The following is a 50,253-nucleotide window of genomic DNA, read 5'->3' as shown; positions in this document are numbered from 1 at the left end:
TGTAGGCGCCTTTGTCGTCGTAGACGCGGATGGTGAAGGCGTCGTTGCCGTTGTAGTCCTTGTTCGGCGTGTAGGTGTACTCGCCGGTGACGGTGTTGAGCAGCAACGAGCCGTGGTCGGCGCCGCTCTGGATGGTGTAGGTCAGCTTGTCGCCTTCCACGTCGCTGGCGACGATCTTGCCGTTGACGCTCTGGTCCTCGTCGGTCTCCTTGGCCTGGTCGGCGGTGATAGGCGCATCGTTGACCGGGGTCACATCGATGCTGACGAGGCTGGTGGTGGTGCCGCCTTTGCCATCGCTGACGGTGACGGTGAAAGCATCGGGCCCGTTGTAGTCCTTGTTCGGGCGGTAGGTGTAGCTGCCGTCGCTGTAGAGGGTGAGGGTGCCGTTCTGCGGGCCGTTACCGCTGGCGATGCTGTAGGTGAGGGTGTCGCCGTCGATGTCGCGGGCATCCACCTTGCCGTTCACCGGGGTGTCTTCGGCGGTGCTCAGGTTGGCCGGGTTGGCGGTCGGTGCGTCGTTGACCGGGTTGACGGTGATCCGCACCACGGTGTCGACCACGCCGCCCTTGCCGTCATCGATGGTGACGGTGAACGAGTCCGGGCCGTTGTAGTTGGCATTGGGCTTGTAGGTGTACTGGCCGGTCGCGTTGTCGAGCACCAGGGTGCCGTTGCTGGTTCCGGTCTTCAGGGTATAGGTCAGGCTGTCGCCATCGGCGTCGGTGGCGTTCAACTGACTGGTGAGGGTGTCGTCCTCATCCACGCTGACGTTGGCGTTGTTGACCACCGGCAGGTCATTGATCGGGGTGACCGCCAGGTTGATGGCGCCGCTCACGGTGCCGGTGCCGTCGTTGACGCTGTAGGTGAAGCTGCCCACGGTGTCGCCGGCCTTGTAGTCGGCGGGGGCGTTGTACTTCAGCCCCTGGAGCTGGGTGCTGGTGAGGGTCTGGCCATTGCTGAGCAGGGTGCCATCGGCGAGGGTGACCTGGCCGACCACCGGCAGGCCGGTGACGGTGATGGTGAGTGCGTCGCCGTCCACATCGGTGGGCGCTGCGATGTTCAACGGGGTGCCGACGCTTTCCTCGTTGACGGTGAGGGCGTGGCTGTCCACTACCGGCAGGTCGTTGACCGCAGTGACGCCCACCTTGACGGTGGCGGTATCGGTGCCGCCCTTGCCGTCGCTGACGGTGTAGGTGAAGGAACCGGTGCCGTTGAAGTTGGCGGCCGGGGTGAAGACGACCTTGCCGTTGACCAGGGCCACGGTGCCGTTGACCGCGTTCTGCACGCTGACGATGGTCAGGCTGTCGCCGTCCACGTCCGTATCGTTGCCCAGCAGGGTGGCGGGCTCGATGGTCAGCGGGGTGTCTTCAGTGGTCACCAGGCCGTCGAGGCCGTGGCTCAGGCTGTTGCCGCCGAGCACGGTGTAGCTGCCGCCTTCGGGACGCATTTCCACCTTGAGCAGGGCCTGGCCGCCCTGGTCCCAATAGATGATCTGGATCTGGTGGGCGCCGCCGGCGGGCACGTTGAAGGTGGCGAACTCGCGGGCGGTCGGGCCCTGGTTGCCGTTGTACTCGGCCACCACCTTGCCGTCGATGACGATGCTGAAGCCGTCGTCGGCAGTGACGCGGAGCTGGTAGTTGCCAGCGGCCAGGTTGATCGAGCCGCTCAGCTCGACGATGGCGTCGGAGCTGTTGGCCGGCGCGGTGCTCAGGCTCGCGGCGTCGCTGCCGAGAAACTTCTGCAGGTTGCCGTTGCCGCCCAGGTGGCTGTTGGTGCCGTTGCCGTAGTTCAGCGAGGTGGCGGTGAAGGTGGCGTCGGCAGCGTGCTTGGCGATGAAGTCCTTGACCATCGCCAGGTTGCTCAGGTTCGGGCCGTCGGTGCCTTCGCGGTAGGCGTAGTAGCTGCCCTTCAGGCCGCTGAGGGTCGGGGCGTCGTCGCGGGCATCGGGGGCATCGTTCACCTGGGTGACGTTGATGGTCACGCTGCCGTTAACGGTGGCGGTGCCGTCGTTGACGCTGTAGGTGAAGCTGCCCACCGGGTCGCCGGCCTTGTAGTCGGCGGGGGCGTTGTATTTCAGGCCCTGGAGCTGGGTGCTGGTGAGGGTCTGGCCATTGCTGACCAGGGTGCCGTCGGCGAGGGTGACCTGGCCGACCACCGGCAGGCCGGTGACCTTGATGGTAAGTACGTCGCCGTCGGCGTCGGTGGGCGCCTTGAGGCCCAGCGGGGTGCCGACGCTTTCTTCGGCCACGGTGAGGGGCTTGCTGTCCACCACCGGCAGGTCATTCACCGGGGTGACGCTGATGGCGACGCTGCCGTTCACAGTGGCGGTGCCGTCGTTGACGCTGTAGGTGAAGCTGCCCACTGGGTCGCCGGCCTTGTAGTCGGTGGGGGCGTTGTACTTCAGGCCCTGGAGCTGGGTGCTGGTGAGGGTCTGGCCATTGCTGAGCAGGGTGCCGTCGGCGAGGGTGACCTGGCCGACCACCGGCAGGCCGGTGACGGTGATGGTGAGCGCGTCGCCGTCCACATCGGTGGGCGCCTTGAGGCCCAGCGGAGTGCCGACGCTTTCTTCGGCCACGGTGAGGGGCTTGCTGTCCACCACCGGCAGGTCGTTCACCGCAGTGACGCCAATGGCCACGCTGCCGACCACGGTGGCCGTGCCGTCATTGACGCTGTAGGTGAAGTTGCCCACCGGGTCGCCGGCCTTGTAGTCGGCGGGGGCGTTGTACTTCAGGCCCTGCAGTTGAGCACTGGTGAGGGTCTGGCCGTTGCTGACGGTGCTGCCGTCGGCCAGGGTCACGCGGCCGACCACGGGCAGGCCGGTGACGGTGATGGTGAGCGCGTCGCCGTCCACATCGGTGGGTGCCTTGAGGCCCAACGGGGTGCCGACGCTTTCCTCGGCCACGGTAATGGCGTTGCTGTCCACCACCGGGGCGTCGTTGCGGCCTTCGATGGTGATGCTGGCACTGGTCTTGACCAGGCCACCCTGGCCGTCACTGACCTCGTATTCGTAGTTCAGGACCAGGTTCTGGCCCTTGGCCAGGTAGTTGTAGGCGGACGGGTCCACCTTGAGGCTGTTGCTGGCGGCGTCGAAGGTCACACCGGCGGCGTTGCCGGTGCCGATCTGCTTGAGGTTGACGACGCTGAGCACGTCCTTGGCGTCGACGTCACTGGCGTTCTGCAGCAGGTCGATGCTGTAGGCCGGGGCGTCTTCGTTGGTCACCGAGGTGACGGCACCGCTGACCACCGGGGCGTCGTTGCTGCCGGTGACGGTGATGGAGACGTCACGGCTGGCGCTGGCGTTGCTGCCATCGGTGACGGTCACGCGGTAGACCAGGGTCAGGGTCTCGCCGGCAGCCAGGTAGTCCAGGGAGCCGGCCGGCACGCTGTAGGTCCAGTGCACGGAGCCCTGGCCGTCGCCGGTGGCGGAGTCGCTGAGGGCGGCGGCGAGGTTGCCCAGGGCGGCTACGGTCTGGCCATTGCCGTTGGTGGCGCTGACCAATTGGGTGCTGACGCTGTGGGTGTCGTTGAGGTCGGCGTCTTCGAAGCCGATGTCGCCGGTGGCGCTGAGGTTGCCGGCGTTCTCGCCCGGCACGCCGTCGGCACGCTCGGTGACGCTGCCGCTCTGTACGGTGGTTTCCAGCACCGGGGCGTCGTTGCGGCCTTCGATGGTCAGGGTGGCGGTGGTGGGGGTGACGCCACCGTTGCCGTCGACCACGTCGTAGCTGTAGGTGAGCACCAGCTTCTCGCCAGCGGCCAGGTAGTTGTAGGCGTTGGGGTTGACCTGCAGGGTGCTGCCCGAGACGGTCACGCCGGCGGTGTCGCCGCTGCCGACCAGCTTGACGTTGGCCACCGAGAGCACGTCGCTGCGGTCCACGTCGCTTGCGTTCTGCAGCAGGTCGACCTGCTGGGCGCCGGCGTCTTCGTTCGTGGTGGTGGTGATGGCCGCGCTGACCACGGGGGCGTCGTTTACGCCGTCGATCACCACGGTGGCCTGGGTGGTGACCAGGCCGCCATGGCCGTCACTGACCTGGTACTCGTAGGTGAGGGTGACCTTCTCGCCCTTGGCCAGGTAGTTGTAGGCGCTGGGGTCGAGCACCAGGGTGTTGCCGCTGACGGTAACGCCGGAGGCATCGTTGCCGCTGGTTTCGCGCAGGTTGACGACGTTGAGCACGTCCTTGGCATCGGTGTCGCTGGCCTTGGCCAGCAGGTCGATGACCTGGCCGGCGGCGTCTTCGTCGGTGCCGACGCTGATGGCGCCGGTGACCACCGGAGCGTCGTTGATGCCGGTGATGGTCAGGGTCAGCACGCTGTCGCTGCTGAGCTGGCCGTCAGTGGCGGTGAACGGAACCTGGATGACCAGCTTCTCGCCGTCGGCCAGGGCCTGGTAGGCCGCGTTGCTCGGGTCCAGGGTCCAGGTGCCGTCGGGGTTGAGGCTGAAGCCGGCCGGGGCGTTGCCCTTGAGGCTGAAGGTCAGTTTGTCGCCGTCGACGTCGGTGGCGGCGAGCTGGCCGCCCACGGTGGGGCCGTCTTCGGTGGCGCCGGCGCTGGTGGGGCTGGCCACGGGCGCATCGTTGACCGGGGACACGTTGACCGTGGCGGTGGCGCTGGTGGAGGTGGCGCCATCGTTGTCCACGGCCTGGTACTGGAAGGTGGTGGTGCCGTTCCAGTCGCTGTCCGGTACGAAATAGACCGGGCCGGTGACGTTGTCGCCGGCTTTCAGCGGGGTGCCGCCAGTGGCCGAGGTGTAGAGCTGGCCATGCTGGGGCAGGCCGGTGATGACGAAGCCGGTGACGCTGCCGTCGACGTCGCTGCCGGCCAGGTCGACCTGGATGCGTGCGGGCTGGTCTTCACTGCCGCTGACGGACACGGCGCTGGCCACCGGGGCGTCGTTGGTGCCGGTGACGGTGATTTCCAGGTTGGCGGTGTTGCTGGCACCGAATTCGTCGGTGACGGTGACTGGCACCTTGATCACCCGCTGCTCGCCGGCCTTGAGGCTGTCGTAGGCGCTGTGGCTGCTGTCGAAACTCCAACTGCCGTTGCTGTTGAGGGTCAGGCCGTCGACGGTGGCGGGGGTGGTGAAGGTCAGTTGGGCGCCGGTGTCGACGTCGGTGGCGATCATCTGGCCGGTGATGACGCCATCGCCTTCATTGGCTGCGGCGGTGGCGGCGTCGATCTTCGGCGCATCGTTGGTGCCGGTGACGGTGATGGTCAGGGTGCTCTTCGCATTCAGGCTGCCGTCGCTGACGCTGTAGGGGATGGTCAGGGTCAGGACTTGCCCCTTGGCCAGACTCTGGTAGCCGGCGGCGCTGGGGTCGAGTGTCCAGGTGCCGTTGGGGTTGAGCTGGAAGCCGTCCGGGGCGGGGCTGTCGAGGGTGTAGGTCAGCTTGTCGCCGTCGACATCGCTGCCGTCGAGCTGGCCGCCGATGGGGGCGGCGTCTTCTTCGGTGGCGGCGCTGGTGGCGCCGGCCACGGGGGCATCGTTCACCGGGTTGATGGTCAGGCCGATGCTGTCGTTGTCGCTGAGCTGGCCATCGCTGGTGCGCACGTTGAGGGTGTCCGGGCCGTTGTAGTCGGCGGACGGGACGTACTTCAGGCCCTGCAGGGCGGCGTTGATGGCCTGGGCGCTGCCGGAGAGCACCAGGGTGCCGGTGCCGTTGCCGCTGAAGGTCACGCCGTTGCCGAGGCTGCCCAGGGTCAGGGTGCCGTGGCCGACGCTGAGGGTGGTGGTGAGGGTGTCGCCGTCCACGTCGGCGACGCTGATGGCGTTGCCGTTGGCGGTGCTGAAGGTCTGGCTGCCGTCTTCGTCGAGGGTCTGGGCGCCAGGGACGCTGTTGACCGGGGCGTCGTTGATCGGGTTGATCACCAGTTGCAGCGTGCCGGTGGTGCTCAGGGAGCCGTCGCTGAGGGTGTAGGTGACGGCTGGCACCACGCCGCTGTAGTCGGCGTTGGGGGTGAAGGAGAACTCGCCGTTGGCCAGCAGGGTGAGCTTGCCCACCGACAGGTAGGCGGTGTCGCCGGCCTGGTAGTTCTGCCCGGCGATGCTGAAGCCGGTGACGCTCAGTTTGGTGCTGTCGACGTCGCTGTCGTTGGTCAGCACGTTGCCGGTGGCGACGCTGTCCTCATCCAGGGTGACGGTGTCGTCCACGGCCACCGGGGCATCGTTGGTGCCGTTGATGGTGACGGTGACGCTGGTCTTGGTGCCGTCGGCACTGGTGACTTCGAAGGTGTCCACCAGCTTCTGGCCGACGTTCAGCTCGTTGTAGGCAGCATTGGCGACATAGCTCCAGTTGCCGGCGGCGTCGATGCTGAAGGTGCCGTAGGTGCCGGCGGTGCCGCTCTGGGCAACGAAGGTGGCTGGGCTGTCGACATCGGTGATGGTCAGGGCGCCACCTGCGGTGAGGGCGCTGTCGGTCTCGTCCAGTTGCACGTCGGCGCTGCTGAGCACGGCGGCGTCGTTGGTGCCGTTGATGGTGACGGTGACGCTGGTCTTGGTGCCGTCGGCGCTGGTGACCTGGAAGGTGTCCACCAGTTTCTGGCCGACGTTCAGCTCGTTGTAGGCGGAATTGGCGATGTAGCTCCAGTTGCCGGCCGCGTCGATGCTGAAGGTGCCGTAGTTGCCGGCGGTGCCGGTCTGGGTGACGAAAGTGGCCGGGCTGTCGACGTCGGTGATGCTGAGGGTGCCGCCGGTGGTGAGGGCGCTGTCGGTTTCGTCCAGTTGCACGTCGGCACTGCCGAGCACGGCAGCGTCGTTCACGCCGGTGACGGTGATGGTCAGGGTGCTGGTGCTCTTGGCGCCGAACTGGTCGGTCACTTCATAGGGCACGGTGAGGGTCAGCTTCTGGCCTTCGGCGAGGGACTGGTAGGCGGCGTTGCCAGCGTCCAGGGTCCAGGCGCCGGTCTGCGGGTTGAGGCTGAAGCCGGCGGGGGGCTGGTTGGTGAGGCTGTAGCTGAGCACCGCACCCTTGTCGGCGTCGCTGGCCTGCAGGGTGCCGCTGACGGTCTGGTCTTCGGTGACGTCGGCGCTGCTGGCGGTGGCGATCGGTGCGTCGTTGGCACCGTTGAAATTGATGGTGATGACGCGGGTGTCGCTGGCGCCGGAGGGGTCGCGCACGGTGACGACGAAGCTGTCGCTGGCCTGCTCGCCGTCCTGCAGGCCGTTCACGGCCTGGGCATCCACGACATAGGTATAGGTGCCGTCGGCATTGACGGTCAGCTCGCCGTAGGCGCCTTTGCCGCTGCCGCTCCAGGTCAGTTGGGTGTCGTCCACGTCGGTGGCGGTCAGTTGGCCCTTGATGTCGGCGAAGGTGTCCAGGCCGGCAGTGTCGTTGACGTCGGCGGTGTAGGTGCCGCTGGCCACCGGGGCGTCGTTGACCGGGGTGATGCCCAGGTTGACGGTCAGCGGGGTGGAGGCGCCGCGGCCATCGGTGGCGGTCACGACGAAGCTGTCGGCGCCGTTGTAGTCCTGGGCCGGGGTGTAGGTCCAGGTGCCGTTGGGGTTGAACACCAGGGTGCCGTTCGCCGGGCCCTGGGTGACGCTGAAGGTGATCAGGTCGCCGTTGGCGTCGCTGGCGGTGAAGGTGCCGCTGATCGGGGTGTCTTCCGGCGTGCTCAGGCTGAAGGTGGTGATGAGGCCGCCATCGGCACCCGTGAACTGCGGGGCGATGTTGGGCAGCCCGCCCTGGGTTTCGTCGGTGCCGGAGGCTCCATTGGCCAGACCCTGGGTGGCAAAACCGATCTGCGCCTCAACGACACCGCCGGTGGGGTCCAGCAGGACGAAGCTGCGGCCACCGCCGGCTTCACCACCACTGGTGGTGCCGCCTGCGCTGGTGGCGCCGGCTGCGGTGGCTTCGAAGGCCTGGGTCGGGTCGACGCCAGCGGCGATGGCCTGTTGCAGCTCTTCGGCGCTGGGTGCGGTCTGGGCGGCGCCGTCATCGGCGACCTGCGGGGCGAAGTCATTGCTGGCCCAGCGAGTGTCGCGGCCCAGGTCGATCAGGCGGCCGTCGGGCAGCTCGATGGTGACCATGCTGGCCGCACCGGTGACGATCTCGTCACCCTGGAAGATCCGATCTCCCTCGAAGAGCTGACGCTGCACACCCTCGGCGGAGAGTGCAACGACCTGGCCGATGACGCTTTTCACTACGGCTACGACAGTGCTCATGGGGGTGAATCTCCTGGTTTGGCTTCAGCTTGCGGCGCCGAGTCGTTCCAGAGGTGGATCGGCGCTGCATTCCTTCAATGGTTCGGTGGTGTTGGAAAGTTGGCGTCAGTAATTTGGCTTATTCTCGTTAGCTATTGAGCATATGCCAAAGTATTGACCAATTGACTGCCATCCTAAACAATTGCCTACGTAATGTCACTTTGATATTCGCAGCTAATTAGGATAGTTCTGACAGAAGGATCAGGACTGACTTGGGTCACGGATTTCTGCTCGCTGTTTGAGCAAAGTTGACGCCAATCCCCTGACGGAATCTTGCCCGGACAGAAACCCATCGAATCTCTGAAAAGGATGCCTTTCATGCGTCTGCGCTTCGCTACTGCCTTGCCCCTTGCCCTTGTCGCCAGCTTCCCCCTGCATGCGCAGACCCTGCAGGAGGCCATGCAGCGTGCGATCGAGTACCACCCGGAAGTCCAGGCCGGGGTGAATGCCCGTCTGTCGGCTGACTACCAGTTGAAGGCTGCGAAGGGCGGCTACCTGCCGCGCGTCGACCTGGTGGCCGGCTACGGCCGTGAAGGCAGTGACAACACCACTACCCGTGGCCAGGGTGACCACTGGAAGACCATGACCCGTGGTGAGTCGGCGCTGAGCCTGCAACAGATGGTGTTCGACGGCTTCGCCACCTCCAACGAAGTGGCGCGCCAGCAGGCTACGGTGAACTCCCGCGCCTATTCCTTGCTGGGCACCTCCGAGCGCACCGCGCTGGACGTGGCGCAGGTGTACATCGAAGTGATCAAACGCCAGGAGATGGTCCGCCTGGCCGAGGAGAACCTGAAGAGCCACCAGCGCATCTATGACCAGATCACCCTGCGCAGCACCCGTGGGGTAGGGCGCCTGGCCGACCAGGATCAGGCCGAGGCGCGCCTGGCCCAGGCCCGCAACAACCTGATCACCGAGCAGACCAACCTGGCCGACGCCCGCACCAACTACTTCAGCGTGGTGGGCACTGATCCGCTCGAACTGACCGAACCGTCCGGCCTGCCGGGCCAACTGCCCACCGACTTGGCGGAGGCCCGCCGTGCCCTGCTGGAAAACAGCCCGATCCTGCGTTCGGCCGAGTCCGACGTGGCCGCTGCGGAGAAGCAGTACGACGCCGCCAAGTCCACCTTCTACCCGCGCTTCGACGCCGAGCTGCGCCGTGGCGCCGATAACGACCTGGACGGCCAGAACGGTCACGTCAACGAATGGCAGGCCATGCTGCGCATGCGCTACAACCTGTTCGCCGGCGGCAGCAACAAGGCTGACCTGGAGTCCAAGTCCTATCAGGTGAACCAGGCCCTGGACATCCGCAACAACGCCCTGCGCGTGCTCAACGAAGACCTGGGCCTGTCCTGGAACGCCCTGGCCAACGCCCGCGAGCAGTTGCCCATCGCCCAGCAGTACGTGGACTACAGCAGCCGCGTGCGCGAGTCCTACCAGAAGCAGTTCAGCATCGGCGAACGCACCCTGCTGGACCTGCTGGACAGCGAGAACGAGCTGTTTACCGCGTCCCGTCGCCTGGCCGAGATTCGCTACCTTGAGCTGTTTACTCAGTACCGGATCAAAGCCACCATGGGCGAGCTGCTCAAGAGCCAGGGTGTCGTCGCGCCCATGGCGAGCGTCGTTCAGAGTGAGCTGAAGCCCGAAGTGAACCTGCCGGGCCTCAACTGAGCAGCGCCCAACCCCCGTACCGTTGAAAAGAGTGTTCCAGCGTGGATCAAGAAGCCAGTCGATTGCCCTTCACCAACGATCCACGCGGACAGCTCGATGATCCCCTGCTCGACAGCCTCCTCAGCCTCTGCCTGCAGCACCAGCGCCCGGCCAGCCGGGCCATGCTCACGGCGGGGCTGCCGCTGCCCGGCCAGCGCCTGACCCCCGAACTGCTGCCCCGTGCGGCTGCCCGGGCCGGCCTGCAGGGGCGCCTGCTGCAACGCAAGCTGGAGCAGATCCCGACCATTGCACTGCCGGCGATGTTGATCCTCAGGGAGGGCCGCTGCGCCGTGCTGCTGGGCTGGGAGGCCAACGGCGATGCACGCCTGCTGCTGAGCGAGAGCGACGGCGGTGAGGTGCGCGTCCCCCGCGAGACCCTGGCCGAGGACTACGCCGGCCAGGCCTTCTTCGCCCAGCCTCGGCACAAGTTCGACCTCAACCACGGCACGCTGATCCCCCGGGTCAAGCACTGGTTCCGCGACACTCTCAAGCGCTCCCGCTGGCTCTACGTCGACGCGGTGGCGGCCAGCCTGCTGATCAACCTGATCGGCCTCGGCGCACCGCTGTTCGTGATGAACGTGTACGACCGCGTGGTGCCCAACCAGGCCGCCGCCACCCTGTGGGTGCTGGCCGTGGGCATTTCCGGCGCCTACGTCTTCGACCTGCTGCTCAAGACCATGCGCGGCCTGTGCCTGGATCTGGCGGGCAAGAAGACCGACATGATCATTTCCGCCACGCTGTTCGAGCGCATCGTCGGCATGGCCATGAAGCACCGACCTGCGCGGGTCGGCAGCTTTGCCCAGAACATCCATGAGTTCCAGACGCTGCGGGACTTCCTCGCTTCGCTGACCATGACCAGCGTGATCGACCTGCCGTTCACGGTGCTGATCCTGCTGGTGATCGGCATCCTCGGTGGGCACCTGGTGTGGGTGCCGCTGGTGGCCTTCGTGCTCGCCGGTACCCTCGGCTGGCTGTTGCAGAAGCCTCTGGTGGAGACCATGGATCGCACCATGGCGCTGTCCGCCGAGCGCCAGTCGAGCCTGATCGAGACCCTGGCCGGTCTTGACGCGGTGAAGGTGAACAACGCCGAGAGCGAGCGCCAGTACCTCTGGGAGCAGACCATCGGCACCCTGGGCCGCCTCGAACTGCGGGTGAAGATGCTCTCCAGTCTGTCGCTGAACCTGACCCTGATGATCCAGCAACTGGCCGGGGTGGTGATGATCGTCGCCGGGGTCTACATGATCATCGCCGGTGACCTCAGCATGGGTGGCCTGATCGCCTGCTACATGCTCAACGGCCGCGCCCTGGGTCCGATGACCCAGCTCTCCGGTCTGATCACCCGTTACCAGCAGGCGCGGCTGACCATGATCTCGGTCAACCAGATGATGGCGCTGCCCCAGGAGCGCCACGAAGACGAGCGGCCGCTGACCCGCCAGGGCCTGCAGGGTGCCATCGAGTTCCGCCAGGTCTCCTTCACCTACCCGAACCAGCAGAACCCGGCGCTGAACGCCATCAATCTGATCATCCGTCCCGGCGAGAAGGTCGGCATCGTCGGTCGCAGCGGCTCGGGCAAAAGCTCCCTCGCCAAGTTGATCGTCGGGCTCTACCAGGCTGATTCCGGCAGCCTGCTGGTGGATGGTGTGGACGTGCGCCAGTTGGACGTCAGCGACCTGCGCCACAACATCGGCTACGTGCCCCAGGACATCCAGCTGCTGGCCGGTACCCTGCGTGACAACCTGGTGTCCGGCGCCCGCTACGTCGAGGATGAGGCCGTGCTGCAGGCTGCCGAGCTGTCCGGCGTACACGAGTTCGCCCGGCTGCACCCCCAGGGCTACGAGCTGCAGGTGGGGGAGCGCGGCCAGAACCTCTCCGGCGGCCAGCGGCAGAACGTCGCCCTGGCCCGTGCGCTGTTGCTTGATCCTCCGATCCTGCTGCTCGACGAGCCCACCAGTTCCATGGACAACACCGGCGAAGAACGCCTGAAACAGCGCCTGGCGGCCGTGGTCGCCAACAAGACCGTGCTGCTGGTCACCCACCGCGCTTCCATGCTGTCCCTGGTGGACCGCCTGGTGATCGTGGACAAGGGGCAGATCATCGCCGACGGTCCGAAGGATGCCGTGATGGAAGCGCTGAAGAAGGGGCAGATCAGTGTCGCGTAAGTCGATGGGCGAAGGCCTGCTTGGCTACTTCAAGGGTCAGGAGAGCCTGGCCGACCAGCCATTGCCGGAAGTCAGCAAGGCCCTGGTGGAGGACGCGCCCCGGGTGGTGCGCCTGACCATCTGGACGCTGATCGGCTTCACCCTGTTCCTTGGCCTGTGGGCGCATTTCGCCGAGATCGACGAGGTGACCCGGGGTGAAGGCAAGGCGATCCCGTCGTCCAAGCTGCAGAAGATCTCCAACCTCGAGGGCGGCATCATCTCCGAGCTGTTCGTCCACGAAGGCCAGGTGGTGGAGGTGGGTGACCCGCTGCTGCGCCTGGATGCCACGCGCTTCCAGTCCAACGTCGGCGAGACGGAGGCCGACCGCGTGGCCATGGCCCTGCGCGTCGAGCGCCTGAGCGCCGAGGTGGACGACCGCGAGCTGGTCATCCCCGATGAGCTGCGGCAGAAGGCCCCTGGCCAGGCCGAGAGCGAAGAGGCGTTGTTCCGCAGCCGCCGGCAGCAGCTCAAGAACGAGGTGGCCGGGCTGGAGCAGCAACTGGTGCAGAAGCAGCAGGAGCAGCGCGAGTTCGTCTCCAAGCAGGGCCAGTACCGCAACAGTCTGCAGTTGTTGCGCCAGGAGATCGCCATCTCCGAGCCGCTGGTGGCGGAAGGGGCCATCTCCAAGGTGGAGGTCCTGCGCCTGAAACGCTCCGAAGTGGAAGTGCGCGGCCAGTTGGAGGCCACCAACCTGGCCATTCCCCGGGCCGAATCGGCCATCAAGGAAGTCGAGCAGAAGATCGCCGAGACCCGCTCGCGCTTCCGCAGCGAGGCGCTCACCCAGCTCAACGAGGCGCGCACCGACCTGAACAAGGCCAAGGCCACCGGCAAGGCGCTGGAGGACCGGGTCAACCGCACCCTGGTCACATCGCCCGTGCGCGGCATCGTCAAGCAGCTGCTGGTGAACACCATCGGCGGGGTGATCCAGCCGGGCAGCGACCTGGTGGAGATCGTGCCGCTGGACGACACCCTGCTGGTGGAGGCACGCATCCGGCCCCAGGACATCGCCTTCCTCCACCCCGGACAGAAGGCCATGGTGAAGTTCACCGCCTACGACTACACCATCTACGGCGGGCTGCAGGCCGATCTGGAGCAGATCGGGGCGGACACCATCACCGACGAGGACGGCAACAGCTTCTATCTGATCAAGCTGCGCACCCGCAAGAGCCACCTGGGCAGCGACGAGAAACCGTTGCTGATCATCCCCGGCATGGTCGCTTCGGTGGACATCATGACCGGCAAGAAGAGCATCCTCAGCTACCTGCTCAAGCCGATCATCCGTGCCCGCGCCGAGGCTTTGCGCGAGCGCTGATTCACAGCTCGGGCAGGCGAGGGTGGACAGCTCGCCGTTCGTCACCTAGGGTCTGCGCGGCCGGCGACCGCGCAGGCCGAGAGACCCAGTTTCCACCGCGTACGCAGGAGCGCTCATGGACGAATTCATGCAGGCCGCCATCGACGAAGCCCGCCAGGGGCTCGCCGAAGGGGGCATCCCGATCGGTTCGGTGATCGTGCACCGCGGCCGCATCATCGGCCGTGGCCACAACCGCCGTGTGCAACAGGGCAGCGCCATCCGCCACGGCGAGATGGACGCCTTCGAGAACGCCGGCCGGCAGAGCGCCAGTATTTACCGCGAGTGCGTGCTGTACACCACGCTGTCGCCGTGTGCCATGTGCAGTGGCGCCATCCTTCTTTACGGCATTCCCAAGGTGATCGTCGGCGAAAACCACACCTTCCTCGGTGAAGAGGCGCTGTTGCGCTCGCGCGGGGTCGAGGTCGAGGTGCTGCAGGACGCCACCTGTATCCAGTTGATGGAAGACTTCATCGCCGCCCGCCCTGAACTCTGGAACGAGGACATCGGCGAATAGGCGAGCGGATCGCCTGCCCGCGCGTTCACGGACGACCCCATGCACACTCCACCACCCACCTTCGGGGCGGCTGCTCCTGAGCCCTTCCTGCGCCGCAACTGGCCGGCGTTGCGCCGTGCCTGCTATGTCTTCGGGGTGCTGGCGGCCCTGCCGTTCGCCCTGCTGTGCCTGCTGATACCGGGCGGGTCGAGCGTCGGACTGCTGCTGACCACCGGCGCCTGGCTGGGCATGGCCGGCCTGGTGTGGACGCTGTTCATCGAGCCCGAGGAGGCGGGCGGGCTGGCCAACCTGTTCGCTTTCTGCCTGCTGCTGGCCGGTGAGCTGGCCTTCCTGCCGCTCTCCATGGGGCTCCTTCTCGGGGCCATGCCGGCCGGGCTGTCGGCCTTGCTCGTATGGCCGCCCCTGGTGGGGCTGCACTACATGGTGCGTATCCTGCTGGCCATGCGCGAGAGCGGCGACGTGTTCGCCCTGCGCCTGCTGGCGGGCCTGGGTGTGGTCATTGCCGTCGGTGTGCCGTTGTACTGGGTGACCCGCGACCAGCCGGCTGCCCAGGTCATTTCCGCCACCCGCCCGGCAGCGGAGATCACGCTGCTGCGGGAGGGCCCGGCTCGCTTCGCCGAGGTCACGGTTGCCCCGCTGCTGGCCGCCGGGTATCGCACCGTGCACGCGGACGGCCGTACCTACCAGGCCCTGCCACGGGGCGCGAGGCGCTCCGTGCCCTGGGCCGGTGAGCCCTCGCGCTATGTGGTCACTGAGCGTGTCAGCCTCATTGCGGATTCCGAACCAGCCGCCTGGCGCAGCGATGTGGAGGTGCTCGATCAGGCCGAGGACCTGCGCCTGGGCAATCGCCAGGCCTGGGTCGGCGACGGCCGGCCGGTGATCGGCCAGGCGCCCGACGGGTACCCCGAGTTGCGGAATGCGCCTGCCGCCAGCTTCCTGCAGAAGGTGCTGGTTCCGCCGCCGCGCATCAATCTCCCCTGGGGCTACCCGGAGACACCGTTGAACCTGCATGAACTGCAGCCCGCCACCCTGGTGGCCCCGGCTCTGTTCGCCGGGCGCCCGGCCGGCTGTGGTGCCGTCAGCGTGCGCCCCAGCCCGGCCGGCTACAACAACGAGCTGGCGGGCCAGGGCTGGTGGTATCAGCCCGACGCCGCCATACGCCAGGTGGCCTGCCTTGGCGACAGTTACCTGCTGCTCAGCGGCTGGCACCTGGGCGTTATCTCCCTCGATCACGTCGACCGTTACGGCCAACTGCTGGGTCAGTACCGCCTGGACCTGAAGGCCACCGACGGCAGCCGCGAGGCGGGCCAGGTGGCGCTGCTCTCGGCGGACAGCCGAGGCGGGCGGCTCTACCTGCACTTCGGCACGCTGAGCTGGGAACACCTGAACGCGCGGGCCACCCGCTACGACCGTGAACTGGCCGTGGACTTCGCCCTCAGCAGCCGGCCCGTCTACTAGTCATGGACAGCTTCCTGGGCGTGGTCGGCCGCCTGCTGGGCGAACTGGTGGCGGAGGTGCTGCTGCGCTGGGTGCTGTTCAGCGTCGGTCGCGTCGTCCTGCGCCTGGGCACCCTGGGGCGCTACCCCAGGGGCCACTGGTTGGACGATGGCTGGGAGAGCGCGCTGGTCTGCGCGGTCGGTCTGTGTGTGCTGATCGGCGCACTGGTGTGCGTATTCAAAGTGATCGGGTGATGGCTCGGCGGCCAGTGCGGCCGCCGCAAGAAAGGGGTCATAGGTCGCTGAGGATCTTCATCTTCAGGCTCTGGTACTCGGCCTTCGAGAGCTTGCCCGACTCGAACTGCTGCTTGGCATCGGCCATGGCCTTGGCCAGCTTGTCGGCGCTGGCGAAGGCGGTTTGCGGGTTGACCAGCTTGGACAGCCCCTGGAGGGCGCCGATGTCGCCCGTCACTTCGGCGTTGAAGATCGGGGTCGTGGTGCTGTCGCTGTCGCCGCTGTAGGACACGCTGGAACTCGACTGCGTGGTGCGCTTGCTGACGCCAGGCGTGGCCGGGTCGAAGAGGGTGTCGAAGCGGGTGAAGCCGAGCCCGCGCTCTTCCATGCCGCGGATGCGGTTCCTCTCGCGCCACTCCTGTTCCTGCTGCTGGCAGTACACGTACAGGGCCCGCGCGCTGACCACCTCCAGGCCGTTGATGCGGATCAGCAGGCCGTTGTAGAGGCGCAACCGCAGTTCGGCGCCGAACAGGTCCTGTAGCAGGTTCTCGTCGATTGCGGCGTCCTGCAGGTCCTGCCAGCGGATGTCGTGCATGCGGTAACCGCCGATCAGCCGGCGGCGGAAGATGATCAGCCGCATGTTGGTGGCGACCACCACCTCGCGGCGGTGCTTCAGTGCGTGAAGGCGCAGCTGGTGCGAACTCTGGAGGATGGTCTCGTCCCCCAGCAGCAGGGACTTGATGGTGGTGAGCGCCGCTTCGATCCGATCCATGGAGGCTTTCCGGAGTGTGAAAAAGGACCGCAGAGTGCCATCGGGCTCGGCTCCGGGCAACCCGGTGTGCGGTGCATCACGCTCACGGCCTTGACAGGCCGGGTGGCGTGGCGGTCCAATGCGCGCCTTTCCGATCCACCCCCTTCCCTCAAGTGGTGAAGCCAATGCCCCGCGCCAGCCAACTCGCCTGACACCGACGACGGTTCGACAAGCCTTGTTGCTGGCCGTGCATTCGCACGCTCACTGATCCCGCTGCATCACGTCGTCGGTTTTCCCTGTTCCAAGAAGGAGAAGACCATGACGGACCACGTCCGCGTTTCGACGCTCAACCTCGACTTGTTCAAGTACCCGCGCACGCCTCACCTGGAGTCGTCGCGGCTGCAGCTCGGCGACAGCGATGCCGACCAGCTCGCCTACCGTGACCTGGCCGGCTGCCACCTGGTGGTGGAGGAAAAACTCGACGGCGCCAACGCCGCCATCAGCTTCTCGCCCGGCGGCGAGCTGTTGCTGCAATCCCGTGGGCATTACCTGATCGGCGGCAGCCGCGAGCGCCAGTTCGGCCAGTTCAAGCAATGGGCCTGTGCCCACGAAGCCTGGCTGCTGGAGCGCCTGGAAGACCGCTACGTGATGTTCGGCGAGGTGTGCAGCAAGCTGCATTCGGTGTTCTACGACCGGCTGCCGCACCTGTTCCTCGAATTCGACATCTGGGACCGCACCCAGCAGGCCTTCCTGTCCACCCGTGCGCGGCATGCGCTGCTGGCGGGCGGCCCGGTGCTGTCGGTGCCGGTGCTCCATGAGGGCCCGCCGCCACCCCGGCTGGACGACCTGCTGCGGCTGGTCGGCCCCTCTCTGGCGCGTTCGTCCGACTGGCGCGCCAGCTTCGAGCGCACCGTACGGCGCGAAGGGCTGGACCTGGCCCGGGCGCTGGCCAACGGCGACCACTCCGAGCACATGGAGGGGCTGTACCTGAAGATCGAGGACGCCCGACACACCCTGGGCCGCGCCAAGTGGGTCCGCCCGGACTTCGTCCAGGCGATCCTCGACAGCGGCCTGCACCATTCACGGCAGCCGTACATTCCCAACCTGCTGGCGCCGGGCGTTGACCTCTACGCCCCGCAGCCGGCGGTGACCTGGGTCAGCCTGGCTGCCCAAGGAGACTGAAGACCATGGACATGGCAACCCTCAGGGCCCTGGTGCCCAACCCCGGCCAGGCGGCGGACTTCGCCGCCTGCCTGGCGGCCATCCCGTCCCTCGGGCGGCTGGCCGATACCCCGCAGGACCCGCTCTACCACGCCGAGGGCGACGTCTGGGTCCATACCCGGATGGTGGTGGACGCGCTGCTGCACCAGTCGGCCTATGCCGCCGCCGATGCGGATGCGCGCTTCGTGCTGTTCTTCGCTGCGCTGCTGCACGACATCGCCAAGCCGGACACCACGGTGGTCGACGAAAGCACCGGACGCATCGGCCAGCCGGGCCATTCCCGGCGCGGTGCCATCGATGCGCGCATCCTGCTGTGGCGCGCCGGCGTGCCGTTCGAGCTGCGCGAGCGCATCTGCCGGATCATTGCCGTGCACCAGTTGCCGTTCTTCGCCCTCAGCAGCGACCGCAGCGGGCGCCCGGTGGAGTTCACCCTGCACCGGCTGTCCTGGGAGCTGCCGCTGTGGATGCTCTGCGCAGTGGCGCGGGCGGACATGCTGGGGCGTGGCTTCGACGGCAAGCAGGCGGTGCTGGACGAGATCGACCTGTTCGAACAACTGGCGGAGGAGGAGGGCTGCCTGCACGCGCCCAGGAACTTCGTCGACGAGCACACCCGGGTGCAGTACTTCCGCGGTGCGCGCGTGTTGCCGGACTACCCGCTGCACCGGGCCGTGGAAGGCTCCGAAGTGGTGGTGCTGGCCGGCCTGCCGGCCAGCGGCAAGAACACCTGGCAGGCGCACCACCGACCCGACCTGCCGGTGGTGTCCTTCGACGACGCCCGCGAGGCGCTGGGCCTGCGCCACGGCCAGAACGAAGGGGCCGCTGCGCACTACGCCATCGACCAGGCCCGGGGACTGCTGCGGGCGCGGCGGCCCTTCGTGTGGAATGCCACGCACCTGTCGGCACAGATGCGCAAGAAGACCCTGGACCTGCTCTACGCCTATGACGCGCGGGTGGAGCTGGTCTACCTGGAGCAGCCGGAGGCGGAGATTCTACGGCGCAACCGCCAGCGCGACAGCAGCCTGCGCAACCAGGACATCGCGCGGATGCTGTTCAAGTGGGAGGTGCCGGTGCCCAGCGAGGCGAACCGGGTGGTCTATCAGGTGGTGTGAGGTTTCACCGATTCCAGTGCCGCCGCCAGGTGCGCCAGCATGGCCTCCCAGCCGGCACGGGCGTTGTCGGCCTGTTCGCTCCAGCGGGTGTCCAGGTGATGGGTCAGTTGCAGCTCGCAGCCGTCGTCCAGGGCGCTGATGTCCACGTCGACGCGGTCGCGCTCGGTGCTGTCCCGGCCGATGCCGAAGGTGAAGGACAGCCGCTGGGGGCGGACCAGTTCAAGGTATTCGCCTACGTGCTCGACCTTCTCGCCGTTACGCAGCTCCACCATCAGCAGGTGGCCGCCCGGGCGGGGATCGAGGTCGACGATGCGCATCTCGCCCCCCGGTGTGGCGAACAGGAAGCGGCAGGCCAGGGCCGGGTTCAGCCAGGCGCTGTAGACCGCGTCGGCCGACTGCGCAAAGCGTCGGTGGGTGTGGAGGGCGAGGGTCGGGGTATCCAGCATGGCGGTTTCCTTGCGGTGCGCAGTTCAGGTCAAGCTGTCGGGGTCGCCGCAGTACATCTGAATGCGTGAACGCAGCCAGCGTTCCGCCGGGTCGTTGTCCTGGGCGCCGCGCCAGGCCATGGACAGCTCGAAGGTGCGGGTGCCGTAGGGCGGGTCCTCCACCCGCAGGCCGCCGGCTGCGGTGAGCACGGCGGCGGTGTAGTCCGGCACCACGGCGACCATGTCGGTGCCAGCCAGCAGGGCCCCCAGGCCGTTGAACTGCGGCACTGCCAGCACTACCCGGCGACTGCGGCCGAGCTTGGCCAGCTCCTCGTCGACGAAGCCGCTGAGATCGCCCGCGTAGGACACCAGGGCGTGGGGGCGCGAGCAGTAATCCTCCAGGCTCAGCGGGCCGGGGACCGAGTCGGCCCGCAGCAGCTTGGAGCGGGCGCGGCGGATAGTCTTGCGCTTGGCGTTGGCCGGCAGTTCTTCCGTGTAGCTGACGCCCACGGAAATCTCCCCGGAGGCGAGCAGGTTGGACATCACCAGGTAGTTGGTGCGGCGCACCACCAGCACCACGCCCGGGGCCTCGGCGCGCAGGCGGCGGAGCAGGGCGGGGAGCAGGCCGAACTCCACGTCGTCCGACAGGCCGATGCGGAACACCGCGTTGCTGGTGGCCGGGTCGAAATCGGCAGCGCGGCTGATGGCGGTGGAGATGGAGTCCAGCGCCGGGGTCAGCAGGGAGAAGATCTCCACCGCCCGCGCCGAGGGCTCCATGCTGCGCCCGGTGCGCACGAACAGCGGGTCGTCGAACAGCGACCGCAGGCGGGCCAGGGCCGCGCTGATGGCGGGCTGGCCGAGGAACAGCTTTTCCGCCGCGCGGGTCACGCTGCGCTCGTGCATGAGCGTCTCGAAGACGATCAGCAGGTTGAGGTCGACTTTGCGCAGGTCGTTCCTGTTCATGCATGGGCTTCCGGAAAAAGTGGGTGAAAAATGAGGCTCCGCGCAGGCGCCGTCAAGCGCCCGCATCATCACCGTTTATGACGACTATTGATCGCTACGGGTGGTTTTGTGGACAAAGCCCGGATAGAGTCCGTGGCCATGTAAAGAGTCACAGGCGAGGTGCGTGATGTCCCGCATGATCCGTTTCCATCAGTTCGGCGAGGCCGACGTGCTCAAGCTGGAAGAGCTCCCCACCCCGGTGCCCGGGCACGGCGAGGTTCTGGTGCGCACCCGTGCCATCGGCGTCAGCTGGAAAGACGTGCTCTGGCGTCAGAACCTGGCCTCCGAGTCGGCACGCCTGCCGTCGGGTGTCGGGTTCGAGATGGCCGGCGTGGTCGAGGCCGTGGGCGAAGGGGTCGATGACCTCGAGCCCGGCGTGGCCGTGGCCAGCTTTCCCGCCAGCACCCCCAACCGCTACCCCACCTGGGGCGACCGGATTCTTCTGCCGCGCAGCGCCCTGACGCGCTACCCGGACGAGGTGCTTACCCCGGTCGAGGCCGCGGTGCACTACACCCCCTTGTTGATGGGCTACTTCGCGCTGATGGACCTGGCCCGGCTCAAGCCCGGACAACGTGTGCTGGTCACCGAGGCCGGCCATTGCCTGGCGCCGCAGACCGTGCAACTGGCCAAGGCGCTGGGGGCGGTGGTCATCGCCTCCACCAGCTACCCCGAGAGTCGCCCGTTCCTCAAGGAGCTGGGGGCCGACAAGATCATCGTCACCGAAGAGCAGGACCTGGTGCTGGAGGTCGAGCGCTTCACCGATGGCCAGGGTGTCGAGGTGATCCTCGACCAGTGTGCCGGCCCGCAGATGAAGCTGCTGGGGGATGTCGCCGCCCAGCGCGGCAAGCTGATCCTCTATGGTCTGAACGGTGGCAACGATGCGGCCTTTCCGGCCTGCGCGGCGTTCAAGAAGCACCTGCAGTTCTTCCGTCATTGCGTCATGGATTTCACCGGCGGTGATCCCGAGTCGGGCCTGGAGCGTGATGAGGCGGCCGTCCGTCGCGCCCTGGAGCACATCAACCAGCTCACCCGCGACCACCTGCTCAAACCGAGCATCGACCGGGTCTTCGAATTCGAGGACTTCATCGAGGCCAGCCGCTACATGGAAACCTGCCCGCCCGGCGGACGGGTGGCGATGCGCGTCGCTGACTGACCTGTTCCCTGCGACCCCCTTCGATCCGGCGCCTCGTGCGCCGGATTGCGTTGTGGGTGGCGGTGGTTTCAGCCAGGACTGCAGTCTGCCGTCCCACCTCCTTGCCCGGGTAGTCGATTCCTGCCGGATTCTTGCACGATCCTGCCTGTTTCTCTTCGCGTGCGAGACGCCGGTTTTCCGCGCGGTTAGAGTCGGAAGCCTTGCCGGGAGAAGCCCCAACCATGAACTCATCCCTCTCCAACGCCGACCCTGTTTCCGCCGCGCCCCTCGGAGCCCAGGGCCGGTTCGCCCAGCTGATTGAACGATTCGCCAGGGAGGAGGGCGGCAGCGCCACGGCCATCCCCGGGCTCTGGCTGTTTCGTGCCAGCACCCCCAGCGAACCGCTGCATTGCCTCTACGAACCCGCCCTGGGCGTGGTGGTGCAGGGCAGCAAGCAGGCTCAGCTCAACGGCGAGTGTTACCGCTACGGCCCGTCCCAGTACCTGGTCGTCTCCCTCGACCTGCCGGTGATCGGCCAGGTGCTCGAAGCCACGCCCGAGGTGCCTTACCTCAGCATGCGCCTGGACCTGGAGCCCGCTGCCATCAGCGAGATGCTGCTGCAGATCACCGAGCCGCCGCCGCTGTCGGCGTCTGCCCGGGGCATCTCGGTGTGCAGCCTGGACGGTGGCCTGCAGGACGCGCTGATCCGTCTGGTGGGCCTGCTGGACACCCCGGCCGACATCCCCGTGCTGGCACCGCTGATCAAGCGCGAGATCGTCTACCGCCTGCTGATGGGCGAGCGCAGCGCGCAGTTGCGGCAGATCGCCTGCGCCGGCAGCAAGGCCCAGCGCATCGCCCGCGCGGTGGCATGGTTGAAGGCCCATTACCACCGGCCGCTGTCCATCGAGGCCCTGGCCAGCGAGGTGAACATGAGCAGTTCGGCGCTGCATCACCATTTCAAGGCGGTCACCGCCCTCAGCCCGCTGCAGTTCCAGAAGCAACTGCGCCTGCAGGAGGCGCGGCGGCTGATGCTCAGCGAAGCCCTGGACGCCGCCACCGCCGGTGGCCGCGTCGGCTACGAGAGCCCCTCGCAGTTCAGCCGCGAATACAGCCGGCTGTTCGGCGCGCCGCCCCAGCGCGATATCGCCCGCCTGCGGCAGAGTGCCTGAACCGGCCGCCGCTTCGTCGCCCTGAAACCGGGGCCGGCGGCGGCCTTCTAGTCTGAAGAAAACCAGCCAGGCCGCGTGCGGCCGATGACGACCAACCCGATCCCGAAAAGGTGGGCCAACCGATGATTACCCTCAACCTGAATGGCCAGGACACCGCGCTCGACGTGGCGCCCGACATGCCCTTGCTGTGGGCCCTGCGAGACGTGGCCGGCATGACCGGTACCAAATACGGCTGCGGCATGTCGCTGTGCGGCGCTTGCACCGTGCACGTCGACGGCCAGCCCACGCGCGCCTGCGTCACCCCCGTTTCCAGCGTGGTGGGGCGCAAGGTCACCACCATCGAAGCGGTGGCCGAGAACGACGTCGGCCGCGCCGTCCAGGCCGCCTGGCGCAAGCTCGACGTGGTGCAGTGCGGCTACTGCCAGTCCGGGCAGATCATGGCGGCCACCGCGCTACTCAGTGGCAACCCTAAGCCCAGCGATGCCGACATCGATGCCGCCATGAGCGGCAACATCTGCCGCTGCGCCACCTACGTGCGCATCCGCGCGGCCATTCACGAAGCTGCCGGGCAGCTGGCATGAGGAGCGACGCCATGAGCACCTTCGAGCAGGACGCAGCGCCGGAGACCGGCATCTTCAACGTCAGCCGCCGCACCTTCCTGCGCGGCAGTGGCGGGCTGGCCCTGGGGGTGCTGTTCTCGCCCCTGCTGGACGCCGCCGAACTGCTGGCCGGCAACGGCAGCTTCGAACCCAATGCCTTCGTGCGCATCGACCGCAGCGGCCAGGTGACGGTGATCGCCAAGCACGTGGAGATGGGGCAGGGTGCCTACACCGGCCTCGCCACCCTGGTGGCCGAAGAGCTGGACGCGGACTGGAGCCGGGTCGTGGTGGAGGGCGCGCCTGCCGACGCCAAGCGCTACAACAACCTGGCCTTCGGGCCGTTCCAGGGCACCGGCGGCAGCAGCTCCATCGCCAATGCCTACGAGCAGATGCGCAAGGCCGGTGCCACCGCCCGCGCCATGCTGGTGGCCGCCGCCGCGCGGCAATGGCAGGTGCCGGCTGATTCCCTGCGCGTCGAGCAGGGCGTCATCAGCCATGCCGCCAGCGGTCGCAAGGCCGGCTTCGGCGAACTGGCCGAGGCCGCTGCCCGTGAAAGCGTGCCGGCCAGCGTCACCCTCAAGGAGCCGAAGGACTTCCGCCTCATCGGCCAGGCCGTGCCGCGCAAGGACAGCCCCGACAAGACCGACGGCCGCGCCGTGTTCACCCAGGATTTCAAGCTGCCCGGCATGCTGGTGGCCGTGGTGGCCTACCCGCCGCGCTTCGGTGCGGTGCCGGCCAAGGTCGACGCCACCCGCGCCAAGGCCGTGCCGGGCGTGGTGGAGGTGGTGGAATTCCGCGACCTGCCCCACGGCCGTGCCGGCGTCGCCGTGCTGGCGCACAACACCTGGGCTGCCCGCAGCGGCCGGGATGCCCTGACGGTGGAGTGGGACGAGCAGCGTGCCTTCACCCTTGGCAGCGAGGAAATCTTCGCCCGCTACCGTGACGCCGCCGCCCAGCCGGGCACCGTCGCCACCCGCCAAGGCGACGTGGAGCCGGTCCTCGCCAAGGCCCACCAGCGCATCGAGGCGGAGTTCGAATTCCCCTACCTGGCCCACTCGGCCATGGAGCCGATGAACTGCCTGGTGCGCCTCTCCGAAGGCGCCTGCGAACTGTGGAACGGCGAGCAGTGGCAGACCGGTGACCAGGCCTCGGTGGCACGCCTTCTCGGCATCGCCCCGGAGAAGGTCACCATCACCCAGCTCTACGCCGGCGGCAGCTTCGGTCGCCGCGCCAACCCGGTGTCGGACTACCCGCTGGAAGCCGTGGCCATCGCCAAGGCCGCCTGGGACAAGGGCGTGAAGGCACCGGTCAAGCTGGTCTGGACCCGTGAGGACGACACCCGTGGCGGCTACTACCGCCCGGCCTACCTGCACCGCGCACGCCTTGCGCTGGATGCCGAAGGCCGGCTGACCGCTTGGCACCACCGCATCGTCGGGCAATCCATCATCAAGGGCACCGGCTTCGAAGCGGTGATGATCAAGGACGGCGTCGACCAGACCTCGGTGGAGGGCCTCGCCAACCTGTCCTACGCCGTCCCCAATCTGCAGGTGGAGCTGAGCACCCCCAGCGACATCGGCGTCCCCGTGCAGTGGTGGCGCTCGGTGGGCCACACCCACACCGGTTTCGCCGCTGAAGTGCTGGTGGACGAAGCCGCCACCACCGCCGGCAAGGACCCGTATGCCTTCCGCCACGGGCTGCTGGAGAAGCACCCGCGTCACCGGGGCGTGCTGGAACTGGTCGCCGACAAGGCCGGCTGGTCCAAGCCGCTCAAACCGGGCGCGGAGGGCGAGAAGCGTGGCCGTGGAATTGCCGTGCACGAATCCTTCGGCAGCTACGTGGCCCAGGTGGCGGAGGTGACGGTCATGGCTGATGGCAGCTTCCGGGTGGATCGGGTGGTCTGCGCAGTGGATTGCGGCCTGGCCATCAACCCGGACGTGATCAAGGCGCAGATGGAGGGCGGCATCGGCTTCGGACTGGCGGCTGCCCTGCACGGCGCCATCACCCTGAAGGAAGGGCGCGTGGAGCAATCCAACTTCCACGACTACCAGGTGCTGCGGATGAACGAGATGCCGGTGGTGGAGGTGCACATCCTGCCCTCCGCGGAGAAGCCCACCGGCGTCGGCGAGCCGGGGGTGCCACCCCTGGCGCCGGCAGTGGCCAATGCGCTCTACGCCGCCACCGGCGTGCGCCTGCGCAAGCTGCCGTTCCCCACCCAGGTCAAGGCCTGACCCGACGGCGAGGTGGCCCTATCAGGCCGCCTCGCCGCGTATCAGTTGGCGCAATGCGCGACGCTCGGCGACGGGCGTGCTCACCTGGAGCATCTCGAAGGTGCCGTCCTCACGGCACAGCGCCACTTCGGTCTCGAAGTGCAGGCGGAACTCGTCCTGGGTCACGTGGGTGACCAGGTAGCTGTTGTCGCTGCAGGCATGGGGGAAGGACATGGCTCGATCCTCGTTTCAGCGTGGCAGGTGCCCGACCCGAGGCATGATGCTGCTGCGCTCCCAGGCGCAGAACTGAAAGGGGCTGATGGTCGCCATCAGCCCCATCGATGATCCCGGCGCTAGGCGCTGAGGCGCACGGCCAGCTCATCCACCTTCACTGCCCAGTCCGCATCCTGGCCGAGGGCGCTGCGCAGGAAATCCCGCTGGGCCTCGTTCCAGAACGGCGCTTCATGGATCTTCCGACCCTTCTCCAGGCGATGGCCTGCGATGAAGGCCTCGATGGCCGGCCGACTGGCGTCCAGCCCGAGTTGTTCGAACAGGGTGGCGAGGGTGTGGGGCGTGGTGTCCATGGTGGTCTCCTGTCGGGTCCGCTGGGTTGGACTCACGATCCGGCGCAACGGTTCGCCTGAAAACACAGCGGCGCCATACCACTGGCGCACAGTGCGGAGGCTGGATGCTTCCGCCCGGCCTTGGCGGCAGGTATCTTCCGCACCTTCTGTTTTTTTCAGGACATTTGCCCATGACCCGCCCGCTGTCCCACCTTGTTGCACTGTGTATCGGCCTGTTCGTGCTGCAGGCCGAGGCGCGGGTGGAGGTGGAGGCGGTGCAGCACCCGACCATCGGTCGCATGTTGGTGGCCAAGGTGTCGGAGGAGATTGCGCCGGGTGACTATGACGCGCTGATGAAGGGCGTGCTGAGCAACCCCGGCCACTTCGCACGCAAGGTGCTGATGCTGGACAGCATCGGCGGCAGTGTGCCCGAGGCGATTCGCATGGGGCGGCTGGTGCGCGAAACCGGCTTCGATACCCTGGTGCCGTCCACCGGCCTGTGCCAGGGAACCTGCGTCTATCTGCTGGCGGCCGGCCGCAACAAGGCCGTGCGCGGTTCGGTGGGGTTGCACCGGCCGTATTACGCCCACGGTGACGCCTCGCGGGATGCGGCGCTGTACCAGGGCGTGCGCTACAACGCCTCGGCCTATTTCCGCGAGATGGGCATTCCCGACAGCCTGCTGGACGATATGCAGCGCATCGACCCGCGCCAGATGCGGGTCCTCGAACCGAAGGACCTGGCGCGCTACCGGCTGATCAGCAGCAAATAAGGCGCGCCGGGTTGCCCGATCAACCCTTGGCGACGTTAACCGGTACGGCCTGCACCACCTGGGTGGGGGCGGCCATCCAGCCACCGGCCACGGCGGCTTCGCGGAAGGCCTGGTAGTGCGGGCTGGCGCGGTGGGCGTCGATGGCAGCCTGGTCGCGGTACAGCTCGTAGAGCTGCAGGCTGCCGTCATCCCCGGCGTAGAGGTCGTAGCGCAGGTTCCCGGGCTCGTTGCGGGTGCCTTGCACCAGGGCTTCCAGGGCCTGCAGGACGACCTCGCGGTGCTTCGGCAGGGGGCTCAGGGTGGCGAACAGGGCGATGCTCATGGCGTTTCCTCGAAAGGGGGAGGCGCGGTGCCTCCCCGATGGATTCACAGCAGTTTCAGCAGGGCGTCTGCTGTGGCATCGGACGAGGCCGGGTTCTGTCCGGTCACCAGCAGGCCGTCCACCGCCACATGGCTGTGCCAGTCGTCGGCACGGCTGTAGAGGCCGCCATGGTCGCGCAGCATGTCCTCGACCAGGAAGGGCACCACCTCGGTGAGCTGCACGGCGGCTTCTTCGCTGTTGCTGAAGCCGGTCACCTGTTTGCCACGCACCAGCGGCTGGCCGTCGGCCGCCTTCACATGGCGCAGCACGGCGGGCGCGTGGCACACCGCGGCCACCGGCTTGCCCTGGGCCAGGAAGGCTTCGATCAGGGCGATGGAGCGGGCGTCTTCGGTTAGGTCCCAGAGCGGGCCGTGGCCGCCGGGGTAGAACAGCGCGTCGTAGTCGTCGGCGCGCACGGTTTCCAGAGGCAGGGTGCCGGCCAGGGCCTGGCGGGCGGCCGGGTCGGCGGCGAAGCGGCGGGTGGCGTCGGTCTGGGCGCTCTCGTCGTGGCTCTTCGGGTCCAGCGGCGGCTGGCCGCCCTTGGGCGAGGCCAGGGTCAGGGCCATGCCGGCATCGAGAAAGTGGTAGTAGGGCGCGGCGAACTCTTCCAGCCAGAAGCCGGTGGCCAGGCCGGTGTCGCCGAGGCGGTCGTGGGAGGTGAGGACCATCAGGATCTTTTTCATGTGCAGTCTCCCGCCCGAGGGGGCGTCGTTTCAGGTTGGCGACCATCCTAGGAGAGGGCGTAGGATTCGAAAATTCGAAAGCTCTTATTGCTGGTATCCAAAAAGTGAATATCGCCAACAAGGACCTGAACCTGCTGCTGGTCTTCCATGTGCTCTACCAGGAGCGCAACGCCTCGGTGGCGGCCGAGCGCATGGCCCTCAGCCAGCCTGCCCTGAGCCACAAGCTGAACAAGCTGCGCCACCAGTTGGGTGACCCGCTGTTCGTGCGCGCGCCGCGCGGGCTGACGCCGACGCCTCGGGCCCATGAGTTGGCACCGCGCATCCAGTGCCTGGTGGCGGAACTGGAGGCCTTCTACGAGCACAGCGACGGCCAGGACTTCCTCCAGCGCGCCGAGCGCATCCACCTCTACAGCACCGACTATATGGAGCAGACGCTGCTGCCCGAGCTGTTGCCGGTGCTGCGCCGCGAGGCACCCAACCTGGTGCTGGTGACCCACAACACCCGTGGCCTGCTCCCCCGCGAGGAGCTGGAGAAGGGCACCTGCGACCTGGCCATCGCCGGGTTCTATGCCGACCTGCCGGACACCTTCCACCAACAGCGCCTGCTCAGTGAGGACTTCGTGGTGCTGGCCTGGCGCGACAACCCGCACCTGGCCAAGGGGCTTGACCTCGACGCCTTCGTCGCCTGCGAACACCTGCTCACCACCCTCACCGGCGACCTGGCCGGGCGGGTCGACCAGGCCCTGGCCGCACTCGGTCGCCAGCGGCGGGTGGCGGCGGGGCTCTCCAGCTTCCTGGCGCCGCCCCGGCTGTTGCCCGGCACCGACCTGCTGCTGACCTGCCTGCGCTCGGTGGCCGAGGACGCGGTGGCCCGCGACCCGTCGTTGTGCCTGCATGCGCTGCCGGAGGCGCTGGCCCTGCCGAAGGTGGAGGTGATGCAGATCTGGCACCAGCGCACGGCCAGCGACCCGTTGCGGCGCTGGGTCCGCCAGCAGATCCAGGAGGCTGCCCGGCGCTTGCAGGGCTGAACTGTTGCTGGAGCAACAGATGTTCAGCAATTTGCCCTGCTGTGCAGATTCCAACAGGTGTTCTCGTTAAATAACTAACTGATTAATAAAGAATATTTTTCAGGAACGGGTTGTGCAATCGATCTGTTCGCAAGCGTACGAGGCTGCTCGCGACGCAACAGGAATGATCGAGAACGGACCCATGACCCACCCCTCCGAACCCAAGGACCCGCGTGACCAGGCGCCTCCGCTACTCCCGGCGGCGCTGATCGAGAACGACACCCAGGCCCTGCACGCCGCCCACGAAGTGGCCAGGCAGGCCCGGGCTGGCGCCGCCCAGCGTGACCGCCACCGCCAGTTGCCCTGGCCCGAAGTGGAACTCTTCACCCGTCTGGGCCTGGGGGGTATTCGCATCCCCCGCGCCTATGGGGGGGCCGAGGTTTCCCATGTGACGCTCGCCGAGGTGTTCCGCATCCTCTGTGCAGCCGACCCGGCACTGGGGCAGATCCCGCAGAACCAGTTCGGCCTGCTCAGCGTGATCGAAAACGTCGGCAATGAAGCGCAGAAGCGCCAGGTGTTCGCCGGCATCCTCGCAGGGCGTCGCCTGGCCAATGCCGGACCCGAGCGCAATACCAGGCACACCCTGGAGATCCAGGCGCGCATCACCCGGGGCGATGCCGGCCTGGAGCTGAGCGGCGAGAAGTTCTATTCCACCGGCGCGCTGTTCGCCCACTGGGTGGCGGTCAAGGCCCTGGATGACAGCGGCACCGGCGTGCTGGCCCTGGTGGAGCGGGGCGCACCGGGGCTCGCCATCGTCGACGACTGGTCCGGCTTCGGCCAGCGCACCACCGCCAGCGGCACCGTGCTGCTGGACCGCGTACCGGTGGCGGACGACCTGGTGTTCCACAACAGCCGCCTGGCCGAGGTGCCGAGCATCCAGGGCGCGCTGTCGCAGCTGATCCAGGCGGCCATCGACGCCGGCATCGCCGAGGCGGCCATCGAGGACGCCATCACCTTCATCCGCGAGCGCTCGCGGCCCTGGGTCGACGCCGGCGTCGAGCGTGCCAGCGAGGAGCTGTACACCATTGCCGAGATCGGCCGCCTGAAGACCGAGCTGAACGCCGCCAACGCGCTGCTGGAGCGCGCCGGCCAGGTGCTCGATGAAGTGGCCGCCGCGCCCATCGACGCCGTGGCCGCTGCTCGCGCCTCCATCGCCGTGGCCGAGGCCAAGGTGCTGACCACCGAGATCAGCCTGCTGGCCAGCGAGAAGCTGTTCGAGCTGGCTGGCAGCCGCGCCACCCTCGCCGAGTTCGGTCTCGACCGGCACTGGCGCAATGCCCGGGTGCACACCCTCCACGACCCGGTGCGCTGGAAGGTCCACGCCGTCGGCAACTACCACCTGAACGGCGCCTTTCCGGCCCGCCATTCCTGGATCTGAGGAGGCGCCATGACCATTGCCCATCTCCACCCACACGCCCCCGTGGCAATCATCCGTGACGACGCCGAAGCCCTGGAGGTGGCGCGCCAGGTGGCCGACCTGTTCCGGCCCGGCGCTGCCGAGCGCGACCGCGAGCGCCGCCTGCCCCTGGACGAACTGGAGCTGTTCAGCCGCACCGGCCTCTGGGGCATCAGCGTGCCCCGCGAGTTCGGCGGGGCCGGGGTGTCCCGCGTCACCCTGGCGCGGGTCATCGCGCTGATCAGCGCGGCCGACAGTTCCCTCGGGCAGATCCCGCAAAACCACTTCTATGCCCTGGAAGTGTTGCGGGTGAACGGCAGCCCCGAACAGCAGCGCCGCCTGTTCTCCGCTGCACTGGCCGGCGAGCGTTTCGGCAACGCCCTGGCGGAGATCGGCACCCGCACCGCCAACGACCGCACCACCCAACTGGTGCGGGACGGCGAGGGCTACCGCATCCGTGGCCGCAAGTTCTACTGCACCGGCGCCCTCTACGCCCACCGCGTGCCGACCCTGGTGGTGGCCGAGGATGGCCACCAGTACCTGGCCTTTGCCGAACGCAACGCGCCGGGGCTGACGGTGATCGACGACTGGTCGGGCTTTGGCCAGCGCACCACTGGCAGCGGCTCGGTGGTGTTCGACGACGTGCCGGTGGCGGCCGAGGACCTGGTGTCCTTCCAGGCCGCCTTCGAGCGCCCGACCACGGTCGGGCCTTTAGCCCAGATCCTCCATGCGGCCATCGACGTCGGCATCGCCCGCGCCGCCTACGAGGATGCGCTGGCCTTCGTCCGCACCCGTTCGCGGCCGTGGATCGACGCCGGGGTCGACAAGGCCAGCGACGACCCGTTGCTGATCCACGCCTTCGGCCACCTGGCCATCCGCCTGCACGCCGCCGAGGCCATCCTCGACCGCGCCGGCCGGCTGCTGGACACCGCCAGCGCCGAGCCCACCGCCGACAGCGTGGCCGCTGCGTCCCTGGGGGTGGCCGAGGCCCGTGCGCTGACCACCGAGATCGCGCTCAGCGCCGGCAGCAAGCTGTTCGAGCTGGCCGGTACCCGCGCCAGCCTCGCCGAGCACAACCTCGACCGCCACTGGCGCAACGCCCGGGTGCACACCCTGCACGACCCGGTGCGCTGGAAGTACCACGCGGTGGGCAATTACTACCTCAATGGCGTGCTGCCGCCGCGCCGGGGGACGATCTGATGGCGCGCAAGCAGATCCTCCTCAACGCCTTCAACATGAACTGCGTGGGGCACATCAACCACGGCCTGTGGACCCACCCGCGCGACCGCTCCACGGACTACCGCAGGCTCTCCTACTGGACGGAGCTGGCGCAGTTGCTGGAGCGCGGGCTGTTCGACGGGCTATTCCTGGCGGACATCGTCGGCGTCTACGACGTCTACCAGGGCAATGTCGACCTGACCCTGAAGGAGAGCATCCAGTTGCCGGTCAACGATCCGCTGCTGCTGGTCTCTGCCATGGCCGGGGCGACCCGCCACCTGGGCTTCGGTGTCACCGCCAACCTCAGCTACGAGCCGCCGTACCTGTTCGCCCGGCGCATGAGCACCCTGGACCACCTGAGCGAGGGGCGCGTGGGCTGGAACATCGTCACCGGCTACCTGGAGAGCGGGGCCCGTGCCATGGGCCGCAGCCAGCAGGTGGAGCACGACCGCCGCTACGACCAGGCCGACGAGTACCTGGAGGTGCTCTACAAGCTGTGGCAAGGCAGTTGGGAAGCCGGGGCGGTGGTCAACGACCGCCAGCGCCGGGTCTACGCCCAGCCGGACAAGGTGCACAAGGTGGTGCACCACGGCGAGTTCTTCGATGTGGAGGGTTACCACCTCTGCGAACCCTCGCCGCAGCGCACGCCGCTGCTGTTCCAGGCCGGCTCCTCGGCGCGCGGCCTGCGCTTTGCCGGCGAGCATGCCGAGTGCGTGTTCATCAGCGGCAACAACAAGGCCGCGACCCGTGCCCAGGTGGACAAGGTGCGTGCCGCTGCCGTGGCCGCCGGCCGTAATCCGCAGGCGGTGAAGGTGTTCATGGGCATCAGCGTGATCGTCGCGCCTACCGAGGCCGAGGCCCGCGCCAAGCACGCCGAGTACCTGGCTCATGCCAGTGCCGAGGCAGGCGTCGCCCACTTCGCCAGCTCCACCGGCATCGACTTCGCCGGCTTTGCGCTGGACGAGCCGATTCCCTACATGAAGACCAACGCCATCGAGTCCGCTGCCAGCAAGCTGCGTGACAACAGCCTGACCCGCCGCGACCTGCTGGAGCAGCACGCCCTGGGTGGCCGCTACGTCCTGCTGGTGGGCTCGCCGACCCAGGTGGCCGACGAGCTGTTGGACTGGGTCGACGAGACCGGGCTGGACGGCTTCAACCTGACCCGCATCGTGACCCCGGAGAGCTACGCCGACTTCATCGACCTGGTGATTCCCGAACTCCAGGCCCGTGGCGCCTACAAGACCGCCTATGCCGACGGCACCTTGCGCCACAAGGTGTTTGGCGCGGGGGATCAGTTGCCGGCGGACCATCGTGGAGCCCGTGTGGGAGCGAATTCATTCGCGAATCGGCCCGAAGGGGCGATCCCGGACTCCCAGGGGAAGGCTGCGCCTTCCATCGCGAATGAATTCGCTCCCACGACCTGAACCCATTACCCACGGATAGAAACCATGCCCAAGCACACCCTCAAGACCCTGGCCCTCGGCCTGCTTCTGGCCAGCGGCATCGCCCAGGCCACCGACCAGCCCCTCAAGCTCGGCACCACCGCCGCCTTCGCCCCGCCCCTGGAAGTGGCGGTGGAGGAGGCGGCCAAGCAGGGCCTCAAGGTCGAGCTGGTGGAGTTCACCGACTGGAACACGCCGAACATCACCCTGGCCAACGGCGACATCGACGCCAACTACTTCCAGCACACGCCCTTCCTGAAGAACGCCAGCAAGGAGGGTGGTTTCAAGCTGAAAGCCTTCGCCCCCGGGATCATCAACAACGTCGGCCTCTACTCGAAGAAGTACAAGGCCATCGCCGACCTGCCGGAAGGCGCCAAGGTGGCCATCGCCAACGACCCCATCAACGGCGGTCGCGGCCTGCAGTTGCTGCAGAAGGCCGGCCTGCTGAAGCTCAAGGAAGGCGTGGGCTACAAGGCGACCCTGGACGACATCGTCGAGAACCCCAAGCACATCGGCATCATCGAGCTGGAGGCCGTGCAATTGGTACGCGCCCTGGACGACGTCGACCTGGCCCAGGGCTACCCGCACTACATCCGCCTGGCCGGCACCCTCGACCCCAACAGCGCGCTGCTCTTCGACGGCATCGAGAACAAGGAGTACGTCATCCAGTTCGTCACCCGTGGGGATTACCAGGACGACGGCCGCCTGGCGAAGTTCGTCGAGGTGTACCAGCACTCGCCGCAGGTGCGCGCGGCGTTGGATAAGGCACACGGGAATTTGTACCAGCCCGGCTGGCAGTGACGCCCCTGGGATAGGCGTGGGAGCGAATTCATTCGCGAAATGAGCGCGCGGCGCGCCCAGGGTGACCCCGGCAGGGCAGCCCTTCGGTCTGCATCGCGGATGAATCCGCTCCCACAGATGAAGAAGGCCACCCTGGCGCTGCTGATCTTTGTAGGGGCGAATTCATTCGCCCAAGGGCAGCAGCGCTGCCCCAGCGGGTCCGAGGAGCAGCCCTGCGGGCTGCCTGGCGAATGAATTCGCCCCTACGGAGGTTCGCCGTGCGGTTTGGTCGAGGGGTGGGTTCTGGTGGGAGCGCGTAGCCCGGGCTTCAGCCCGGGAGCGGCGTGGATCATTCCCGGGCTGAAGCCCGGGCTACTGATTCCCAGGGCTCCTGTTTTCGGGCTTTAAACAGATTTTCGAGAGGCCCACATGGTCAGTTTCAATCGCAACATCCGTCTGGACCTGCCGCACATCCGGCTGCAGGGATTGGGCAAGGCCTACCCGGGCAACCCGGGGCCGGTGCAGGCGCTGCAGGGCATCGACCTGGAGATCCGCCGGGGCGAGGTATTCGGCATCATCGGCCGCAGCGGCGCTGGCAAGTCGTCGCTGATCCGCACCCTCAACCGCCTGGAGAAGCCCTCGGTGGGCCATGTGGTGATAGACGAAGAAGACATCGGCACCTTCGACGAGAAGCAGCTGGTGCTGCTGCGCCGTCGCGTCGGCATGATCTTCCAGCACTTCAACCTGATGTCGGCCAAGACCGTCTGGCAGAACGTTGCCCTGCCGCTGAAGGTGGCGGGCGTGGCCAAGGCCGACATCGAGCGCAAGGTCGCCGAGCTGCTGGCCCTGGTGGGCCTGGCGGAGAAGCGCGACGCCTACCCGGCGCAGCTGTCCGGTGGGCAGAAGCAGCGCGTCGGCATCGCCCGCGCGCTGGTGCACCAGCCGGAGATCCTGCTCTGTGACGAAGCCACCTCGGCGCTGGACCCGGAAAGCACCCAGTCGATCCTGGCGCTGCTGCGCGACATCAACAAGCGCCTGGGCCTGACCATCGTGCTGATCACCCATGAGATGGGGGTGATCCGCGAGATCTGCGACCGCGTGGTGGTGCTGGAGCGCGGCCGGGTGGTGGAGCAGGGCGAGGTCTGGCGGGTGTTCGGCGACCCGCAGCACGCGGTCACCCGCACCCTGCTGGGCCCCCTGCGTCATGAACTGCCGGACGACCTGCAAGGGCACCTGGCCAACGAACCGGTGCCCGGCGGCGACCTGCTGCTGGACCTGTACTTCACGGGAGCCAGCGGCCGCGAGCCGGACCTGCTGGCCATTGCCCAGGGCCTGGGCGCGCGGGTGAGCCTGTTGCATGGCGGCATCGACCGCATCCAGGGACGTCCGCAGGGGCACCTGCTGGTGCGGGTCGGCCTGGCCGGGCTGGGCAGTACGCAGGTGCTGGAGCGCGCCCATCAACTGGCAGACAAGGTGGAGGTGCGCGGCTATGTCGCCCATGCTTGATCGGCTCTGGACCGGGCTGCTGGACACCCTGCTGATGATCGGCGCCTCGTCGCTGATCGTGCTGCTGGTGGGCATTCCGCTGGCCTTGGTGCTGGTGACCACAGGGCCGGGCGGGATCTTCGAGGCGCGTGTGCTCAACCGCACCCTGGGCAGCGTGGTGAACGTGCTGCGTTCGGTGCCCTTCCTGATCCTGATGGTGGCGCTGATCCCCTTCACCCGGCTGATCGCCGGCACCAGCTACGGCGTCTGGGCCGCGGTGGTGCCGCTGACCATCGCCGCCACGCCGTTCTTCGCGCGCATCGCCGAGGTGAGCCTGCGCGAGGTGGACTTCGGCCTGGTGGAAGCGGCCCAGGCGATGGGCTGTCAGCGTCGTCACATCATCTGGAACGTGCTGCTGCCGGAGGCGCGGCCGGGCATCGTCGGCGGCTTCACCATCACCCTGGTGAGCATGATCAACTCATCCGCCATGGCCGGCGCCATCGGCGCGGGCGGGCTCGGAGACCTGGCGTACCGCTACGGCTACCAGCGCTTCGACACGCAGATCATGCTCACGGTGATCATCGTGCTGGTGCTGCTGGTGACCCTGATCCAGTTCGGCGGCGACCGCCTGGCGCGGTTGCTGAACAAGCGGGCCTGAGGGCTTTTACTGGAGCAACAGCCCGGCAACAGGCTGTTGCCGGGTTTGCGGCGGCGCGAGGCAGGGGGCGGGCCATGTTTTCTGGCCACCCTCAGCCGGTGGTCTTGCGCCGGGGATCGGGGATGCCGGACCAGAGCTCGTCGAGGTTGCGGAAGTTCCAGTCCGCCGGGGATTCGCGGCCGACGATGCGGTCGCGGCCGGCGAGCTTGGCCAGGTCCACCACTTCCTGGGGGATGGCGGTCTTCAGCCTGGCGGAATAGAACACCTTGACCCGTGGCGTGGTGAGGGACTTCTCGTGCTGTTCCATCACCACGCCCAGTCGCCCGCTCTCCAGGCGCACCAGTGAGCCGGTGGGGTAGATGCCGATGGATTTGACGAAGGCCTGGAAGACCAGTTCGTCGAAGTGGTCCTTGCTCCATTCGGCCATGCGGCGGATGGACTCGGCCGGGTCCCAGCCGCGCTTGTAGGGGCGGTCGGAGGTGATGGCGTCGTAGACGTCGCAGACGGCGCCCATCTTGGCCATCAGGCTGATCTGGTCGCCGGCCAGGCGGTGCGGGTAGCCGGTGCCGTCGACCTTCTCGTGATGGTGCAGGCAGACGTCCAGCACCAGGGCGCTGACCTGGTGGCTCTCCAGCAGGATGCGCGTGCCTTCCTCGGGGTGCTTGCGTACGCACTGGAACTCGTCGTCGGTGAGCTTGCCGGGTTTGTTCAGCACGTCCATGGGGATGGCCATCTTGCCGATGTCGTGCAGCAGCCCGGCCAGGCCGGCCTCGCGCACCTGGGCTTCGCCCAGGCCGAGCTGGCGCGCGAGGGCGATCATCAGCGCGCACACGGCAACGGAGTGCATGTAGGTGTATTCGTCGGCGGTCTTAAGCCGAGCCAGGCTGATCAGCGCATTGGGGTGGCGAAGCACCGAGTCGGAGATTTCCTGCACCAGGCCCTGGGCGTCATCGACGCTGATGGCCTTGCCCATGCGGGCGTCGCTGAACATGCTCACCACGGCGTCCTTGGCCTTGGCGCAGAGCATGGCGGCGCGGCTGACCTCGCTTTCCAGGTCGGCACGCTCGATGGGCGGTGCCTGCTCGGCGGCGGCCAGGCGGGCGTCGATCTCGGCTTCGGCCTCCTCGACGCTGACGCTGGCCTGGTCCTGGTGGATATCCAGCCCCTTGCTGGTGTCGATCCAGACTTCATGGACATCGCTGTTGCGGATGCGCTGCAGGTCCTTGTCGGTCTTGACCACGAACTTGGCGCGGAAGAACGGGTGGTCCATCCATGAACCGCAGAACTCCTGCACGTACATGCCCAGTTGCAGGTCGGTGGTGGCAATGCGTTTGAGTGTCATGGCACTACTCTGACGGGGGAAAGGCGCTCGGCAGGGCCGGCTGACTTCACTATAGGCGGGCGATGGCCGGCTTTGTAACGCTGCCTGCAAGCTTGCACGGCTGTTCTATCTTGATTGAAGGCGCCGCGTGGCACGCGGCGTTCCTTCTTCGCCCGACGACCGTCCGGCGGCCCAATGGCACCGTGCCATATTCGTCTAGTCTCTCTGTCAATCAGGGAAAGCGAGTAGCAGGGAATGCAGGATTCTTTCAGCACCGAGCCGGTGATCCTGATCGTCGATGACCAGGCCAGCGACGTCCTCATCCTCAGCGAGGCGATCCGCGACCTGGCGTCCATTCATGTTGCCAACGGTGGGCCGGGGACGCTGGATGTTGCAAGGGCCTGCCGCCCGGACGTGGTGCTGCTGGACATCCAGATGCCGCTGATGGACGGCTTCGAGATCTGCCGGGCGATCAAGTCGGACCCGAAGTTGCGCGGGGCCTCGGTGCTGTTCGTCACCGCCCACAGCGGTCCGGAGAACGAGCTGAAGGCGCTGGAGAGCGGTGCCCTGGGCTTCATCCGCAAACCACTGAACCTGCCGCTGGTCCGCGCCCACGTGCGTGCCCACCTGGACCTGCGTGAGCAGGCCAAGCGGGTGGCCTGTTTCGATGCGCTGACTGGCCTGCCCAACCGCGCATTGCTGCAGGACCGTGCTGCCCAGGCCATCCAGAAGAACCGGCGCGGTGAGGGGCGGGTGGCGATGCTGATGCTGGATCTGGACAACTTCAAGTTTCTTAACGACACCATCGGCCATACCACCGGGGACCAGGTGCTGCGCGAGGTGGCCCAGCGGCTGTCTGCGGCGGTGCGCTCGGTGGATACGGTGAGTCGCCAGGGCGGCGATGAGTTCGTGGTGCTGCTGCCGGACGTGCAGGGCTTCGACGCGGTGGGGGATTTTGCCGACCGACTATTGGGGATCATCGCCCAGCCGCTGCTGATCAACGGCAACCGCTACGATCTCTCGGGGAGTATTGGAATCAGCTTTTTCCCCGACGATTGCGACAATTTCGAGTCGCTTTATCGCTATGCCGACGCGGCGATGTACCAGGCCAAGCAGGAGGGTCGCAATCGCTTCCGCTTCTTCTCCGAGCAGATCGAGAACAGCACCCGGGCCCGCCACATGCTCGAACGGCACATGCGCCGGGCGCTGGAGCAACGGGTGTTCGAGGTGTTCTACCAGGCCAAGGTGAACGTCACCGACGGCCGCCCCAGTGGCATGGAGGCATTGGTGCGCTGGCGCACCTCCGACGGGCAACTGGTGTCGCCGGCGGACTTCATCCCCCTGGCGGAGGAGACGGGGCTGATCATCCCCATCGGCAAGTTCGTGATGCTGCAGGCCTGCAACGATGCCCAGCGGATGATCGCCATGGGCTGGCCGGTGTGCATGAGTGTGAACATCTCGGCGGTGCAGTTCCGCGAGGAGAGCTTCCTGGGCATGGTCACGGCCATCCTCGAGGAGTCGGGCCTGCCGCCGAACCACCTGGAGCTGGAGATCACCGAAGGGGTGCTGGCCCACGATATCGACCGCACCCGAGCCATCTTGCTGGCGCTGAAGGAGATCGGCGTGCGCATCGCCATCGATGATTTCGGCACCGGTTATTCCAGCTTGGCCTACCTCAAGCGCCTGCCCATCGACGTGTTGAAGATCGATCAGAGCTTCGTCCGCGAGATGCTCACCGACCGCAGCGATGCGGCCATCATCGAGGCGGTCATCCGCCTGGCCCAGGCCCTGGACCTGGAGCTGGTGGCCGAGGGCGTGGAGTACCCGCAGCAGGCTCGGCGCCTGCAGGAACTGGGCTGTCAGTTGATGCAGGGCTACCTGTTCTGCCGGCCGCTGCCCTTCGAGGAGTCCTGTGGCTTTCTCGCCGAGCAAAGCGAGCACCCGCGCTGCTGGACGGCGCTGGACGGTGAGGGGGAGGCCGAGTGAAAAACCGCGGTCAGGTGTCCGTTCCGCTGGCAGCCATGCTGCTCACGGCGCTGGCGGGCATGCTGGTGACCGGGTTGCTGGCCGGGTGGCTGGAGCGGGCCAACCAGGCCCGTCTGCACAAGGCGCTGAGCGCTGCCGCCGAGCGGGTCGCCGATGGTGTGGTCAAGCGTCTGGAGCTTTACCAGTACGGCCTGCGGGGGGCCCGGGGCACGTTGCTGACCACCGGAGAGTGGGGCATGAGCCGGGAGCTCTTCGGGCGTTATGCGCGGTCGCGGGATGTGTCCAGGGAGTTTCCGGGGGCGCGCGGATTCGGCCTGATTCGCCGTGTCCCCAAGAATGAGCTTGAGGCATTCCTGGCGCGGGCGCGGGCAGACGGACCGGCCGATTTCCGGCTCCATGAGTTGTCTCCTCACGATGGCGAGCATTTTGTCATCCAGTACATCGAGCCCCTGGCAGGTAACGAACCTGCCATCGGGCTGGACATCGCCTCCGAGCGCAACCGCCGTGAAGCGGCGTTGTCGGCGATGCGCAGCGGTGAGGTTCGCCTGACTGCACCCATCACCCTGGTGCAGTACCTGGGCAAGCCCCATCAGTCGTTCCTGATCCTGATGCCGATCTATCGCGAGGGCGTGGTACCGCTCACCGAGGCCGAGCGGGAGCGCCAGTTGATGGGCTGGAGCTATGCGCCGTTGATCACCGAGCAGGTGCTGCAGGGGTTGGAGCTGGTGGATGAGTCGGTGCGCCTGCGCCTCCGGGACGTCAGCGAGGGCGAGGACGAACCGCTGTTCTACGAGGGCTCCGGGGCAACCTCGGAGGTCCCCGAGCTCTTGCAGGAGCGGGTGTTGCGAACGTTCTATGGGCGGCGTTGGCAAATCGAGCTCGCTGCGCTGCCGCTGTTTGCCGAGCGCTTGAACACGGCGTCGCCCGCCCTGGTCTGGGGCGGGGGCAGCGGGCTCAGCCTGCTGCTGGCGGCCTTGCTGGGGGCGAGTCTGGTCAGTCGGCGGCGCAAGCACCAGGTTCAGGCAGAGCAGGCGCGGCTGGCGGCCATCGTCGAGAACTCGGCCGATGGCATCGTTGGCCAGACCCTGGGGGGCGTGATCACCAGTTGGAATCAGGGCGCCGAGACAATCTTCGGCTACAGCGCCGAGCAGGCCATTGGTCAGGAGCTGGTCGGGCTGGTGGTGCCGGAGCGCGGCCACGATCAGGAGGAGGCGCTGCTGCACCAGGCCCTGCTGGGGGAGCGCATCAGCCTGTACGAGACCCGTTACCGGCGGCAGGACGGCAGCCTGGTGCATGTGGCTCTTTCTATAGCGCCGATCCTGGATGGCCTGGGCCGGGTGGTGGGCATCTCGCGCACGGTACGCAACACCACAGCGCAGAAGCAGGCGGAGGCGCGCATCCTTGAGCTCAATGCGGGGCTGGAGAGCCAGGTGGCCGAGCGCACCGCCCAGTTGTTGCGCACCAACGTGTTGTTGGATGGCGTGCTGACTGCCGCTACCGAGGTGTCCATCATCGCCACCGATCCGGACGGGCTGATCCGCGTGTTCAATCGTGGAGCCGAGCGCTTGCTGGGCTATTCGGCGGAGGAGCTGGTGGGGCGCCAGACGCCTGCGCTGCTGCATGTGACCGAGGAGGTGGTGGCTCGTGGTCGGGAGCTGTCCGCCTACTACGGCAAGCCGTTGCAGGGCTTTCGGGTGTTCGTCCAGGTGCCTGAGCTGGAGGGCTCCGAGGCGCGGGAATGGACCTATGTGCGCAAGGATGGCAGCCGCTTCCCGGTGACTCTGGTGGTGACCGCCATGCGCGATGAGCACGGGCGAATCACCGGTTACCTGGGCATTGCCCTCGACATCACCGAGCGCAAGGCCACCGAACGCCGCCTGGCGGAGAGTCTGGCTACAACTCGTGCGGTGCTGGATACGGCGGTGAACCCGGTTATCACCTTCGACGGTGAAGGACGCATCCAGACCTTCAATCCGGCGGGTGGCGTGGTGTTCGGGGTGTCGCCCGAGCACATGGTCGGGCGCTCCATCGAGGACCTGATCGAGCCGGTGTCTCTGGAGCGCTTCCACGAACTGCTGACTGGCTACGAGCAGCCGTTGGAGGGATTGGGGCCCAGCGGCATGGAGCTGTGGGGGCGACGCAGCGACGACAGCGCGTTTCCCATGCAGGTCACCCTGGCGCCGATGCAGGTGGGGGGCGAGCAGCGCATAGTCTGCGTGGTGACTGACCTCAGCGAGCAGTACCACCAGCGCAAGGAGTTGGTGGCTGCCCGCGACCAGCTATTGCTGGCCTCGGAGGTGGCGGGGTTGGGTATCTGGTCGTGGTTCCTGGATGACAACCGGCTGAACTGGAACGACCGCATGTTCGAGCTGTATGGGCAGCCTCGCAGCCTGCGGGAGCAGGGCCTGACCTTTGACCATTGGCGCCAGCGGGTACATCCGGACGACATGGATCGCGTCGTGGCGCAATTGCAGGGCGCCATCGCCGGGACGGCCGTCTACGATCCCATCTTCCGCATCGTGCGGCCGGACGGGCAGGTGCGCTACATCCAGGCAGCGGCGCAGATCGAGCGGGATTCCCTGGGACGACCGACCCGGGTGACCGGGATCAACCTCGACATCACTGCTCAGCGCGAGCTGGAGTCGCGCCTGCGGGACGCTCGCGACAAGGCGGATGCGGCCAGCGCGGCGAAGAGTTTCTTCCTGGCCAACATGAGCCATGAGATCCGCACGCCGATGAACGCGGTGCTGGGCATGTTGCACCTGGTGCAGGACACCGGGCTGGATAGCCGCCAGCTTGACTATGTGCTGAAGGCGCAGTCGGCGGCACGCTCGCTGCTGGGGCTGCTCAACGACATTCTGGATTACTCCAAGATCGAGGCCGGCAAGCTGCAGCTCGACCCTCACCCGTTCGAGCTGGAGTCGCTGATGCGTGATCTGGCGGTGGTGCTGGCGGGCAATCAGGGCGACAAGGATGTGGAGGTGATGTTCGACCTCGACGCCAACCTGCCGCTGCACCTGGTGGGGGACAGCTTCCGTCTGCAGCAGGTGCTGATCAACCTGGGCGGCAATGCGCTGAAGTTCACCAGCCGGGGCCAGGTGGTGGTGGCTTTCCGGCAATTGGCCTGCGACGACGACTCGGTGCTGCTGCAGGTGTCGATCAGCGATACCGGCATCGGTATCAGTCCGGAGCAGTTGGAGCGGATTTTCGACGGTTTCACCCAGGCCGAGGCGTCCACCTCGCGGCGCTTTGGCGGCACGGGGCTGGGGCTGGTCATCTGCAAGCGCCTGGTGGAACTGATGGGCGCCGAGCTGAAGGTGGAGAGCCGGGCGGGGGAGGGCAGCCGCTTCTGGTTCGATGTGCGGCTGGGCATCAGCGAGCCGGTCGCTGCGTTGCGCAGCGAATGCCCCTGCGTGGATGCACCGCTGCACCTGCTGGTGGTGGACGACAACCCGGTGGCGGGGGAGGTGTTGCTGCGCACGCTGTTGTCCCTGGGCTGGCGCAGCGAATACGTGATGTCGGGTGAGGCGGCCGTTTCGTCGGTGCAACAGGCTGCCCGACGTGGCGACCCGTTCGATCTGGTGCTGATGGACTGGCGCATGCCGGGGCTGGACGGTCTGGCCTCCAGCCGTGCTCTGGCGGCCTTGGGGGCTTCGGCACCTCGGGTGGTGATGATCACCGCCCACGGCAGCGAGGTGCTGGCGGACCAGCAGCAGAAGGGGCAGGCGCCGTTCGCGGCATTCCTCACCAAGCCGGTGACGCCGCAGCAACTCGCCACTGCCGTGCAGCGGGCGATCTGGGGCGAGGAGGGGGATACGGGCCAGCCGGCGGGTGTGGCGCGTATCCGTCATCTGTCCGGGCTTCGTCTGCTGGTGGTGGAGGACAACGCCCTGAACCGTCAGGTGGCTTCCGAGCTTCTCATGGGGGAGGGCGCCGAGGTGGCCCTTGCGGAGGGCGGATTGGAGGGCGTGCAGGCGGTGCTGGCGGAGCCGGAGCGCTTCGATGCGGTGCTGATGGACATCCAGATGCCGGACATCGACGGCCTTGAGGCCTCACGGCGCATCCGCCTGGATGAGCGCTGCCGGACGCTGCCGATCATTGCCATGACCGCCAATGCTTCGGAGCAGGACCGGCGCACCTGCCTGGAGGCGGGGATGAACGATCACGTCGGCAAGCCGGTGGACATCCAGCAACTGACCCGGGTGCTGCTGTTCTGGACCGGTGGGGGCGCGCGGGCACCGCTGGAGCCCCCGCCGCCCCGGGCCGAGCCGGATGCACAGGTGCTGCTGGAGCCGCCGGCGTCGATCCTTTCGCGCTTCGCCGACAACCTGACGCTGCTGCAGACGGTGCTGGTCAGCTTCCGCGAGGAGACCGAGCACCAGTTGGATCAGTTGCAGCAGGCCCGTGACGACGCTGATCTGCGCGGTGTGCTGGCGGTACTGCATGGCATCAAGGGCAGCACGGGCACCATGGGCGCGCGGGCGCTGTCGCATCTGGCCATGGAGCTGGAGAGTCGGGGGCGCGGACTGACGCCGGATACAGCGGCCCCTTTCCTTGAGGACCCGAGCTGGCTGCTGCAGTTGCGGGCACTGCTGGTGGAGAGCAACCAGCAGCTGCTGGAGCAGTTCCAGGTGGACGCTCTGGTCGGACAGGGCCAGGAGCCATTGCCGGCGCTGGATGAGGGCGCCTGGCGGGAGGTGCTGCAGCAGACGCTGGAGCTGCTGGCCAGTGGCTCGATCCAGGCATTGGACCGCGCGCGGGAACTCAAGGGGCGCGCCCCGGAAAGCCTGCAAGAAGCGGCGGCAGCTTTTGCCGCGCGGGTGGAGCGCCTGGACTTCCAGGGCGCTCAGGCCTTGGCTCGGGATCTCCTGCCCAGTGATACGGCGTCTTCGTCGGACTGACGGGTATCGGTGTTGATACCAGACTCCTGGAGGCGTTGTGAAACGGGTGACCGCCGGCGCTCAAGCCGGCTCGTTGAGGGCCAGGAACCGTTGCCGTCGAGCGTGGCGGAACAACGCGGGGGGCCTGCGTGCTCACCGGGAAGCGCCTGCGGCTGGTCAACGGCCAGTAAGGCGGGATCGATCGAGGTGAGGCTCTGCGCCCGCGGAGTAAGGCGGAATGAAAAAGGCCCCGGTATCGCTACCGGGGCCTTGAGGCATCCGGCTGGGCCCGAGGGCCCGCCGGTGAACAGTCCCTATTAGTGGAACTGGTTCATGGTGTTGTCTTTACCGCTTGCCTTCAGAGCCGCTTCGCCAGCGAAGTACTCTTTGTGGTTGTCGCCGATGTCGGAGCCAGCCATGTTCTGGTGCTTGACGCAGGCGATGCCTTGGCGCAGTTCCTGACGCTGAACACCCTTCACGTAGGCCAGCATGCCCTGGTCGGCGAAGTAGCCTTTGGCCAGGTTGTCGGTGGACAGGGCCGCAGTGTGGTAGGTCGGCAGGGTGATCAGGTGGTGGAAGATGCCGGCGTGGGCGGAACCGTCACGCTGGAAGGTACGGATCTTCTCGTCTGCAACCTGGGCCAGTTCGGTCTCGTCGTACTCGACGCTCATCAGCTTGGCGCGGTCATAGGCGGAGACGTCCTTGCCTTCAGCGGCCCAGGCGTCGAACACCTGCTGGCGGAAGTTCAGGGTCCAGTTGAAGGACGGGCTGTTGTTGTAGACCAGCTTGGCGTTCGGGATGACCTGACGGATGCGGTCAACCATGCCTTTGATCTGGCCAACGTGCGGCTTCTCGGTTTCGATCCACAGCAGGTCGGCGCCGTTCTGCAGGCTGGTGATGCAGTCCAGTACGCAGCGGTCTTCGCCGGTGCCCTGACGGAACTGGAACAGGTTGGACGGCAGGCGCTTGGGACGCAGCAGCTTGCCTTCGCGGTTGATCACGACGTCGCCGTTCTTCAGTTCGGCGGCGGAGATCTCTTCGCAGTCCAGGAAGGAGTTGTACTGGTCGCCCAGGTCGCCCGGCTGCTTGGTCACGGCGATCTGCTTGGTCAGGCCGGCACCCAGGGAGTCGGTACGGGCAACGATCACGCCGTCGTCCACACCCAGTTCGAGGAACGCGTAGCGAACGGCGTTGATCTTGGCGAGGAAGTCTTCGTGGGGAACGGTCACTTTGCCGTCCTGGTGGCCGCACTGCTTCTCGTCGGAAACCTGGTTCTCGATCTGGATGCAGCAGGCACCGGCTTCGATCATTTTCTTGGCCAGCAGGTAGGTGGCTTCCGGGTTACCGAAGCCAGCGTCGATGTCGGCGATGATCGGGACGACGTGGGTTTCGTAACCGTCGATCTGGGCCTGTACTTCGGCTTCCTTGGCCTTGTCACCGGCGGCGCGTGCAGCGTCCAGGGCGGTGAACAGCAGGTCCAGTTCGCGGGCGTCCGCCTGGCGCAGGAAGGTGTACAGCTCTTCGATCAGGCCGGCGACGGCGGTCTTCTCGTGCATGGACTGGTCGGGCAGCGGGCCGAAGTCGGAACGCAGGGCGGCAACCATCCAGCCGGACAGGTAGAGGTAGCGCTTGTTGGTGGTCTTCAGGTGCTTCTTGATGGAGATCAGCTTCTGCTGACCGATGAAGCCGTGCCAGCAGCCCAGGGACTGGGTGTAGACGGAGGCGTCGGCATCGTACTCGGCCATGTCCTTGCGCATGATGGCCGCGGTGTACTTGGCAATGTCCAGACCGGTCTTGAAGCGGTTCTGTACACGCATGCGAGCTGCGTACTCGGGGTTGATCGCGCTCCAGCTGCTGCCGTACTTCTCTTTCAGCGCGGCAACGGCTTTGATCTCGTTCTGATATGCGGACATGGTCAATCCTTCAAATGTGTATGGTTGAGCACCAACTTCCCCGGGCAAGGACCTGGAAGGCCATGGCGGGTTGCTCACCGCAGTACGCTGAGAATGGACCAGAGCGAGTGTGAACTCGGAGGGAGGGGTCGAGACGAACGGTGCAGGCGGCTTCGGTGATCGCTACCCGTGGCGCTTTCGGCTCGTGGATGCCTTGACGCACGAATAGGGGTGAAGTTTCGTCTGCCAGTTTCGCGGTGCTTCCCCGTCCCTCAGGACAACCTCGTTCCAGTCGCAACCTCGTCGCACTGCCTTTTGGGCTACACAACACGGGTCGGCTCGTTGGTCTGGAGCACGGCCCGGAGGCCCGTTTCAGGGCCCCTGGTTAGCGGGAGCGGGGCCATCATGCGCCTCAAACAGGTGTTCGTCAAACGTTTTTGTAGTGTTTTTTTATGGCTACTACAAAAGTCGTGTGTGCGACTGGATGGTCAGTTGGAGAGGGCTCAGTCGAGGCTGTCGACCTTCAGGCGCAGGGTCATGTTCTCGCCGCCTTGGGTGGTCTGGCGGTGCAGGAAACCACTGCTGTCGCTCTGGCTGGACTCGTTGACGCCGCCGACGGTGATCCATTCGCCGAGCCGGCCGCTGACGCGGGTGTCGGTGCTCTGGATGTCGATGGCGCCCGGTTGGGACTGGCTGAGGCGGTCACGGTTGCTGCTGAGGCTGACGTGCACGGTCTGCCCGGTGACGCTGGCGGTGACGTAGAAGCCGCGGGTGACGTTGCGGTATTCGGTGTTGGTGTAGACCTGCCCATAGGGCCCGGTGCTGGCGCTGGTGATGGGTACGCTCTGGCCGACCTGGATGAGGGCGGGATAGCCCTCGGTGGCCTGGACCTGCTGGACGCCGCCGCCCCGGCTGTCGGTGCTGCGGCGGATGATGCGCACCTGGTCGCGGCCGTTGACTTCGCCACGGCCGGCCTGGACGTCGACGCCGCCGACGCTGGCCGAGCCGTTGACGCTGTAGCCCCGGTCGTCCTGGTAGTTGCTGTCGCTGGTGTCCACCGATATCAGCAGGCGGCGCGGTGCGGTGTCGAGCTTGTCGAGCACGCCGCGCAGTTCCTGGATCTTCTGCGGGGAGGCATTGACGATCAGCTGGTTGCCGTAGGCGCTGACCCGACCTTCGCTGCCGATCACCGACTGCACCACCGGCATCACGTCTTCGGCGGTGCGGTAGTTGAGCGGGATGACTTCGGTGGCGGCCTGCAGGGGCAGGCTCAGGGCCAGACACAGGGCGGCGAGCAGGGCGCGTGGCGTCATAGCAGGAAACTCCGCAGGTCGGGGTCGCTGACGCTCTGGTCCCAGGCCTGGTCGAACTGGACCTGGCGCAGGCGGCAGCGGCCGGGGTCGTTGTACAGGGCGTAGCCGGCGAAGCTGTCCAGTTCCGGGCGCATCAGCAGGCCACGGTCGTCCACCAGCAGGTAGGCACACTCGTCGTTGGCGTGGTCCGGGTTGAGTCGGCGGATCTGGCTGTTGCTGGACAGGCGGCGCACGAGGTTGAGCAGGCGGTGGCCTTCCTTCACCGGGCGGGTCACGTCCCGGATCAGGATGCGCAGGCGGTTGCGCGGGTTGGCCAGAAGGAAGCGGGTGCAGGCCGTCTGGATGCTGCTGTGGTGATAGAGCCAGGACTCCAGGTCGGGTGTGTAGAGGTTGAGGTTGCGCTGGGCCTGTTGCAGGAGGGCCAGGGCGTGGGCGCGGGCCTCCTCGGGTTTGGCGAAGCGCTGCAGGGTGTCGTGCTGGCCGAGCACGAACGGGGCGGGTTCCCAGGGGGCGGGTTCGCGCAGATCCGGGACCGGGTTATGGACATCGAAACGCCCCGGTGAATGGAATTCGATGGCAGGCAGATCAGCCTCGATCTCTTCGTTTTCCGGGACGTTCGATTCCATGGGGACCTCTATTGGCTGTCGCGCACCATATCCACGTGGGGGATACCGGCTTCGATGAACTCCTCGCTGACCACGCGGAAGCCATGGCGTTCGTAGAACGGCGTGGCGTGGACCTGGGCCGAGAGCATCTGCTGCTTGAGGCCGCGGCGTTCGGCCTCGGCGATCACTGCTTCGAGCAGGCGATCACCGACATGCAGGCCGCGCCAATCCTTGAGGACCGAGACACGACCGATGTGGCCGTCGGGCAACAGGCGCGCGGTGCCGATGGCGTACTCGTGCTCGAGGGCGAGGAAGTGCACGGCGTCGGCATCCTCGGCATCCCACTCCTGTTCAGGCGACACGGATTGCTCGGCGATGAAGACGGCCTCGCGGATGCGTCGCAAGTCAGCGTTGTCCTTCTGCCAGTCGGCGATTCGGACGTGAATCTCACTCATCGGCAAACTCCAGACTTCCTTGCTTGATCAGTTCCCACAGAAGCTTACGCCCGTCTTCGTCAGCCAGCCATCGGCCGAGGTTCTCGATGTGCAGTGCATCGCTGGAGCACACCAGGCGCAGCAGTTCGCGCAGGGAGGAGGGCAGCAGACGGCTCTGGCCGCTGGCGAAAAGCACCAGGCCGATGTCCACTTCCGACCAGGCCATGCGCGCGCTGGGGTTGCGGATGATCACGGCGCCGTCTTCGATGGCGCCGACGAAGGCTTCTTCATCGACTTCGATGCCGGTGACCAGTTCGGGGTAGCGCGGCTCGGTCATGAACTGGCCGAACCAGGTCAGCAGCAGGCGCTCGTCGCTCATGTGCTCGGCGATCAGGGCCTTGAGGCGGTCGAGGGCGTCCTGCTGGATCTGGTGCGGGTCTTCGACCGGCTGGATGTCGGCGTCGCTGTAGCGCTCCTCGTCCGGGATGAACTGGGCGAGGAAGTCGGTGAAGTGGGTGAGCACTTCGGCGGCGCTGGGGGCGCGGAAGCCGACCGAGTAGGTCATGCAGTCGTCCTCGGCGGTGCCGAAGTGGGCGAGGCGCGGCGGCAGGTAGAGCATGTCGCCGGGTTCCAGCACCCATTCGTCGGTGCCCATGAATTCGGCGAGGATGCGCAGGTCGCCGTGGGGCAGCAGCGGGCTGTCGGCGTCGCACATCTGGCCGATGCGCCAGCGGCGGCGGCCGTGGCCCTGGAGCAGAAAGACGTCGTAGTTGTCGAAGTGCGGGCCGACACCGCCGCCCGGGGCGGCGTAGCTGATCATGATGTCGTCGATGCGCCAGTTGGGCAGGAAGCGGAAGTGTTCCAGCAGTTCGCCGACTTCCGGGACGAACTGGTCGACGGACTGCACCAGCAGGGTCCAGTCGCGCTCGGGCAGGTTCTGGTAGGTGTCCTCGGCGAAGGGGCCGCGACGTAGCTCCCAGGGGCGCTCGCCGTGTTCGAGGATGATGCGCGACTCGACTTCCTCTTCCAGGGACAGGCCGGCCAGCTCATCAGGGGAGATGGGGCTTTCGAAGCCGGGGATGGCCTGGCGGATCAGCAGCGGCTTCTTCTGCCAGTAGTCACGGAGGAATTCGCGGGCAGAGATGCCGCCGAGGATTTGCAGGGGAAGATCGGAAGTCATGGCAGTGAACCTGTGAAATAAAAACGCCCGGCACGGCCGGGCGTATGGAGGCGGTTGCCCGTCAGATGCGCTTGGCCTGGGCCACGGCGTTGCCGATGTAGGCAGCCGGGGTCAGTTTGCGCAGTTCGGCCTTGGCTTCGGCAGGGATGGCCAGACCGTCGATGAAAGTCTGCAGGGCTTCGGGGCTGATGCCCTTGCCGCGGGTCAGTTCCTTCAGCTTCTCGTAGGGGTTCTCGACGCCGTAACGACGCATGACGGTCTGCACCGGCTCGGCCAGGACTTCCCAGCAGGCGTCCAGGTCTTCGGCGATGCGCTGGGCATTCAGCTCCAGCTTGCCGATGCCCTTGAGGCTGGCTTCATAGGCGATGACGCTGTGGGCGAAGCCTACGCCGAGGTTGCGCAGCACGGTGGAGTCGGTCAGGTCGCGCTGCCAGCGGGAGATCGGCAGCTTGCTGGCCAGGTGCTGGAACAGGGCGTTGGCGATGCCGAGGTTGCCTTCGGAGTTCTCGAAGTCGATCGGGTTGACCTTGTGCGGCATGGTGGAGGAGCCGATCTCGCCGGCAACGGTCTTCTGCTTGAAGTAGCCGAGGGAGATGTAGCCCCAGACGTCGCGGTCGAAGTCGATGAGGATGGTGTTGAAGCGGGCGACTGCATCGAACAGTTCGGCGATGTAGTCGTGGGGCTCGATCTGGGTGGTGTAGGGGTTCCAGTTCAGGCCCAGGTCGCCTTCGATGAATTCGCGGGCGTTGGCTTCCCAGTCGATGTCCGGGTAGGCGGACAGGTGGGCGTTGTAGTTGCCGACGGCGCCGTTGATCTTGCCGAGCAGCGGGACGGCGGCCACCTGGGCGATCTGGCGCTCCAGGCGGTAGACGACGTTGGCCATTTCCTTGCCAAGGGTGGTGGGCGAGGCGGGCTGGCCGTGGGTGCGGGACAGCATGGGAACGTCGGCAAAGCGCACGGCGAGATCGCG

The 50,253-nt window shown here is 67.0% G+C and carries 37 protein-coding genes (1 of these 37 only partly in view); 22 read left to right on the top strand and 15 right to left on the bottom strand.

Annotated features, from left to right (window positions below; genetic code table 11):
- The coding region (locus tag A7D27_RS10460; protein ID WP_139134077.1) for a retention module-containing protein at window positions 1-8,155 on the bottom strand (8,155 nt) is incomplete at its 3' end.
- A gap of 357 nt (window positions 8,156-8,512) precedes the next feature.
- On the opposite strand from A7D27_RS10460, the gene A7D27_RS10455 reads away from it, so the two are divergent.
- The 6 genes from A7D27_RS10455 (at window position 8,513) to A7D27_RS10430 (ending at window position 15,655) form a co-directional block, all read left to right on the top strand.
- Complete coding sequence (locus A7D27_RS10455) at window positions 8,513-9,862, top strand: TolC family outer membrane protein (RefSeq protein WP_069561113.1); 1,350 nt, start codon at window positions 8,513-8,515, stop codon at window positions 9,860-9,862.
- Window positions 9,863-9,903: 41 nt separating this feature from the next.
- On the top strand, window positions 9,904-12,060 hold the full coding sequence (locus tag A7D27_RS10450) for a type I secretion system permease/ATPase (protein WP_069561112.1): 2,157 nt from the start codon (window positions 9,904-9,906) through the stop codon (window positions 12,058-12,060).
- Window positions 12,061-12,064: 4 nt separating this feature from the next.
- Window positions 12,065-13,411 carry an HlyD family type I secretion periplasmic adaptor subunit gene (locus tag A7D27_RS10445; RefSeq protein WP_069561111.1) on the top strand — a complete coding sequence of 449 codons (1,347 nt, stop codon included), beginning with the start codon at window positions 12,065-12,067 and terminating at the stop codon, window positions 13,409-13,411.
- 115 nt (window positions 13,412-13,526) lie between these two features.
- A complete protein-coding gene (locus A7D27_RS10440; RefSeq protein ID WP_069564820.1) occupies window positions 13,527-13,964 on the top strand; it encodes a nucleoside deaminase in 438 nt (145 codons plus the stop codon).
- Window positions 13,965-14,003: 39 nt separating this feature from the next.
- Entirely contained in the window at window positions 14,004-15,422 is a 1,419-nt protein-coding gene (locus A7D27_RS10435; protein ID WP_069564819.1) for a hypothetical protein, read from the top strand.
- A 2-nt stretch (window positions 15,423-15,424) separates the two neighbouring features.
- Window positions 15,425-15,655 carry a hypothetical protein gene (locus A7D27_RS10430; RefSeq protein ID WP_069561108.1) on the top strand — a complete coding sequence of 77 codons (231 nt, stop codon included), beginning with the start codon at window positions 15,425-15,427 and terminating at the stop codon, window positions 15,653-15,655.
- A gap of 37 nt (window positions 15,656-15,692) precedes the next feature.
- Here A7D27_RS10430 and A7D27_RS10425 read toward each other — a convergent pair whose 3' ends face one another.
- Window positions 15,693-16,406, bottom strand: coding sequence for a PH domain-containing protein (locus A7D27_RS10425; RefSeq protein WP_069564818.1), 714 nt, complete (start codon window positions 16,404-16,406; stop codon window positions 15,693-15,695).
- A 297-nt stretch (window positions 16,407-16,703) separates the two neighbouring features.
- On the opposite strand from A7D27_RS10425, the gene A7D27_RS10420 reads away from it, so the two are divergent.
- Both A7D27_RS10420 and A7D27_RS10415 read left to right on the top strand, forming a co-directional pair.
- A complete protein-coding gene (locus tag A7D27_RS10420; RefSeq protein ID WP_069564817.1) occupies window positions 16,704-17,567 on the top strand; it encodes an RNA ligase family protein in 864 nt (287 codons plus the stop codon).
- Window positions 17,568-17,572: 5 nt separating this feature from the next.
- A complete protein-coding gene (locus A7D27_RS10415; RefSeq protein WP_069564816.1) occupies window positions 17,573-18,715 on the top strand; it encodes an AAA family ATPase in 1,143 nt (380 codons plus the stop codon).
- Here A7D27_RS10415 and A7D27_RS10410 read toward each other — a convergent pair.
- Window positions 18,703-19,161, bottom strand: coding sequence for an SRPBCC domain-containing protein (locus tag A7D27_RS10410; protein WP_083265594.1), 459 nt, complete (start codon window positions 19,159-19,161; stop codon window positions 18,703-18,705). The genes A7D27_RS10415 and A7D27_RS10410 overlap by 13 nt on opposite strands.
- 24 nt (window positions 19,162-19,185) lie before the next feature.
- The gene (locus tag A7D27_RS10405; RefSeq protein WP_069564815.1) at window positions 19,186-20,103 is read right to left on the bottom strand and encodes a LysR family transcriptional regulator; all 918 of its coding nucleotides are present in this window, start codon (window positions 20,101-20,103) and stop codon (window positions 19,186-19,188) included.
- Between the two features lie 166 nt (window positions 20,104-20,269).
- Between A7D27_RS10405 and A7D27_RS10400 the strand changes: the two genes are divergently transcribed.
- From A7D27_RS10400 to A7D27_RS10385, 4 genes are all read left to right on the top strand, one after another.
- The gene (locus A7D27_RS10400) at window positions 20,270-21,295 is read left to right on the top strand and encodes a zinc-dependent alcohol dehydrogenase family protein (RefSeq protein ID WP_069564814.1); all 1,026 of its coding nucleotides are present in this window, start codon (window positions 20,270-20,272) and stop codon (window positions 21,293-21,295) included.
- A gap of 221 nt (window positions 21,296-21,516) precedes the next feature.
- Window positions 21,517-22,443 (top strand): AraC family transcriptional regulator, encoded by a 927-nt coding sequence (locus A7D27_RS10395; RefSeq protein ID WP_083265593.1) that lies wholly within the window; start codon window positions 21,517-21,519, stop codon window positions 22,441-22,443.
- Window positions 22,444-22,565: 122 nt separating this feature from the next.
- Complete coding sequence (locus tag A7D27_RS10390; RefSeq protein WP_069561102.1) at window positions 22,566-23,024, top strand: (2Fe-2S)-binding protein; 459 nt, start codon at window positions 22,566-22,568, stop codon at window positions 23,022-23,024.
- Between the two features lie 11 nt (window positions 23,025-23,035).
- Complete coding sequence (locus A7D27_RS10385) at window positions 23,036-25,270, top strand: xanthine dehydrogenase family protein molybdopterin-binding subunit (protein ID WP_069564813.1); 2,235 nt, start codon at window positions 23,036-23,038, stop codon at window positions 25,268-25,270.
- Window positions 25,271-25,291: 21 nt separating this feature from the next.
- On the opposite strand, the gene ptrC is transcribed toward A7D27_RS10385, so the two are convergent.
- Both ptrC and A7D27_RS10375 read right to left on the bottom strand, forming a co-directional pair.
- Window positions 25,292-25,483: a type III secretion system co-regulatory protein PtrC gene (gene ptrC, locus A7D27_RS10380; RefSeq protein ID WP_069561100.1), complete on the bottom strand. Its 192-nt coding sequence runs from the start codon at window positions 25,481-25,483 to the stop codon at window positions 25,292-25,294.
- A 119-nt stretch (window positions 25,484-25,602) separates the two neighbouring features.
- Entirely contained in the window at window positions 25,603-25,833 is a 231-nt protein-coding gene (locus A7D27_RS10375) for a DUF2789 domain-containing protein (protein ID WP_069561099.1), read from the bottom strand.
- Between the two features lie 170 nt (window positions 25,834-26,003).
- Here A7D27_RS10375 and A7D27_RS10370 point away from each other — a divergent pair, with 170 nt between their 5' ends.
- Complete coding sequence (locus A7D27_RS10370) at window positions 26,004-26,582, top strand: hypothetical protein (protein WP_069564812.1); 579 nt, start codon at window positions 26,004-26,006, stop codon at window positions 26,580-26,582.
- A 19-nt stretch (window positions 26,583-26,601) separates the two neighbouring features.
- Here the strand turns inward: A7D27_RS10370 and A7D27_RS10365 are convergent, their stop codons facing one another.
- Window positions 26,602-26,904: a putative quinol monooxygenase gene (locus A7D27_RS10365; RefSeq protein WP_069564811.1), complete on the bottom strand. Its 303-nt coding sequence runs from the start codon at window positions 26,902-26,904 to the stop codon at window positions 26,602-26,604.
- 44 nt (window positions 26,905-26,948) lie between these two features.
- Window positions 26,949-27,626, bottom strand: coding sequence for a type 1 glutamine amidotransferase domain-containing protein (locus A7D27_RS10360; RefSeq protein ID WP_069564810.1), 678 nt, complete (start codon window positions 27,624-27,626; stop codon window positions 26,949-26,951).
- Window positions 27,627-27,730: 104 nt separating this feature from the next.
- Between A7D27_RS10360 and A7D27_RS10355 the strand changes: the two genes are divergently transcribed.
- The 7 genes from A7D27_RS10355 (at window position 27,731) to A7D27_RS10325 (ending at window position 35,672) form a co-directional block, all read left to right on the top strand.
- Window positions 27,731-28,654, top strand: coding sequence for a LysR family transcriptional regulator (locus A7D27_RS10355; protein ID WP_069561096.1), 924 nt, complete (start codon window positions 27,731-27,733; stop codon window positions 28,652-28,654).
- A 181-nt stretch (window positions 28,655-28,835) separates the two neighbouring features.
- Complete coding sequence (locus A7D27_RS10350; protein ID WP_069564809.1) at window positions 28,836-30,071, top strand: SfnB family sulfur acquisition oxidoreductase; 1,236 nt, start codon at window positions 28,836-28,838, stop codon at window positions 30,069-30,071.
- Between the two features lie 9 nt (window positions 30,072-30,080).
- Window positions 30,081-31,289, top strand: a complete 1,209-nt coding sequence (locus A7D27_RS10345; protein WP_069564808.1) for an SfnB family sulfur acquisition oxidoreductase — start codon at window positions 30,081-30,083, stop codon at window positions 31,287-31,289.
- Window positions 31,289-32,731, top strand: coding sequence for an LLM class flavin-dependent oxidoreductase (locus A7D27_RS10340; RefSeq protein WP_069564807.1), 1,443 nt, complete (start codon window positions 31,289-31,291; stop codon window positions 32,729-32,731). Before A7D27_RS10345 ends, A7D27_RS10340 begins: the two co-directional genes overlap by 1 nt.
- Before the next feature lie 24 nt (window positions 32,732-32,755).
- On the top strand, window positions 32,756-33,550 hold the full coding sequence (locus A7D27_RS10335) for a MetQ/NlpA family ABC transporter substrate-binding protein (protein WP_069564806.1): 795 nt from the start codon (window positions 32,756-32,758) through the stop codon (window positions 33,548-33,550).
- Window positions 33,551-33,958: 408 nt separating this feature from the next.
- Window positions 33,959-35,035 carry a methionine ABC transporter ATP-binding protein gene (locus A7D27_RS10330; RefSeq protein WP_069564805.1) on the top strand — a complete coding sequence of 359 codons (1,077 nt, stop codon included), beginning with the start codon at window positions 33,959-33,961 and terminating at the stop codon, window positions 35,033-35,035.
- Window positions 35,019-35,672, top strand: a complete 654-nt coding sequence (locus A7D27_RS10325) for a methionine ABC transporter permease (RefSeq protein ID WP_069564804.1) — start codon at window positions 35,019-35,021, stop codon at window positions 35,670-35,672. The genes A7D27_RS10330 and A7D27_RS10325 overlap by 17 nt, the downstream gene beginning before the upstream one ends.
- Before the next feature lie 91 nt (window positions 35,673-35,763).
- Here A7D27_RS10325 and A7D27_RS10320 read toward each other — a convergent pair whose 3' ends face one another.
- Window positions 35,764-37,014 carry an HD-GYP domain-containing protein gene (locus A7D27_RS10320; protein ID WP_069561090.1) on the bottom strand — a complete coding sequence of 417 codons (1,251 nt, stop codon included), beginning with the start codon at window positions 37,012-37,014 and terminating at the stop codon, window positions 35,764-35,766.
- A 234-nt stretch (window positions 37,015-37,248) separates the two neighbouring features.
- On the opposite strand from A7D27_RS10320, the gene A7D27_RS10315 reads away from it, so the two are divergent.
- A complete protein-coding gene (locus tag A7D27_RS10315; RefSeq protein ID WP_069561089.1) occupies window positions 37,249-38,979 on the top strand; it encodes a bifunctional diguanylate cyclase/phosphodiesterase in 1,731 nt (576 codons plus the stop codon).
- Window positions 38,976-43,880: a PAS domain S-box protein gene (locus tag A7D27_RS10310; RefSeq protein ID WP_139134076.1), complete on the top strand. Its 4,905-nt coding sequence runs from the start codon at window positions 38,976-38,978 to the stop codon at window positions 43,878-43,880. Before A7D27_RS10315 ends, A7D27_RS10310 begins: the two co-directional genes overlap by 4 nt.
- A gap of 296 nt (window positions 43,881-44,176) precedes the next feature.
- Here the strand turns inward: A7D27_RS10310 and A7D27_RS10305 are convergent, their stop codons facing one another.
- The 6 genes from A7D27_RS10305 to purB all read right to left on the bottom strand — a co-directional run.
- Window positions 44,177-45,772 (bottom strand): isocitrate lyase, encoded by a 1,596-nt coding sequence (locus A7D27_RS10305; protein ID WP_069561088.1) that lies wholly within the window; start codon window positions 45,770-45,772, stop codon window positions 44,177-44,179.
- Between the two features lie 482 nt (window positions 45,773-46,254).
- Entirely contained in the window at window positions 46,255-47,064 is an 810-nt protein-coding gene (locus tag A7D27_RS10300) for a secretin N-terminal domain-containing protein (protein WP_069561087.1), read from the bottom strand.
- A complete protein-coding gene (locus A7D27_RS10295; RefSeq protein WP_069561086.1) occupies window positions 47,061-47,690 on the bottom strand; it encodes a histone acetyltransferase HPA2 in 630 nt (209 codons plus the stop codon). Before A7D27_RS10295 ends, A7D27_RS10300 begins: the two co-directional genes overlap by 4 nt.
- Before the next feature lie 8 nt (window positions 47,691-47,698).
- Window positions 47,699-48,124 carry a GNAT family N-acetyltransferase gene (locus A7D27_RS10290; RefSeq protein WP_044406283.1) on the bottom strand — a complete coding sequence of 142 codons (426 nt, stop codon included), beginning with the start codon at window positions 48,122-48,124 and terminating at the stop codon, window positions 47,699-47,701.
- Window positions 48,117-49,283, bottom strand: a complete 1,167-nt coding sequence (locus tag A7D27_RS10285; RefSeq protein ID WP_069564803.1) for a cupin domain-containing protein — start codon at window positions 49,281-49,283, stop codon at window positions 48,117-48,119. Before A7D27_RS10285 ends, A7D27_RS10290 begins: the two co-directional genes overlap by 8 nt.
- Before the next feature lie 61 nt (window positions 49,284-49,344).
- A protein-coding gene (gene purB, locus A7D27_RS10280; RefSeq protein WP_069564824.1) for an adenylosuccinate lyase crosses the window boundary here: on the bottom strand, window positions 49,345-50,253 show its 3' portion. The gene runs 462 nt beyond the window's last position; the window shows 909 of its 1,371 coding nt (coding positions 463-1,371); its start codon lies off the right edge, out of view; it ends in the stop codon at window positions 49,345-49,347.

It is taken from the genome of Pseudomonas sp. 1D4 (genome assembly GCF_001728925.1).
Taxonomy (GTDB): Bacteria; Pseudomonadota; Gammaproteobacteria; order Pseudomonadales; family Pseudomonadaceae; genus Metapseudomonas; species Metapseudomonas otitidis.
This window is presented reverse-complemented; position numbering and strand designations above follow the sequence as displayed.

Coding starts and splice junctions, on each gene's coding strand:
- A7D27_RS10455 (WP_069561113.1), top strand. CDS start 8,513: ATGCGTCTGCGCTTCGCTACTGCCTTGCCCCTTGCCCTTGTCGCCAGC.
- A7D27_RS10445 (WP_069561111.1), top strand. CDS start 12,065: ATGGGCGAAGGCCTGCTTGGCTACTTCAAGGGTCAGGAGAGCCTGGCC.
- A7D27_RS10440 (WP_069564820.1), top strand. CDS start 13,527: ATGGACGAATTCATGCAGGCCGCCATCGACGAAGCCCGCCAGGGGCTC.
- A7D27_RS10435 (WP_069564819.1), top strand. CDS start 14,004: ATGCACACTCCACCACCCACCTTCGGGGCGGCTGCTCCTGAGCCCTTC.
- A7D27_RS10430 (WP_069561108.1), top strand. CDS start 15,425: ATGGACAGCTTCCTGGGCGTGGTCGGCCGCCTGCTGGGCGAACTGGTG.
- A7D27_RS10425 (WP_069564818.1), bottom strand. CDS start 16,406: ATGGATCGGATCGAAGCGGCGCTCACCACCATCAAGTCCCTGCTGCTG.
- A7D27_RS10420 (WP_069564817.1), top strand. CDS start 16,704: ATGACGGACCACGTCCGCGTTTCGACGCTCAACCTCGACTTGTTCAAG.
- A7D27_RS10415 (WP_069564816.1), top strand. CDS start 17,573: ATGGACATGGCAACCCTCAGGGCCCTGGTGCCCAACCCCGGCCAGGCG.
- A7D27_RS10410 (WP_083265594.1), bottom strand. CDS start 19,161: ATGCTGGATACCCCGACCCTCGCCCTCCACACCCACCGACGCTTTGCG.
- A7D27_RS10405 (WP_069564815.1), bottom strand. CDS start 20,103: ATGAACAGGAACGACCTGCGCAAAGTCGACCTCAACCTGCTGATCGTC.
- A7D27_RS10400 (WP_069564814.1), top strand. CDS start 20,270: ATGTCCCGCATGATCCGTTTCCATCAGTTCGGCGAGGCCGACGTGCTC.
- A7D27_RS10395 (WP_083265593.1), top strand. CDS start 21,517: ATGAACTCATCCCTCTCCAACGCCGACCCTGTTTCCGCCGCGCCCCTC.
- A7D27_RS10390 (WP_069561102.1), top strand. CDS start 22,566: ATGATTACCCTCAACCTGAATGGCCAGGACACCGCGCTCGACGTGGCG.
- A7D27_RS10385 (WP_069564813.1), top strand. CDS start 23,036: ATGAGCACCTTCGAGCAGGACGCAGCGCCGGAGACCGGCATCTTCAAC.
- ptrC (WP_069561100.1), bottom strand. CDS start 25,483: ATGTCCTTCCCCCATGCCTGCAGCGACAACAGCTACCTGGTCACCCAC.
- A7D27_RS10375 (WP_069561099.1), bottom strand. CDS start 25,833: ATGGACACCACGCCCCACACCCTCGCCACCCTGTTCGAACAACTCGGG.
- A7D27_RS10370 (WP_069564812.1), top strand. CDS start 26,004: ATGACCCGCCCGCTGTCCCACCTTGTTGCACTGTGTATCGGCCTGTTC.
- A7D27_RS10365 (WP_069564811.1), bottom strand. CDS start 26,904: ATGAGCATCGCCCTGTTCGCCACCCTGAGCCCCCTGCCGAAGCACCGC.
- A7D27_RS10360 (WP_069564810.1), bottom strand. CDS start 27,626: ATGAAAAAGATCCTGATGGTCCTCACCTCCCACGACCGCCTCGGCGAC.
- A7D27_RS10350 (WP_069564809.1), top strand. CDS start 28,836: ATGACCCACCCCTCCGAACCCAAGGACCCGCGTGACCAGGCGCCTCCG.
- A7D27_RS10345 (WP_069564808.1), top strand. CDS start 30,081: ATGACCATTGCCCATCTCCACCCACACGCCCCCGTGGCAATCATCCGT.
- A7D27_RS10340 (WP_069564807.1), top strand. CDS start 31,289: ATGGCGCGCAAGCAGATCCTCCTCAACGCCTTCAACATGAACTGCGTG.
- A7D27_RS10335 (WP_069564806.1), top strand. CDS start 32,756: ATGCCCAAGCACACCCTCAAGACCCTGGCCCTCGGCCTGCTTCTGGCC.
- A7D27_RS10330 (WP_069564805.1), top strand. CDS start 33,959: ATGGTCAGTTTCAATCGCAACATCCGTCTGGACCTGCCGCACATCCGG.
- A7D27_RS10325 (WP_069564804.1), top strand. CDS start 35,019: ATGTCGCCCATGCTTGATCGGCTCTGGACCGGGCTGCTGGACACCCTG.
- A7D27_RS10320 (WP_069561090.1), bottom strand. CDS start 37,014: ATGACACTCAAACGCATTGCCACCACCGACCTGCAACTGGGCATGTAC.
- A7D27_RS10315 (WP_069561089.1), top strand. CDS start 37,249: ATGCAGGATTCTTTCAGCACCGAGCCGGTGATCCTGATCGTCGATGAC.
- A7D27_RS10305 (WP_069561088.1), bottom strand. CDS start 45,772: ATGTCCGCATATCAGAACGAGATCAAAGCCGTTGCCGCGCTGAAAGAG.
- A7D27_RS10300 (WP_069561087.1), bottom strand. CDS start 47,064: ATGACGCCACGCGCCCTGCTCGCCGCCCTGTGTCTGGCCCTGAGCCTG.
- A7D27_RS10295 (WP_069561086.1), bottom strand. CDS start 47,690: ATGGAATCGAACGTCCCGGAAAACGAAGAGATCGAGGCTGATCTGCCT.
- A7D27_RS10290 (WP_044406283.1), bottom strand. CDS start 48,124: ATGAGTGAGATTCACGTCCGAATCGCCGACTGGCAGAAGGACAACGCT.
- A7D27_RS10285 (WP_069564803.1), bottom strand. CDS start 49,283: ATGACTTCCGATCTTCCCCTGCAAATCCTCGGCGGCATCTCTGCCCGC.